Consider the following 57,671-nt stretch of genomic DNA (forward strand, 5'->3'; position numbering starts at 1 on the left):
CCCGGGGCCGGGGGGTGGGAGGCGGGGGTGCGGTGGTGTCTGGAGGTGGGGGCGCCCGGGTTCGTGGGGCGGTCGTCCGGTGAGCCCAGGCTTTCGAGGTCGTCGAAGTCGGTGAACGGGCCGAAGGCGTCCGCGAAGTCGTGGACTCCGGAGGCGGCGTCGGATGAGCCCGGGGCGCCGGATGTTCCGGGGGAGTGGGAGGTGTCGTAGCGGCCGTGGTCGGTGGGTGAGGCGTACGGCGCTTGCCGGTTGTGGTTGTCAGGCGAGGCGTACGGGTCCTGTCGGCCGCGGTTGTCAGGCGAGTCGTGGGTGGCGCTCGGGGTTCCGAACGGGTCGGCGGCGGCGTTGCCTGCGTCGGCGGTTGGTGAGCCGGAGCCTGTGAGGGCGCCGAAGCCGTAGGGGTCGTTGTCCGTGGGGTCCGGAGTGGGCAGGTCGTCGCCCCGGTCGCGGGCGTTGGCGACCGCGCGGAGGCGGTCCACCGCGCCGTCCATCGCGAACTGGGCGGCGCCGAGCCCCTCCACGACATAGCCGCGCCGTGCCTGACCGCTGTCCTCGAAGGCGGACAGGACGCGGTACGTCGCGGAGAAGCCGCCCTCGACGCCCTCCGCGGCGACCGCTCCCCGGGTCACCACGCCGTGCCGGTCGAGCAGGGTGCGGGCCAGGGCGTGGGCGCGCACGGTGGGGTCGGGCTCGTGGGCGGGGAGCAGGGACCAGCGGCCCGCGACGGTCGGCGGACCGGTGCGGGAGGCGGGGCGTGCGGCGGCGGTGAGGGAGCCGTAACGCCCGCGCGGGACCGTGCGTTTGGCGCGATGGGCCGTGGAACCCGCCGTACGGCCCGAGCCCAGCAGGGAGCGCATGGGGGCGAGAGTGTCGTTCGTGAGCCGCCCGGACCAGGCCAGGTCCCATACGGCGTCGGCCAGTTGGGGGTCGGTGACGTCGGGGTGGGTGGTCGCGCGGATCTGGTCGGTGATCTGACGGAAGAAGAGGCCGTAGCCGCCGGAGAGGGTGTCGAGGACCGACTGGTGCAGTGCCGTGAGTTCGAGTGGGTGTGGGGGCGGGAGGAGCAGGGGGGCCGCGTCCGCCAAGTACAGGGAGACCCAGCCGTCCTTGCCGGGGAGGGAGCCCGCGCCGGCCCACACCAGCTCGCCTGCGGAGGTGAGTTCGTCGAGCATGGCGGGCGCGTAGTTCGCCACGCGGGACGGCAGGACGAGCTTCTCCAGGGCCGACGCGGGCACGGAGGCGCCCTGCAACTGCTCGACTGCGCGCACCAGTCCGTCGATGCCGCGCAGCCCGTGGCCCTTGCCGATGTGCTGCCACCGGGGGAGGAACTGCGCGAGCGCGGCGGGCGGCACCGGCTCCAACTCGTGCCGCAGTGCGGCCAGGGAGCGGCGGCGCAGGCGGCGCAGCACCGTGGCGTCGCACCACTCCTGGCCGATGCCGGCCGGGTGGAACTCCCCTTGTACGACACGGCCGTTGGCCGCGAGCCGCTGCAACGCGCCGTCGGTGACCGCCACGCCGAGGCCGAAGCGGGCCGCTGCCGTGGCCGACGTGAACGGGCCGTGGGTACGCGCGTGCCGTGCCAGGAGGTCGCCGAGCGGGTCCTTGACCGGTTCGGTGAACGCCTCCGGGACGCCGACCGGCAGCGCGGTGCCGAGCGCGTCGCGCAGGCGGCCCGCGTCCTCGATCGCCGCCCAGTGGTCGGCACCGGCGATGCGGACACGGATCGCGCGGCGGGCCGAGGCCAGCTCCTGGGTCCACTGCGGTGCGGCGCCCCGCTCGGCCAACTCGGCGTCGGTGAGCGGGCCGAGCATGCGCAGCAGGTCGGCGACGCCTTCGACGTCCTTGATGCGGCGGTCCTCGGTGAGCCACTGGAGTTCGCGCTCCAGCTCGGTCAGTACCTCGGCGTCGAGGAGTTCGCGCAGCTCCGCCTGGCCGAGCAGCTCGGCCAGCAGGTGGGAGTCCAGGGACAGGGCGGCGGCGCGGCGCTCGGCGAGCGGCGAGTCTCCCTCGTAGAGGAACTGGGCGACGTACCCGAAGAGGAGGGAGCGGGCGAAGGGGGACGGCTCTGGGGTGGTGACCTCGACGAGGCGGACCTTGCGGGACTCCAGGTCGCCCATCAGCTCGGTAAGTCCGGGGACGTCAAAGACGTCCTGGAGGCATTCGCGGACCGCCTCCAGGACGATCGGGAACGAGCCGAACTCGCTGGCCACCTGGAGCAGTTGGGCCGCCCGCTGGCGCTGCTGCCACAGCGGGGTGCGCTTGCCGGGGTTGCGGCGCGGCAGCAGCAGCGCGCGGGCGGCGCACTCGCGGAAGCGGGCCGCGAACAGGGCCGAGCCGCCGACCTGGTCGGTGACGATCTGGTTGACCTCGCCTTTGTCGAAGGCGACATCCGCCGCTCCTACGGGGGCCTGGTCGGCGTCGTACTCCGTACCGGCCTTCATGGGCTCCTGGTCGAGCAGGTCCAGGCCCATCAGGTCGGCGTCGGGCAGCCGCAGGACGATGCCGTCGTCGGCGTGCATCACCTGGGCGTCCATGCCGTAGCGCTCGGAGAGACGGGCGCCGAGGGCGAGGGCCCAGGGGGCGTGGACCTGGGCGCCGAAGGGGGAGTGGATGACCACGCGCCAGTCGCCGAGTTCGTCGCGGAAGCGCTCCACGACGATCGTGCGATCGTCCGGGATGTGGCCGCAGGCCTCGCGCTGTTCGGCCAGGTACGACAGCACGTTCTCCGCGGCCCAGGCGTCGAGGCCGGCGGCGAGGAGGCGCAGGCGGGCGTCCTCCTTGGGCTGCGAGCCGACCTCGCGCAGGAACGCGCCCACCGCGCGGCCCAGTTCCAGCGGGCGGCCCAACTGGTCGCCCTTCCAGAAGGGGAGCCGGCCGGGGACGCCTGGTGCGGGGGAGACCAGGACGCGGTCGCGGGTGATGTCCTCGATCCGCCAGGAGGAGGTGCCGAGCGTGAAGACGTCGCCCACCCGGGACTCGTAGACCATCTCCTCGTCCAGCTCGCCGACCCGGCCGCCGCCCTTCTTGGGGTCGGCGCCGGCCAGGAAGACCCCGAAGAGCCCGCGGTCGGGGATCGTGCCCCCGGAGGTGACGGCGAGGCGCTGCGCGCCGGGGCGGCCGGTGATCGTGCCGGCGATGCGGTCCCACACCACGCGCGGGCGCAGCTCCGCGAACGCGTCGGACGGATAACGGCCCGCGAGCATGTCGAGCACGGCCGTGAACGCCGACTCCGGGAGCGAGGCGAAGGGCGCGGCCCGGCGGACCGTGGCGAGCAGGTCGTCGACCTGCCAGGTGTCCAGCGCCGTCATCGCGACGAGCTGCTGGGCGAGGACGTCCAGGGGGTTGGCGGGCACCCTCAGGGACTCGATGGAGCCGGTGCGCATCCGCTCGGTGACCACGGCGGCCTGGACGAGGTCGCCCCGGTACTTCGGGAAGACCACACCTGTGGAGACCGCGCCGACCTGGTGTCCCGCGCGGCCCACCCGCTGGAGGCCGGAGGCCACGGAGGGCGGGGACTCCACCTGGATGACGAGGTCGACGGCGCCCATGTCGATGCCCAGCTCCAGACTGGACGTGGCCACCACGGCGGGGAGCCGGCCCGCCTTGAGGTCCTCCTCGACCTGGGCGCGCTGCTCCTTGGACACCGAGCCGTGGTGGGCGCGGGCGATGACCGGGGGCGCGCCCTGGGCGGCACCGGAACCGCCCATCAGCTCGGCCGGTGCGTGGTGTTCGTCCAGGGGCTCGCCGGTCGCGCGCTCGTAGGCGATCTCGTTGAGGCGGTTGCACAGACGCTCCGCCAGGCGGCGGGAGTTGGCGAACACGATTGTTGAACGATGCGACTGGACGAGGTCGGTGATGCGCTCCTCGACGTGCGGCCAGATCGAGGGCTTCTCCGCACCCTCCTTGCCGTCGGCGACCGGGGAGCCGCCCAACTCGCCCAGATCCTCGACCGGGACGACCACGGAGAGGTCGAACTCCTTGCCGGACTTCGGCTGGACGATCTCCACCTTGCCGCGCGGGGCGAGATAGCGGGCGACCTCGTCGACCGGGCGCACGGTCGCGGACAGGCCGATGCGACGGGCCGGCTTCGGCAGCAGCTCGTCCAGCCGCTCCAGGGACAGCGCGAGATGCGCACCCCGCTTGGTGCCCGCGACCGCGTGCACCTCGTCCAGGATCACCGTCTCGATGCCCGTCAGCGCGTCGCGCGTGGCCGACGTGAGCATCAGGAACAGGGACTCCGGGGTGGTGATCAGGATGTCCGGCGGGCGGGTGGACAGGGCGCGGCGCTCGGCGGGCGGGGTGTCGCCCGAGCGGATGCCGACCTTGACCTCGGGCTCGGGCAGGCCCAGGCGGACGGACTCCTGACGGATGCCGGTGAGCGGGGAGCGGAGGTTGCGCTCGACGTCGACCGCGAGGGCCTTGAGCGGGGACACGTACAGGACGCGGCAGCGCTTCCTCGGGTCGGCGGGCGGGGGTGTCGCGGCGAGCTGGTCCAGGGCGGCGAGGAAGGCGGCCAGGGTCTTGCCGGAACCGGTCGGCGCCACCACCAGCACGTCCGAGCCTTCGCCGATGGCCTTCCACGCGCCCGCCTGGGCCGCGGTGGGCGCGGAGAAGGCCCCCGTGAACCAGCCGCGGGTCGCGGGGGAGAAGCCGTCGAGGGCTCGATGTGCGGAGCTGACCATGCGTCCATCCTGCACCCGCCCACTGACAATGCGTCTGACCTGCGGGGATTCCGTGGCGGCTGCGCGCGGAACCGTTTCGGTCGCCTGCCGGCCGTCGCGGGCAGGACCGTTTCAGCGCCTGTCGGCCGTGGCGAGCAGGACCGTTTCCGCGGCTTTCGGGCGCCGTGGGCAGGAAGGCTTCTTCCCGTCACCGTGGCGGAGAATGGCCGTATGGCAGGTTCGGGCGAGCTGGCGAGGCACTGGCAGTACACGGAGCTGCCCGGCGTCGATCTGCTGCGGGCCCGGTACATCCGCAAGACGTTCGTACGGCACACGCACGAGAACTTCGTCATCGCCGCCATCGCGGACGGCGTCGAGGTGTTCCACCACGGTGGGGGCGACGTGTCCGCCGGGGCGGGAGCGCTCGCTCTGGTCAACCCGGACACCCCGCACACCGGCCGGGCGGGTGTACCCGAGGGCTGGCGGTACGGGGCGGTCTACCCGTCGCCCGAGGTGGTGGCCGCGATAGCCGCCGAGACCACCTCGATCCGCGGCACCCCCGGTTTCATCAGTCCGGTGCTCGACGACCTCTACACCGTCGGGCTCGTCCATCAGATCCTGCGCGCGGCCGACGAGGGCAACGCGCTCGCCGCCGACACCCTGCTGCGGATCGCCGTCACCAGACTGCTCCGGCTGAACGGTGGACCGCTGCCGCAGCGCGCCGTGCCCACGGCCGGCGGTCGGGTCGCCGCACGCGCGCGTGCCGTGCTGGAGGAGCGGATGGCGGAACCGCCCACCCTGGAGCGGCTCGCCGGGGATCTGGGGACCAGTCCCTTCGCCCTGCTGCGCGCGTTCCGCGGTGCCTACGGGATGCCGCCCCACGCCTGGCTGACCGACGCCCGGGTGCGGGAGGCACGCCGTCTCCTGGACGTGGGCACGGCGCCCGCGGAGGCCGCAGTCGCCGTCGGGTTCACGGACCAGCCGCACCTCAACCGGCACTTCGCCCGGATCGTGGGCGTGCCCCCGGGCGCGTACCAGCGGGAGCGCAAGAACGTACAAGACGCGGGACACCGGCTCCTCGTACCGTCCGACACGTGGCAGAACAGATCGCTTCAGAAGACATACGCGCCGGAGCGGGAGGAGAACCGGGCTCCAACACAGAGGGAAAGCCGGACTCCGCCGTCGTACGGGACGCCCTCGGGGTCGGGGTCGCCGTAGGGCTGTCCGGGTTCGCCTTCGGGGTGACCTCGGCCGGTGGCGGGCTCACCCTGCTGCAGACCTGCGCCCTCAGCCTCCTGGTGTTCACCGGCGCCTCCCAGTTCGCGCTCGTGGGAGCGCTCGCGGCCGGCGGCAATCCGCTCACCGCGGCGGCGGGAGCCTTCTTCCTGGGGGTGCGCAACACCTTCTACGGGCTGCGCCTCTCGCAGTTGCTGGCCCTTCCGCGCGCGGTGCGCCCGTTCGCCGCCCAATGGGTCATCGACGAGACGACGGCCGTCACCCTCGCCCAGCCCACACGGCGTGCCGCCCGGATCGGCTTCACCGTCACCGGGCTCACCCTGTACCTGCTGTGGAACCTCACCACGCTGCTCGGCGCGCTGGGCGCCAAGGCCATCGGGGACACGGACGCCTGGGGTCTCGACGCGGCCGGGCCCGCCGTCTTCCTGGCGCTGCTCGCGCCCATGCTCACGACCACCACCGAGCGTGCCGTCGCCGCACTCGCGGTCCTTCTGGGACTGGGCCTGCTGCCCGTGCTGCCGGCCGGTGTGCCGGTCCTGGCGGCGGCTCTCGCGGCGCCGATCGCCCTCTACGTAGAAGGCCGTCGGCAGGGCGGGGCACGTAACGGCGCACCAGAAGAAGGCAGTTGCCAGGCACAGGAGGAAGACCGTTGACCGTCTGGATCGCGATCGCGGCGACCGCCCTCGGCTGCTACGTCGTCAAGCTCGCCGGACTGCTGGTGCCCGCGGGCGCCCTGGAACGGCCGCTGGTGCGGCGGCTCGCCGCGCTGCTGCCGGTCGCCCTGCTCGCCGCGCTCACGGCTCAGCAGACCTTCGCCGACGGGCACGCGCTCGTGCTCGACGCCCGGGCCGCGGGGCTCGCGGCGGCCGCCGTGGCGCTGGTGCTGCGGGCACCGTTCCTGCTCGTCGTCGCGGCGGCCGTGCTGGTGACGGCGGGCGTGCGGGCCATCGGTGGCTGAGGCGCCCCGGAATCAGCCCACGGAACGGCTGTACGCCTTCAGGGTGCGCAGGGCCTGGATCGTCACCATGGGGCGTGCCTCCAAGGCGATGCCCGGTGCCCACTGACGCCAGCGGATCGGCCAGCCGCCGTCCTCCCGCTGGCCGCCCGCGAGGTGGTCCAGGGAACGGGCCATCTCGTCGTCCGTGAACCACGCGCGCGCGAGCGAACTCGGCGTCTTCGCGTAGTCGTACGGGAAGTGGTGCTCGCCCGGCGCGTACCCGGGGGCGACCGGGTACGCCTCCAGGCGCTCCGGGTCCAGGGCGGCGAGCCGGTGCTCGCGCACCAGGCGGCCGAGGCGGTCGGCGGCCGCCTCCGCGCGCGGGCGGTCGGGTGCCGAGTCCAGGAAGGCGACGGCGGCCTCGATCTCGTAGGGGTGCGACTTCTCCAGGGAGTCGACGGCCTGCCAGCAGAAGTCGGTGGCCCGGAACAGCCAGGCGTGCCACACCTCGTTGCGGTGCAGCAGGCCCACCACCGGCCCGGTGGCGAGGAGTTCGCTGGGCGGGTCGTCCACGATCGGCACGAAGGGGGCCGTCGGATAGCCGCGCTGGCCGGGAAGGATCGCCGGCAGGGCGCCGTCGGCCGTGGAGACCGAGGTCAGATAGCGGCACACGCGTTCCACCCGCTGCCCGCCGCAGCGCCCGACGGCATCCAGGACGCGCAGCGCGTGCCCGGTGTGCAGCGGCTGGCTCACCGGGCCGCGCAGATCGGGTTCCAGCGCGTGCCCGTACCCGCCGTCCTCGTTGCGGTAGGCATCCAGCGCGGTCTCCACCGGATCGGGTTCGCCGTTGAGGAAGTGGTACGCGAAGAGGCGCTGTTCCAGCACGCGCGCGGTGAGCCAGACGAAGTGCTCGGCGCGGAAGAGCGGGGAGTGCGCCGGGGGCGTCGGGGGGAGTGGGGAAGCTCCTGTTTCGGCCATGCGTCAGACCGTAGGACGGAAAGCGGTCTCCGCAAGGGGTCCCGACCTGGTCCCACTCTCAGGGGCGGGATACTGGTGTCATGCGGTTGACGGTCTTCTGGGAGCGGATGACGGAGCACTTCGGCGCGGGGTACGCCGAGAGCTTCGCGCGCGATCACGTGATGACGGAACTCGGCGGGCGGACGGTGCACGAGGCGCTGGACGCGGGCTGGGAGGCCAAGGACGTATGGCGCGTGGTCTGCGACGTCATGAACGTTCCGCGGCAGAGCCGCTGATCCTCCGCCGGAAAGTCGCTGATCGGTCACGAAGATCGACGGCGGTGACCGGTTGTCAGTGGCGTAGGCGAGACTTGCACCGTGGCAGTCACTGACGAGACCGGGCACGACGCCCAGCAGGCATCCCCGACCGGTGCGACGCCGCCGGCCCGGCCCCCGGCCGACGGCGCCGCACCGGGTCCGGGCATGCCGCGCTGGCTGCCGCGCGCCATGGTGCTGGCGCTCGCCCTCGTCGCCGTGTTCCAGCTGGGCAGTTGGGCCTTCCACCAGCTCATCGGGCTGCTGATCAACATCCTCATCGCGTTCTTCCTGGCCCTCGCCATCGAGCCCGCGGTGAGCCGCATGGCCGCCTTCGGGATGCGCCGTGGACTGGCCACCTTCCTGGTCTTCCTCGGCCTGCTGATCGTGTGCGCCGGCTTCATCACGCTCCTCGGGTCGATGCTCGCCGGCCAGATCATCAAGATGATCGAGGACTTCCCGGACTACCTCGACTCCGTCATCAACTGGGTCAACGGGCACTTCCACACCGACCTCAGACGGGTCGACATCCAGGAGGGGTTGCTCCACTCCGACTGGCTGCGCAAGTACGTGCAGAACAGCGCGACCGGCGTGCTGGACGTGTCCACCCAGGTGCTCGGGGGCCTCTTCCAGCTGCTGACGATCGGTCTGTTCTCGTTCTACTTCGCCGCCGACGGGCCGCGGCTGCGCCGCGCGCTGTGCTCCGTACTGCCGCCCGCTCGGCAGGCCGAGGTGCTGCGCGCGTGGGAGATCGCCGTCGACAAGACGGGCGGCTACATATACTCCCGCGGTCTGATGGCCCTGGTCTCCGGAGTGGCGCACTACATCCTGCTGCAGGCGCTGGGCATCCCGTACGCGCCCGTGCTCGCCGTCTGGGTGGGCCTGGTCTCCCAGTTCATCCCGACCATCGGCACGTATCTCGCGGGCGCCCTGCCCATGCTGATCGCCTTCACCGTGAACCCCTGGTACGCGCTGTGGGTGCTGATCTTCGTCGTGGTCTACCAGCAGTTCGAGAACTACATGCTGCAGCCCAAGCTGACCGCGAAGACCGTCGACATCCACCCCGCGGTCGCCTTCGGCTCGGTCATCGCGGGCACCGCGCTCCTCGGTGCCGTCGGCGCGCTGATCTCCATCCCGGCGGTCGCCACGCTCCAGGCGTTCCTCGGGGCGTACGTGAAGCGGTACGCCGTCACGGACGACCCCCGCGTCCACGGACACCGGACCACGCGAGGCTCCGGCGGTCCCGGCCCGCTGGCCCGCGCGCGTCAGCTGTGGGAGCGGCGGCAGGGGACGGAGGAGCCGACAGCGGCCGACTCCGGTACCCGCGATTCCGCTGGGACCGACTCCACCTCTAGAAACAACTCGGTCGCTACGGCCGACTCCGGGACGGCTGACTCCCAGCCGGCCGGTGTGGAGCCGGCCGACTCCACACCGAGGGACTCCGAGCCGAAGGACCCAGGAGAGGGCTCCTCCGGCTCCTCCTGAGGGATGATCCGGCGACAACACCAGGGCGTCGAGGTCAGTACGTGAGCACCGCCCACACCCCGGCCCCGGCCACGGCAACGACGTAGCAGCCGACCGCGACGGTCACGGTCCGCCGTCGTACCACCTCGCTCCAGGACGTGCGGGACAGCAGCCAGGCCAGGGCCGGGAGCACCAGGACGGCGTGCAGGCTCACCCCGTGCAGCGGCTTGAGCGGGGCCGTCGAGTGGTACGCCGCCTCCTGGTGGCCGGTCCGGGCGAGGACGACCCCGCGCGCGATCATCGCGGCGCCCGAGGCCAGCGCCACCAGCAGGATCGCGAACCCGGAACGCACCGCGAGCGCCATCCCCGCAGGTCCCGTCGGCCGGTGCCGGAAGGACGCCACCGCGAACACGGTGAGCAGCACCACGAGGACGCCGCCGCCCACCGCGAGCGTCATGGACACCGCGGTGTCGAAGGGCGTCTCCATGTCGAGGTGCGACGGCACCCGGCGCCACGCCTGGAGGGTGATGCCGCCGACCTCCACGACACAGTCGGCGGCGAACACGACGAGCAGCACGGTGCGCAGCCGGGCCCCGACGCGCAGATACGACGTGACCCAGGTGACCGCGATCAGCGTCGCCCCGAAGGAGAGCCCGAACGTGACGGGCTTGCGCCAGGAGACGGGCCCGTACCAGGGGCCGCCGTCGACCGCGAACACCACCAGGTGCACCAACCCGGAGAGGATCAACAGGGCACCGACCACATGGCAGAGACGCTCGGCGGGACGTACGTGGCTCGTCATGGCCCGAGCCTCGCGGGAACCCGTCGCGCAGTCGTCGTACGACCGAAGACACCCGCCGTACGACGGCGGAAGTAGTGCTCCTAGGGGTATCGCGATGAGTTTCGGGGGCGCGCCGGGTCCATGGAGGTGAGAGCCGCCCGGAATCCGCGGAACGGCGACCCCGGAAGAGAGGATCGATCATGTCCACCGCAAAGGCCCCGCAGAGCGTCGGGACCACGCCCGCCTCGCAGTTGACGGACACCGGACCGCAGACCGCCGTAGGCAAGGTGCTGTGGCACTTCACGATGTCGCTGGACGGGTTCGTGGCGGGGCCGGACCACGCGATGGACTGGATGACGGGGTTCTCGTTCCGGGCCGGCCTCGTCGAGGAGTATGCCGCCACGACCGGGGCCGTACTGGGTGGCCGGGACGGCTTCGACGCCTTCCCCGATGCCGGCAGCGTCTACGGGGGCGCTTGGCAGGGGCCGGTGTTCGTCCTCACGCACCACCCCGACGACGCGCCGCCCGCCCCTGGGGTGACCTTTCTGGACTGCGATGTGGCCGAGGCCGTACGCATCGGGCTGGCGGCCGCCGGCGGCAAGAACCTCGAAGTGCTCTCGCCCACGATCGGCCGACAGCTCCTGGAGCGCGAACTGATCGACGAGATCGACCTGCACATCGTGCCGGTGCTGCTCGGCGACGGCATCCGGCTCTTCGACAACCCCGGCGGCACCCCGGTCCGGCTCAGGTTGCTGAACGGCGAGGACCACACGGCCGCGGTGAACGTGCGCTGTCGGCCGGTCGGGACGTGATCGTCCTGTGGCATCGGGGTCGAGGGTGTGCCTACTGGTAGCAGCCGCCGCTGCACAGGATGGTGACGGTGCCGGTCTCGTCGGCCGGGGTGATGGCCGTGCTCTGTGTCGGCGCGGGCCTGTGCACGAGGCTGGTCTCCCAGGGCATGGGCGCGGCCGACGCCGCCGGACTCATGATGCCGACGGTCGCCGTGACCAGCGCGGCCGCGATCCCCGCGCGCTTCCACATCTTCATCGAGTTCTCCCATCCTTGGTTGCCGTTGGCCGCCGCCAGTCAACGGGCCCGACCCCTGGCACGGGAAGGATTTCCATGTGATTCGAAGCGTTGTCACGGCGTGAGGTGCCACAGGACATCGATGACGCGAGTGCCGCGTGGTGCGCTTGACACGAAAATCGAACATCCATTCTTATGGAAGCTCCGGCGAGACCATGACGGGCATTTCGGCAGGCTTTTGATGGTGAAGTGTCCGAGTTATCCACAGGCTGGGCGGGCGTCGGGGCGCATTGTCAGTGGCAGGCGTTAGCGTCTTTGACGTGAAGCGATCGACACAAGCAAATCGGGTGGAACCCATGGCAGGAACCGACCGCGAGAAGGCGCTGGACGCCGCGCTCGCACAGATTGAACGGCAATTCGGCAAGGGCGCCGTGATGCGCCTCGGCGAGCGGCCGAACGAGCCGATCGAGGTCATCCCCACCGGCTCGACCGCGCTCGACGTCGCCCTCGGTGTCGGCGGCCTGCCGCGCGGCCGAGTGGTGGAGGTCTACGGCCCGGAGTCCTCCGGCAAGACGACCCTGACCCTGCACGCGGTGGCGAACGCCCAGCGGGCCGGCGGCCAGGTCGCGTTCGTGGACGCGGAGCACGCCCTCGACCCCGAGTACGCGAAGAAGCTCGGCGTCGACATCGACAACCTGATCCTGTCCCAGCCGGACAACGGCGAGCAGGCCCTGGAGATCGTGGACATGCTGGTCCGCTCCGGCGCCCTCGACCTCATCGTCATCGACTCCGTCGCGGCACTCGTCCCGCGCGCGGAGATCGAGGGCGAGATGGGTGACAGCCACGTCGGTCTGCAGGCCCGTCTGATGAGCCAGGCGCTCCGCAAGATCACCGGCGCGCTCCACCAGTCCGGGACCACCGCGATCTTCATCAACCAGCTCCGCGAGAAGATCGGCGTGATGTTCGGCTCGCCGGAGACCACGACCGGTGGCCGCGCGCTGAAGTTCTACGCCTCGGTGCGACTCGACATCCGTCGTATCGAGACCCTCAAGGACGGCACCGACGCGGTCGGCAACCGCACCCGCGTCAAGGTCGTCAAGAACAAGGTCGCGCCGCCCTTCAAGCAGGCCGAGTTCGACATCCTCTACGGCCACGGCATCAGCCGCGAGGGCGGCCTGATCGACATGGGCGTGGAGAACGGCTTCGTCCGCAAGGCCGGCGCCTGGTACACGTACGAGGGCGACCAGCTCGGCCAGGGCAAGGAGAACGCGCGCAACTTCCTCAAGGACAACCCCGACCTGGCCAACGAGATCGAGAAGAAGATCCTGGAGAAGCTGGGCGTGGGCGTCCGTCCGGAGAAGGACAAGCCCGCTGCCGAGTCGGTCGCGGACGGGGTGGTCCCCACCGCCACGGACGACGCCGCGAAGGCGGTGCCCGCTCCGGCCGCGGCCAAGACCACCAAGGCCAAGGCCACGGCAGCCAAGAGCTGACCCGTGACACGACGAACGGACTGGGCCGAGTACGCGTATCCCGACGCCCCGCAGGGGCGCGGGAGAGGCGGCGAGGGCCTGGCCTACGGTGCGGACGGCCCGCCCGAGGAGCCGTACGGCATGGACGGACCGTACGGCGACGAGCCGGGCGGCGGTTTCGCGGGGGAGACCGGTCCGCCTTTCGGTGGCCCGGAGCCCGGCGATGGTTCGGCGGGCACCGGCCGGCTCTTCAGGAGCTCGGCGTCGGGCGGCAGTTCGTCGGGCGACGGGTCCGCCGATGACGACGCACCCGGCCGCGGCTCGCGCCGCGGTCGTGGAGCACGTGGCGAGGGCGGCTCACGAGGGTCTACGGCGCGCGGTGACGGCGCGCGCGGTAGACGTGGGCGCCGTGGCCGCGGCTTCGGGGAGTCCTCCGAAGCGGACGGGCCCGACTTCTCCTCGGCGAGGGCCGAGAAGAAGGAGGAACCGCCGGCGGACCCGGCTGAGCGGGCGCGGGGCATCTGCCTGCGCCTGCTCACCGGGAACCCGCGCACCCGCAAGCAACTCGCGGACGCCCTGAGCAAGCGAGAGATCCCGGACGAGGTGGCGGACGAGGTGCTGTCGCGGTTCGAGGAGGTCGGACTGATCAACGACGGCGCGTTCGCGGACGCCTGGGTGGAGTCCCGGCACCACGGCCGGGGCCTGGCCCGACGGGCGCTCGCCCAAGAGCTGCGCACCAAGGGCGTCGACCCGACGCTGATCGACGAGGCCGTCTCCCAGCTCGACTCCGAGCAGGAGGAGACGACGGCGCGCGAACTGGTCGACCGCAAACTGCGGTCCACCCAGGGCCTCGACCGCGACAAGAGGCTGCGCCGCCTCGCGGGCATGCTGGCCCGCAAGGGCTACTCCCAGGGCATGGCCCTCAGAGTGGTCCGGCAGGCGCTGGAGGAAGAGGGCGAGGACACGGAGTTCCTCGGGGACGAGGGTGATGAGGGGTACTGATCCGGATCGATCCGGTTCCGCGTCGCCCCGGTTCTGACCCCTCGGTGGTGCGAACGTCCTGAACACGGTGGACGCGCGGGGGCGCCGACCGCGTTCAGGCAAGCACCGGGCCGGTGCCCGAGGTAGGGCCAACCTCAGGTCGATGACGTCGGATTGCCCCAGTGCACAGACGCCTGTGCACAAACGACTGTGTACGCATGGCACCGGAACCCGGCACACCCGGCGCGGAGACGCTCGCCGAGCGGACCCCGGCGACACCCGCACCGGTCGAACTCTCCGATCTCGCCGCGCTGAAGGCCCTCGCGCAACCTCGCCGCCAGCGCATGCTCCAGCACCTCACCCTGCACCGCCCCGCGACCTCGGCCACGCTCGCCCGCCTGCTGGGCCTGAACACCGGCTCCACCAGGTACCACCTGCGTGAACTCGCCCGCTACGGCTTCGTCGAGGAGACGGGGGCGGGGGCAGAGACGGCAACGGCGGGTGCGGGAAGGGAAGTTGGAGAGGGGGACGCGGAAACGGGGACAGGGGTGGAGCGTGCGCCCGGGCATGGTCGCGAGCGTTGGTGGCGGGCCGTTCCCGGTGACCGCCGGTTTCCGCCGCGCAGCCGTCAGAGTGCCGAGATGCGGCACGTCATGGACGAGCTCAACCACCATGCGTACGCCGCCGATCTGGAGCTCTTCGAGCGGCTCCAGCGGGACTCCGCCGAGAACGGGGCATGGGAGGACGCGTTCCCGTACTCACGCGGCACGATCCGGCTGACCCCGCCCGAACTCCGGGATTTCTTCGAGGAGTACATCGCGCTCCTCAACCGCTACAAGCGCGCCGAGGCTGAGACGCCGGCCGGGGCGCGCACGGTGCTTACGCGGTTCCTGGCCTTTCCGGCGCCTCCCGCTGAGGCCGACGCCGAAGCGGATACGGGGGTTGGCGTTGGTGCCGAAGTCACCCTTGCGCGCCCTGCCGACGCCGAGCCGGGACACAACAGAAAAGAGACCGAGCCCTCATGATGCTGCGTTATGCCCTTCGGTCCGTCCGCGCCCGCAAGGCCGGTTTCCTCGGCGCTTTCCTCGCCCTGATGTGCGCGGCCGCCCTCATCACGGCGTACGGCACCCTCCTCGACACCGGTCTGCGCGGCACCATCCGCACCGAGCGCTACGCGGCGAGCCCCGTCGTGGTCTCCGCCGACCAGAACGTCCACCAGACCACCGTCAAACACAAGAAGGGCAAGACCAAGGTCAAGCACAAGGCGAAACCGATCGCCGAGCGCGCCTGGCTCCCCGCGAGCCTGGAGAGAACGCTGGCAAGGACCCCGGGCGTCGCCCGTGTCATCCCCGAACTGACCTTCCTCGCCCAGCCGTTGACACCCACTGGCGGTGCCACCGGCGGCCGGACGGCCTACGGGCACGCCTGGGACTCGGCCGCGCTGACGCCGTACCGACTCGTCACCGGCAGCGCCCCGCAGGCCGCGACCGATCTCGTCATCGACCGGGACTTCGCCGAACGGTCCCGGCTCCGGCCCGGCGACCATCTCACCGTCCAGTCGACACAGGCCCCGCGCAGCTACCGGATCACCGGGATCGCCGCTCCCACCACGGCCGTACGCCATCAGACGTCACTCTTCTTCTCCACGGCCGAGGCCCGCCGCCTGGCCGCACACCCCGGGCAGGTCACCGCCTTCGGAGTCCTACCGGCCAAGGGCACGAGCACGGACAGGCTGCGCCAAGCTGTTGTCGCGGCGCTCCGCGGAACCACCCCGGCGGACGCCGGAACCGGAACGACTGGGCCGCATGCCGGAACTACCGCGCCAGGCACCAACACCACACCGCACGCCGGCACCTCCGCAACACACGCCAGCCCCTCCACGCCCCGCGCCGGAACCAGCGCACCGCGCGTCGGCACGATTGCGCTCTCCAGCATCACCGCCCCGCGCGGCACCACCGCTCACCTCAGCGCCACCGCCCAAGTCACCACCGGCGACGCACGCGGCCCCGTCGAGTTCCCGGACGCTGCCACGGCCAGGATCAAGCTGGTCAGCATGGGCGGCGCTATGGGCGGCACCTCGCTGCTCGTGGCGATCCTCGTGGTCGTCGGTACCTTCGCGCTCTCCGTCCAACAACGCCACCGCGAACTCGCCCTGCTCCGCGCGGTGGCCGCCACCTCCGGCCAGATCCGCAAACTCCTCGGCCGCGAGGCCCTGATCGTCGGCACGATCGCCGGGGTCGCGGGCGCCCTGCTCGGTCTTCCCCTGAGCACTTGGCTCTACGGCAGGTTCGTCGCCCTGGGCGCGGTCCCCGCCACGCTCCAGCACACCACCGGCGTCGTCCCACCGCTGGCAGCCCTCGCCGCGACCATGTTCGGCGCGTGGGCCGCGGCCCGGGTCGCCTCCCGCCGCATCTCCCGGATACGCCCGGCCCAGGCACTCGCCGAAGCGGGGGTTGAACCTGGGGCCGCACTCGGCCCCGGAGCCACCAGGCCCAAGCGCCCCCGAATCAAGCACCCCCGCCTCACCCAGGGCCATTCCCTCCACCCCCGCCCCACCCGCCTCCTCGCAGGCCTAACCCTCCTCGCCCTCGGCATCACCCTGACCGCTCTGCTCAGTCAGCTCGGTACCGAACCCGCCTCAACCCCCGTGACCTTCCTCGCCGTTGTGGTCCTCTCCACCTCCGTCGCTCTCCTCGGACCGCTCCTCGTCAAGGCGGCCACTTTCGTGATCGGAGCCCTGCTCCGGCGCACTGGCCCGTGTGGTCGGCTCGCCGTCGCGAACCTTCGGGGCAATGCCACCCGCATGGCCTCCGTCGTCACGCCCCTCACCCTCCTGATCGGCATGACCTGCACCGTTCTGTTCGTCCAGCCCACCCTCGGCGACGCCGCCCGCGCCCAGGTCCGCGAAGGCGTGCGCGCCGACTGGGTCGTCGCCTCCCAGGGGCCGGGCGTACCGGCCGAGGCCGCGCGGCAACTTCGCGCGCCGCACGACGTCGTCACCGAAGTCGTCCGCACGACCGTCAGGGTCGGCCTCGACAAATACGCGGCCCAAGGCGTCACCCCCACCGGACTCACCCGCACCTGGGACCCCGACGTCACCGCCGGATCGCTTCACGGACTCACCGAGCGCACCGCGGCCGTAAGCGAACTGGCGGCGGACCAGTTCCACTTGAAGCCCGGGAGCACTCTGAAGCTCACGCTCGGCGACGGCACGCCCGTCACGCTCACCGTCGTTGCCGTCTACGCCAGAGGCCTCGGCTTCGGAGATCTCACCTTCTCGCACGATCTCGTCGCCCGGCATGTCGACAACCCGCTCGCCTCCTCCGTCCTCGTCAGCACAACCCGTACACAGACACAACTAACAACTACCCTCCGTGAGTTCCCGGGTATCCAGGTTCTTTTGCCGGATGCCGCCGATTCGCTCCAGGCGCAGCGGCAACAGGCGAACGCCGAGGTCAACTACCTGGCCATGGGGCTCGTCCTGGCGTTCACGGCCATCGCCGTGGTCAACACACTCGCCATGTCGGTCGCGGAGCGTGTCCGGGAGTTCGCGCTGCTGCGCCTCGCCGGGGCGACCCGTCGTCAGGTGCTGCGGATGCTGCGTAGCGAGGCGCTGTCGGTGCTGCTGCTCGCCACGGCGCTCGGCAGCGGCATCGCCCTCGCCGTCCTGACCGCGTTCAGCGTCGGTATGACCGGCCGGGCGGCACCCTCGGTCACGCCCCTCGTGTATCTCACGGTGGTCGCGGTGGCCGGGACCCTCGCCCTCGTCGCCACGACACTGCCGGGACGCGTGGCGCTCCAGGTCCGGGCGGTCACGGTGGCGACCGCCAGGGAGTGAACGCGGGAAGCCGCCGGTCGTCCGACCGAAACTCGCGGCCGTCCGTCCCGAGACCAAGCGAGGGGAACCCTCGGACACCCCTCCCCGCGGCCACTCGCCTCACCGGAGGGCACGCGTTGCGCAGACTTAGCGTGCGTTACGTAGAGGGTGCGCATGTTTGCCGCGGGGGTAGCTTCTGCTGCCGAACCTCGGCCCTCCACGCTTGCCGACCCTCGGCCTTCCCCGCCCGCTGAGCCGCAGCCAGGCCTGCCCGAGTGCCTCCGGCCGTTTCGCCGACCGGTCCTCGTACGCCCTGAAAGGCGGCACCCCTTGTCCTTGTCCCTGCCCGCTTACCACCGAAGAACACCGGTGGTCCTCCTGGTCGGTACGTGCCTCTTACTGAGTGGCTGCGGACTGGAGTCCAGTGCCACGCCCGCCGACGACGGGCCCACCACCCTCGGGTTCGTCAACGGCGGCAGCACCGAGTTCCACACCTGTCTGCAGGAGTCGATCGAGAACACGGCCAAGAGCAACTTCGCGAAGCTCGTCACCGTCAACTCGCGTCAGGACGCCGCGCGGGAGCTGGCCAACATCCAGGACATGATCGCGCGCCATGTCGACGCGATCATCCTGCAGACGGTCAACACCACCGCCCTCAAGAGCGACATCGCCAAGGCCAAGAGCGCGCACATCCCGATCTTCCTGACCTCGGTCAGCGCCGATCCGTCCGACATCCTCGGGGCCGTCGTCGTCGACCTGAAGGCGGTGGGCAAGCTGGACGCCGGCTGGATCGAGGACGACGCCGCAGGGCGTGAGGTGCAGGTGGGTGTCATCGCGGGCGCCCCAGGCGCCGCCTCCGACCTGCTCGTGGGCGGTTTCACCAAAGGGCTGCCGGCGAACGTGAAAGTGGTCGCGAACCAGCCCGCCATGTTCGTCGCCGCCAGAGCGAAGACCGTCGCCGCGAGCATGATCAAAGCGCATCCCGATCTGGACTACGCCTTCGTCGCCAACGAGGAGATGGCGTTCGCCGCCCGCAAGGCCTTCGACGCGGGCGGCGGCAAGAAGGTCAAGATCGTGACGGTCAACGGAACCGACGAGGCACTCGCCGCCCTCAAGGACGGCCGTTTCGCCGCCACCGTCTCCAACTCGGCCAAGGACACCGGCGAACTGGCCGTCACCAACGCCATCAGCCTTCTCCGTAAGGAGAAGGTGGAGAAGGTCGCCACCACACCAGCCCGCCTGATCACCAGGACCAACGCGGACACCGCCCCGCTCTACTGCCCCTCCGACGGGTCGTGAGCGGGCCGGTGTGTCACGTCGTAGACGGTGTGTCGTGCCGTGGACAGAGTGTCTACGACGTGACAGGCAGTCCCGCTGCCTTCCAGGCCTGAAAGCCGCCGACGAGGTCCGTCGCGCGGTGCAGGCCCAGTTGGTGCAGGGACGTGGCCGCCAGGGTGGACGCGTAGCCCTCGTTGCAGATCACCACGACGCGCAGGTCGTGGCCGGTGGCTTCGGGGGCGCGGTGGCTGCCCTGGGGGTCGAGGCGCCACTCCAGTTCGTTGCGCTCGACGACCAGGGCGCCGGGGACGAGGCCGTCGCGGTCGCGCAGGGCCGCGTAGCGGATGTCGACCAGGAGGGCATCGCCGTCGCGGGCGGCTTCGTACGCCGCCCGCGCCTCGATCCGTTCGTAGGTCTCGCGCGCCCGCTCCAGCAACTCGTCTATGCCGAGGGGCAGTTCGCGTGTGGCACTCACTGCCAGTCCTCCGGGCGCTCCACCTGCTCCAGGCGCAGCACCGGGCCCGTGCGGCTGTAGCGGCGGATCTGCGGGAGCGGCGGGTAGTAGGCGTGGACGGAGATCGCGTGCTCTTCGGAGGACTCGTTGAGCACCTCGTGGACGTGGTGCTGACCGAAGGCGCGGCCCTTGCCGGTCGGCAGCCGCCGTTCGCGGTCCACGCCCTCCTCCAGTTCGAGGGTCTTCCAGCCGTTGCTCGGGAGCCGGGCGGCGAGCGCGTTCTCCTTGAGCTCGCCGGCGGCGGTGAGGAAGGCGCCGACCGACTCGGCGTGGTCGTGCCAGCCCGTCCCGCTGCCGGGCGGCCAGCCGATCAGCCAGGCCTCGCTGCCGCCGGGACCTTCGAGGCGCACCCAGGTGCGGCCCTCGGGGTCGAGGGGGAGCGAGGCGATCAGCTCGGCGTCGGCGGCCGTACGCCGGACGAAGTCGAGCAGGTCGGCCTGCGTCGGGGCCTGGGAGCGCGCGGCGGGGGACACGGAGGCAGAAGGGGAGACAGACACGTGCACCGTCCTGATGAGTGTTCGCGAGGGTGCGCGCAGGCATCACGACAGTGGCGCGCGCGGGTGAGAGAGATGCGAATTCAGCAGGCGACGAGACACACGCAGCCCACGTAGCGGACGAGGTCCAGGTGGACCTTCCGCCAGAGGTGGACAGAGGTGTCGGTCATGGTCCGGAGTACAGCACGGTGGTGCGGGCCGGTCAACTCAGCGTCACTATGTGGACAGTTCGGATACGGCGGCCTCAGCGTGAGCCGGCCGTGGCCTCCGTCCTCGCCGGGCCGCCCAGGGTCGCCTCGGCCGCCGCGTACAGGTCGGCCGGACGCACCCCGCTCAGCGCCGTGACCAGGTGCCCGTCGGGCCGTACGAGAAGGACGGTGTGGGCGGCGGCGCCCGGGTAGCTCTCGGCGACCAGCAGCTCGGCCGGGTGCGGCAGCGCCGTCACCGCGGCAGCCAGGCGGGGCATGATCCCGGCCGTCACCCAGTGCTTGCGCTCCCACACGCCCGTGCCCGGCGCGACCAGGACGACCAGCAGGGATCCGCGCCCGAGGCGGTCCCGCAGCCGTACGAAGGCGCCGTCCTCGGCGGTGACCCGGACGTCGGCGACCGGCGCACCGGGCGGGGTGTCGACGGGGACCTCCGCCTCGATGTGCCGGGGCGCGAGCGGTGAGTCGGCGTACGCCCCCGGCGCACCGAGCGCGCCGTGCCCCAGGTGACCGTCCGTGAGCAGCACGTCGTGGCCGCGGGCCGAACCGGGCACGACGGCGCGCAGTCCGGCGCCGCCGCGCACCAGCGGCAGCGCCTGGTCGGCGGCGCGCAGCCGGGCCGCCACGACCGCCCGCCGCTCCGCCTGATAACTGTCGAGCAGCGGCTCGTGCGGCCCGTGGTGCCAGGCCAGGGCCAGCTTCCAGGCGAGGTTGTCGGCGTCCCGCAGCCCCTCGTCCAGCCCCTGCGTCCCGAGAGCCCCCAGCAGATGCGCGGCGTCCCCGGCGAGGAACACCCGCCCCGCCCGCCACCGGCGCGCGAGCCGGTGGTGCACGGTGTGCACGCCGGTGTCGAGCAGTTCGTACGGCGGTGTCGGGCCCTCGGTCCAGCCCGCGAGGGTCTCCCGGATGCGGGCCAGCAGCACCTCGGGGGTGACCAGGTCCTTGCCCGGGGGCAGCAGCCAGTCCAGGCGCCACACGCCGTCCGGGAGGGGGCGTCCGGTGACCTCCCCGGCCGAGGGTCCGGACGTCCGCCACGGCGGCACCCGATGCAACAACGCCCGGTCGGGCCACGGAAGTTCCGTGCGCAGCGCAGCCACGGCGTGTCGCTCCACCGCCGTACGGCCGGGGAAGCGGATGTCGAGGAGTTTGCGCACGGTCGAGCGCGGGCCGTCGCAGCCGACCAGGTAACTGCCGCGCCACCAGGTGCCCTTGGGGCCGCGGGTGTGGGCGGTGACGCCCGAGGGCTCCTGCTCGAGCGAGTCGAGGCGGTTGTCCGGGGCGATCTTCACGAGCCGCTCGCCCGCGAGCGCCTGCCGGAGCGCGCCGGTGAGGACGTGCTGGGCGATGTGCAGGGGGGCGGGCTCGGTCTCGTCGAACGTGATCTCACGCATCACCTGCTTGCGCCGCATCGACCGCCATCCGGCCCAGCGCGAACCGAGCTCGGCGAGGGGTACGCCGGACAGCCGCTCCAGGAGTGCCGTCGTGTCCTCCCGCAGGACGACGGTGCGCGCGGGACGCGATTCGTCCTTGCCCGGGCCCTCGTCGAGAAGGACGGAAGGCACCTCCTGCCGCGCCAGTGCCAGGGCGAGCGTGAGCCCCACGGGCCCCGCTCCGACGATGATCACCGGGTCCACGGTGCGGCGCCCCCTGCCCGCGAAGGTGTCCTCAGGGACGCATGTGAACAGGAAGTTGGCGCAGGGTGCACGATCACAGAACGTATGCAACCTATTGCCGGTGCTTGCGTCAAGTGACGGAGGCAGTGGCGATCATGCCACTGCCTCCGTGTCGTTCATGCCACTTGACCGATCATCAGATCGAGCCGCCGGCGCCGGCTCCGAAGCTGCCCTGCACCTGCGCGGGGTTGAGCCCCACGGCGTCCTCGACGTCGAGGGTCGCGCCGGTGCTCTTCTTGCTGCGGCGCAGTCGGCCCTCCAGCCAGCTGGCGAACGTGGTGAGCGCGAGGTTCAGCAGGATGTAGATGATCCCGACGACGATGAAGCTCGCCACCACGTTGGCGTAGTTGGCCGCGAGGGTGCTGCGCGAGCTGAGCAGCTCGGTGAGGCCCAGCATCACGCCGCCCAGCGCGGTGTCCTTCACGATGACCACGAGCTGGCTGACGATGGCCGGCAGCATGACGGTGACGGACTGCGGGAGCAGGATGCTCGTCATCGTCTGGCCCTTGCGCAGACCGATCGCGTGCGCGGCCTCCGTCTGGCCCTTGGGAAGCGACAGGATGCCCGCCCTGACGATCTCGGCGAGCACCGAGGCGTTGTAGAGCACCAGGCCGGTGACGACGGCGTACAGGGGCCGCTCCTCGCTGCCGATGCTCGTCGAGCGGACGTAGAACTCGTTCGCGAACAGCATCATCAACAGGACCGGGATCGACCGGAAGAACTCGACCACCACGCCGGCCGGGACGCGCACCCACCGGTGGTCGGACATGCGGGCGATGCCGAACAACGCGCCCAAGGGGAGGGCTATCAGCATGGCGAGCGCGGCGGCCTTCAGCGTGGTGAGGAGGCCCGGCAGCAGATACGTCGTCCAGGCGTCCGACGTGGTGAACGGCTGCCACAGGGCCCACTTCAGCTGGCCCTTGTCGTCCATCGTCCGCCAGACCCACCACAAGAAGAGGGCCAGCAGGACGAAGAACACGACAGAGAGGAGCACGTTGCGCCGCTTGGCGCGGGGGCCGGGCGCGTCGTAGAGGACGGAGGTCATCGCTTCACCGCCAGTCGTTTGCCCAGCCAGCCGAGGAAGAGGCCGGTGGGCAGGGTCAGTACCACGAAGCCGAACGCGAAGACCACGCCGATGGCCACCGTCTGGGCCTCGTTCTCGATCATCGTCTTCATGAGGGCCGCCGCCTCGGCGACCCCGATCGCGGCCGCCACGGTGGTGTTCTTGGTCAGCGCGATCAGCACGTTGGCCAGTGGTGTGATCACCGCCCGGAACGCCTGCGGAAGGATGACGATCCGCAGCACCTGACTGAAGCTCAGCCCGATGGCACGGGCCGCCTCCGCCTGCCCGACGGGCACCGTGTTGATGCCGGAGCGCACCGCCTCGCAGACGAAGGCCGCGTGGTAAGCCACGAGACCCAGGAGTGCCAGCCGGAAACCCTGCACCTTGAAGTCGTCGGACGCGCCCATGGTGACGCCGAAGATGTCGGCGAGGCCGAGCGAGGTGAAGACGATGATGACCGTCAGGGGGATGTTCCGGACGGTGTTGACGTAGAAGGTCGCGAAGCCGCGCATCAGTGGGACCGGGCTGACCCGCATCCCGGCCAGCAGCGTGCCCCAGACCAGGGAGCCGAGGGCGGAGATGACGGTGAGTTTCACCGTCATCCAGAACGCCCCGAGGACGTCATAACCTTGAAGAAAGTCGAACACGATCTCCCGCGCTTCCGGGTATGGGGCCTGCCTTACCGGGGTTTTCTCGGGCTTACTTGACGATGTCGCCGATCTTCGGGGCGGCCTCGTTCTTGTAGTTGGCCGGGCCGAAGTTCTTGGTCACCGCGGTCTGCCAGGCGCCGCTGCTGACCATCTTCTCCAGCGCGGTGTTGATCTTGGTGACGGTCGCGGAGTCGCCCTTCTTGACGCCGATCCCGTAGTTCTCGTTGCTGAGCTTGAGGCCGGCGAGCTTGAACTGGCCCTTGTACTGGCTCTGTGCGGCGAAGCCCGCCAGGATCGAGTCGTCGGTGGTCAACGCGTCCACCGCACCGCTCTGGAGGCCGGCGATGCACTCCGAGTAGCCGCTGTACTCACGGAGGTTGGCCTTCGGGGCGATCGTCTTCTGGACGTTCTGAGCCGAGGTGGAGCCGGTCACGGAACAGAGCTTCTTGCCGTTGAGGTCCGTGCCCTTGGCGATCGTCGAGTCCTTCTTGACGAGCAGGTCCTGGTGGGCCAGCAGGTAGGGGCCGGCGAAGTCGACCTTCTTCTTGCGCTCGTCGTTGATCGAGTACGTGGCCGCGATGAACTTGACGTCGCCACGCGCCAGCGCGTTCTCACGGTCGGCGCTCTTGGTCTCGACCCACTCGATCTGGCTGGGCTTGTAGCCGAGCTGCCCGGCCACATAGGTCGCCACGTCCACGTCGAAGCCGGAGTAGGTGCCGTCCGGCTTCTTCAGGCCGAGGCCCGGCTGGTCGAATTTGATGCCGACCTTGATCTTGCTGCCGCCGCCGGAGCCCGAACCGGAGTCGTCCTTGTCGCTGCTCCCGCACGCCGTCGCGGCGAGCGAGAGGACGAGAGCGGTGGTCGCGAAGACGGTGACCTTGCGGAGCTTCATGGTGAACATCCTTTGGCTGGTGCGGAGATGAGGGCCCGTCAGGGCGCGTGACGGTGGCCCTGAGGGCGTGCGGGACCCTCAGCGGCAGTCGGCGGCCGCCCGCCGTCGGCGGGCCGCCAGTGGCTGGCTGTAGCGGTTCGTCAGCGTTCGTGGCTGATCGTCGGTGGGTGTCGGCGCTGATCGCCGGCGGTCGTCAGTGGTGAAGGATCTTCGACAGGAAGTCCTTGGCCCGGTCGCTGCGCGGGTTGCTGAAGAACTGGTCCGGCACGGCCTCTTCGACGATGCGGCCGTCGGCCATGAACACCACGCGGTTGGCGGCCGAGCGGGCGAAGCCCATCTCATGGGTGACGACGATCATCGTCATCCCGTCCCGGGCGAGCTGCTGCATGACCTCCAGCACCTCGTTGATCATCTCCGGGTCGAGCGCCGAGGTCGGCTCGTCGAAGAGCATCACCTTGGGGTCCATGGCCAGCGCCCGCGCGATGGCGACGCGCTGCTGCTGACCGCCGGACAGCTGGGCCGGGTACTTGTCCGCCTGCGTGGCCACGCCGACCCGGTCGAGCAATGCCCGGGCCTTCTCCTCGGCCTGCTTGCGGTCGGCCTTGCGGACCTTGATCTGACCCAGCATCACGTTCTCGAGCACGGTCTTGTGCGCGAAGAGGTTGAAGGACTGGAAGACCATTCCGACATCGGCACGCAGTCGGGCCAGTTCCCTGCCCTCCTGGGGCAGCGGCTTGCCGTCGATCGTGATCGAACCCGAATCGGTCGTCTCCAGGCGGTTGATGGTGCGGCACAGAGTGGACTTCCCGGACCCGGAGGGCCCGATCACCACGACGACCTCGCCGCGCGCGATCGTCAGATCGATGTCCTGGAGTACGTGCAACGCGCCGAAGTGCTTGTTGACGCTCTTCAGGACGACGAGTTCGCCGGTCGCGGCCACATTTTCCTTGGCCACCGATACTTCGGTCATCGCTTGCTGGCTCCGTCCTCGTCGGTTGCGGAGGACAGTAGTGAGGCCTTACGACCAGCGTCATCACATCTGAGCGAGATCTGAGCATCACGATCGGATAGCAATAGGACACGTGTCGTAGCAGTTTGCCGCCGGGATCCGTACCGGCTGGATAACGGAAGGCCGCACGCAACCGGAACCCACTTGACGGCGTCTTCGTCCATCAGCGTGACTGCCTGGGTGCACGCGCGCGTGAGACGTGCTTTTGTACAGGCCGACACCATACGAACGATGAACCGGAGGGGGCCGGGATGAGACTGCTCCTCGTCGAGGACGACAACCATGTCGCCGCCGCTCTGTCCGCGGTCCTGGCGCGGCACGGATTCGACGTCACGCACGCCCGCAGCGGCGAGGAGGCCCTCCAGGCACTCGTCCCCGAGAGCGACGGCTTCGGTGTCGTCCTCCTCGACCTCGGCCTGCCCGACCAGGACGGCTACGAGGTCTGCGGCAAGATCCGCAAGCGCACCAGCACCCCGGTGATCATGGTCACCGCCCGCTCCGACGTGCGCTCCCGCATCCACGGCCTCAACCTCGGAGCCGACGACTACGTGGTGAAGCCGTACGACACCGGGGAGCTGCTCGCCCGCATCCACGCCGTCAGCCGGCGCAGCGTCCACGAGGACGCGGGCGGCGACGGCGACACCGCGCTGCGGCTCGGCCCGGTGCGCATCGAACTGCCCACCCGTCAGGTCACCGTGGACGGTTCGGTCGTCCAACTGACCCGCAAGGAGTTCGATCTGCTGGCACTGCTCGCGCAGCGCCCGGGAGTGGTGTTCCGGCGGGAGCAGATCATCAGCGAGGTGTGGCGCACCAGCTGGGAGGGCACGGGACGCACCCTGGAGGTGCATGTCGCGTCCCTGCGCGCCAAGCTGCGGATGCCCGCGCTGATCGAGACCGTACGAGGCGTCGGCTACCGGCTCGTCGCCCCGGCCGCATAGCGGGCCCGGGTGCGCACACGTCTCCTCCCGCTGCTCATCGTCCTGATGGCGGCCGTACTGCTGGCGCTCGGCGTCCCGCTCGCCATCAGCGTCGCCAAGGCGCAGCAGCAGAAGGTGATCGTCGACCGTATCGACGACACCGCGCGGTTCGCGGCCCTGGCCCAGTTCGTCACGGACGCGCCCACGGGATCACGCCCAGCCAACACGGTCCCGGACGAGCGCCAGGAGACCCTGGACCGCGAACTGGCCAGCTACTACGAGGTCTACGGCATCCGCGCGGGCGTCTTCTACCGCACCGACATCTCCATGGCGAACGCGCCGGACGACTTCCTGCTGCCCAAGACGGGCGAGGTGCGCGACGCGTTCGCCGAGGCGCTCCTCAGCCGCCGCAGCCACGACCCGGAACAGGTCTGGCCCTGGCAGCGCAACCGTCTGGTCGTCGCCTCGCCGGTCATCCGGGACGGCGACGTCATCGCCGTCGTGGTCACCGACTCGCCCACCGGGCCGATGCGTTCACGGACCCTGCGCGGCTGGCTGACGATCGGCGCCGGCGAGATCGCCGCCATGCTGCTCGCCGTAGGCGCGGCCCTACGGCTGACCGGCTGGGTCCTGCGACCCGTACGGGTCCTCGACGCCACCACCCACGACATCGCCACCGGACGCCTCAAGTCCCGGGTCGCGGCCGCCGGCGGGCCGCCGGAACTCCAGCGCCTGGCCCGTTCGTTCAACGAGATGGCGGACAACGTCGAGGACGTGCTGGAGCAGCAGCGCGCCTTCGTCGCCGACGCCTCGCACCAGCTGCGCAACCCGCTCTCGGCGCTGCTGCTGCGCATCGAACTGCTCGCACTCGAACTGCCGGAGGACAACGACGAGATCGCCTCGGTCCGCACCGAGGGCAAGCGCCTGACCCAGGTCCTGGACGACCTGCTCGACCTGGCCCTCGCCGAGCACGCGGACGCCGACCTCAGGATCACCGACATCGGCGCGCTGACCGCCGAGCGCGTCGCGGCCTGGGCACCCACCGCCGAGGCCAAGGGCGTGCGCCTGGTGGGCAGTTGCCCGCCCACCACGGCGTGGGCCGACCCGGTCACGCTGTCCAGCGCCCTGGACGCGGTGATCGACAACGCGGTGAAGTTCACGCCCGAGGACGAGTGCGTCGAGGTGACGGTCGCGTCGAACGGCGGGACCTCGACCGTCGTCGTCACGGACCGCGGCCCGGGCCTCACCGAGGACGAACTCGCCCGCGTGGGCGACCGCTTCTGGCGCAGCGGCCGCCACCAGAACATCAAGGGCTCCGGCCTCGGCCTGTCCATCTCCCAGGTGCTGCTGGCCGCGGGCGGCGGCTCCCTCACGTACGACCACCACGACCCGCACGGCCTCAAGGTGACCGTGTCGGTGCCCAGGAGCGGCCCTACGGCCTGAACGGGCGGCGCAGGGGCGGGTGTTGAGGTTTCCGGGGCCCGGGCGGCGGTCCAGACGCTGTGGGCGGGCTCTACGGCTTTACGGCTTGACGGAGCGGTAGTAGCGCCGGGCGCCCTCGTGCAGGGCCAGGGGGTCGGTGTAGATCGCCGTGCGCAGGTCCACCAGCTGTGCGGAGTGGACCTGCTTGCCGATGCCGTCGCGGCTCTTGATCACGGTCTTGGTGATCCACTCGGTGAGCCTGGCGTTCATGTCCTTGCGGGTCATCAGCAGGTTGGACACGGCGATGGTCGGGACGGTGGACCCGCGCTGGATGGTGGGGTAGGCCGACTCCGGCATGTTGGTGGCGCGGTAGTAGCGGGTGGCGTCGCCCTGCTTGTGCATCTTGGCCACGAGGGTCGCCTCGATCGGCACGAACCGGAACGCGTAGGTCTTGGCGAGGTCCTTCAGGCCGTCCGTCGGCAGCCCGCCCGACCAGAAGAAGGCATCGATCTTGCCCCGCTTGAGCAGGTTCGGCCCGGTGTCGATACCGGCCGCCACCGGCTCGACGCCCTTCTTCGGGTCGATGCCGGCCGCCGTGAGCACCCGGTCGGCGATCAGCCGCACACCCGAGCGGTCCGGCCCTATGGCCACGCGCTTGCCCCGCAGATCGTTGACGGAGTCGATGTCCGAGTCACGCGGAACGATGAGCTGGACGTAGTCGTCGTAGAGCCGCGCCACCCCGCGCAGCCCGGCCGCACCGGGCTTGCCCTCCATCTCGTACGTCCCCACCGCGTCGGCCGCGGCGATGGTGAAGTCGGCGTGGCCGGTCGCCACGCGCGCGACGTTCTCCTGCGACCCGTCGCTGTTCACCAGCTTCACCGTGAGGCCCGGCATGTCCTTGTCCAGCTCGGTGCGCAGGAGCTTGCCGTACTCCTGGTAGACCCCCAGCGGGGTTCCGGTGCTGAAGGTGACCGTCCCGGTGGGCGGCTCGTCGCCCAAGGGCAGCAGCCACCACAGCAACAGCCCGAACGCGACGAGGCAGGCGGCCGCGCTCTGGAGGGCCCGGCGCCTGCTGATACGGGAGAACACCTTGAGCATGCGCGCGATCCTGCCAGCCCGTGCGCGGTGCTGACCAGGGCAGGGCGGGGCTCGGGGGAGCGCGCCGGATCGGGGCGGAGGGAATCGGCGGAGGCTGATCGGAGCCGGTGAGCGGCGGCCATTAGGGTCGTCGCATGAGTTCTTCGCCCGCCGACCTGGTCCGCGAATTCCACCTGGCCTTCGGGCTCGACGCCCGCACCACACCCACCGAGGTCGCCCCCGGCCTCGCCGCCCACCGGGGCGAGCTGCTCGCCGAGGAGGCCGCGGAGGTCGCCGAGGTCTCGGTCAGCGGCCCTCTCGACAAGCTGGCGCACGAGCTGGCCGACGTGGTCTACGTCGCGTACGGCACGGCCCTCGTCCACGGTGTCGACCTCGACGCGGTGATCGCCGAGATCCATCGCGCCAACATGACCAAGATCGGCCCGGACGGCGAGATCGTCCGCAGGGATGACGGCAAGGTGCTCAAGGGGGAGCACTACGAGGCGCCGGATGTCTCCGGGGTGCTGCGCAGGCAGGGGTGGGACGCGAGCGGCGAGTGATGTGAGGCACGGCGGTTCTCGGCCGCAGGGAGAGTCGCTCCCGGCACCGCCTACCCTTGTCACATGAGCAGCGGTGACCGGAGCGAGGCAGTGGACGTCAAAACGTACGAAGTGCGCACTTATGGGTGCCAGATGAACGTTCACGATTCCGAGCGGCTCTCCGGTCTCCTGGAGGGTGCCGGTTATGTGCGCGCGCCCGAGGGTTCGGACGGGGACGCGGACGTCGTCGTCTTCAACACCTGCGCCGTGCGCGAGAACGCCGACAACCGCCTCTACGGCAACCTCGGCCGGCTCGCCCCGATGAAGACGAAGCGCCCCGGGATGCAGATCGCCGTCGGCGGCTGCCTCGCCCAGAAGGACCGCGACACCATCGTGAAGAAGGCGCCCTGGGTGGACGTCGTCTTCGGGACGCACAACATCGGCAAGCTCCCGGTCCTGCTGGAACGCGCGCGCGTGCAGGAAGAGGCGCAGGTCGAGATCGCGGAGTCCCTGGAGGCCTTCCCCTCGACCCTGCCGACCCGGCGCGAGAGCGCCTACGCGGCCTGGGTGTCGATCTCCGTCGGCTGCAACAACACGTGCACCTTCTGCATCGTCCCGGCGCTGCGCGGCAAGGAGAAGGACCGCCGCACGGGCGACATCCTCGCCGAGATCGAGGCCCTGGTCGGCGAGGGCGTATCCGAGATCACGCTGCTCGGCCAGAACGTCAACGCGTACGGCTCCGACATCGGCGACCGCGAGGCCTTCAGCAAGCTGCTCCGCGCGTGCGGCGCGATCGAGGGCCTGGAGCGCGTCCGCTTCACCTCGCCGCACCCGCGCGACTTCACCGACGACGTCATCGCCGCGATGGCGGAGACGCCGAACGTGATGCCGCAGCTGCACATGCCCATGCAGTCCGGCTCCGACCCGATCCTCAAGGCCATGCGCCGGTCGTACCGACAGGAGCGCTACCTGGGGATCATCGAGAAGGTCCGCGCGTCCATCCCGCACGCCGCGATCACCACCGACATCATCGTGGGCTTCCCCGGGGAGACCGAGGAGGACTTCGAGCAGACGATGCACGCGGTCCGCGAGGCACGCTTCGCGCAAGCGTTTACGTTCCAGTACTCCAAGCGGCCCGGCACCCCGGCCGCGACCATGGAGAACCAGATCCCCAAGGAGGTCGTCCAGGAGCGCTACATGCGTCTGGTCGCCCTCCAGGAGGAGATCTCCTGGGACGAGAACAAGAAGCAGGTCGGCCGCACCCTGGAGCTGATGGTCGCCGAGGGCGAGGGCCGCAAGGACGGCGCCACCCACCGCCTCTCGGGCCGCGCCCCCGACAACCGTCTCGTCCACTTCACCAAGCCCGACCAGGACGTCCGCCCCGGTGACGTGGTGACGGTCGACATCACCTACGCCGCTCCGCACCACCTCCTCGCCGAGGGCCCCACCCTGAACGTGCGTCCCACGCGCGCGGGCGACGCCTGGGAGAAGCGCAACGCGGCCGAGGCCGCCAAGCCGGTCGGCGTGATGTTGGGCCTGCCGACGATCGGCGCACCCGCGCCGCTGCCGGTTGCCACGGGGAGCGGTTGCGGCTGCGACTGAGGTCGTTGCCCCGATGAGCGGCGCCGGGTCGAGGCCGGGTCGTCGTCGAGTCGACGGCGTGGCCATGGGACTGTCCGCGTGATGTGCCGGGGCACCTTGTTAGGGTTCCGGCCATGCTCGTAGCCGCCGCTGTCTGCCCCTGCCCGCCGCTCCTCGTCCCCGATGTGGCCGCGGGTGCCGCGCCCGAACTGGCCGCCGCCCGGGCCGCGTGCACCGACGCGCTGGGCGTCCTCGCCGCCGCGCGGCCCGACCGCCTGGTGGTCGTCGGGCCCGCCGAGCAGGGTGGGCGCGGGCCACATCCTGAGGGCACCCGGGGTTCGTTCCGCGGCTTCGGAGTGGATCTCGACGTACGGCTGGGCAGGGACGGGCAGGCAGAGACCGGTGCCGTGTCAGAGCGTCAGCTTCCGCCCTCGCTCGCCGTCGCCGCGTGGCTGCTGGAGCGGACCGGGTGGTCCGACGCCCCGATCGAGGGACTCGGCGTGGGGGAACCTCTCGAGGCCGAGCGGTGTATCCAAACCGGGAGGGACATCGTCGCGCAGGCCGACCGGGTCGCGCTGCTGGTGATGGGCGACGCCAGCGCGTGCCGGACGCTGAAGGCACCCGGCTATCTCGACGAGCGGGCGGCACCCTTCGACGCGGAGGTCGCGCGGGCGCTGGGGTCGGCGGACGTGGCGGCCGTCAAGGCGCTGGACGCCGAGTTGGCGTACGAACTGAAGGCGTCGGGCCGCGCGCCTTGGCAGGTCCTCGCAGGCGCGGCGGAGGGCGCGGGCCTCGGCGGGGCGTTGTTGTACGAGGACGCGCCGTACGGGGTCGGGTACGTGGTTGCTACCTGGTCGTAGGCGCGGGTGCGGGCTTCTGGGGCGCCGGGTGCGGGGTGCTTGGTGCGCTGAGGCCGTAGGCGGGGATGACGTGGTCTGGGCCGCCGTCGGCAGCGGGGCCGTGGCGTGATCTAGGCGTTGCGCGTGCGGGGCGTGGTGCGGTTGTGCCGGGCGGAGGGGCTGCGCTGCGCGGCAGGCGTTGCGCTCGGGTGGGTGGGGACGGCGAGCTAGGTGGTGGTGGGGGAGGGGGCAGCGGAGGCGGTCCTCTGCCATCGCTCTGGGGTGACCCATGGCTGCGCCCCGAGCGCGTGGCTCGAACCCGCCTGCCACAGTTGTCGCGCAGACGGCAGACGGCAGACGGCCGTAGCGCCCACGCACCGCCGCCCTCACTCACTCCGCTCTGAATCGACCCCACCCCCCAGCGTCTGAACCGCCCCCGTCCCTGGCCCACGAAACGGCGGACGGCCGAGGAGCCATACGCCCCGCGGCCGTCCGCCGATCGATGTGCAGGTGCCGTTCAGGAAGTCGGCGGAGGCGAGTCCGGCGGCGTGGTCGTGCCGCCGCTCTCCGTCCCCGTGTTCCCGGCGCTTCCCGTGTCGCCCTGGTGCGCGAGTCGGTCCATGGCGTCCTTGGCCTTGCCCGTGCCCGTCTGGATCTTGTCGCTGTACTTGCCCTTGGTCTTCTCGTCGACCATTTTCGCGGCCTTGTCCAGGCCGCTCTCGATCTTGCCTCCGTGCTGCTGCGCGAGGCCCGAGACCTTGTCCTTCGCCGGGGCGAGTTTGGCCTTCCAACTGTCCATCAGACCCATGGTTCACCTTCCCACGCGGGGCAGTTACGTTCGGGCGCCTTCACCGGCCTCGTTGTCGGCGGCGACTTGGGCGGACTGCTGCTTCGGAATCTCGACGCTGTCGACGGCGTCGACGGACTCGACCGCCGCGACGGCCTCCGTCGCCGTCGTCTCCGCCGCTTCCTCGACCCCTGCCCCCGCCTCGGCCTCCGACACCTCGTCCGCCGCTTCGGCCGTCACTGCCTCGGCCGTCTCCGTGTCGGTCACCGCTTCGGCGGTTGACGCCTCCTCCGTAGCCTTCGACCTCCGAAGAAGCCGGTCAAAAACGCCCATATCAACTCCATACGTTACTCGTGCGGGCGAAATCCCGCGTAGCCCGGTGCGTCCGTTTGCGTCGCCCGGGTCACCGCCTCCAGAAACCGGCGGCGGGATACCTCGCAACGGGCAACGACCCCGCGCGCGTGCTGTCACGTAACTCGTTCGAGGCGAGGGTCCGACGTTTGCGAGACTGGGAATGTGAGCAGCGCACCCCCCGCCCCCCGAGTCATCGCCGTCGTCGGACCGACCGCGGCCGGAAAGTCCGATCTGGGCGTCTTCCTGGCCCAGCGCCTAGGTGGCGAGGTCGTCAACGCCGACTCCATGCAGCTCTACCGAGGGATGGACATCGGCACCGCCAAGCTGACGCCCGAGGAGCGCGACGGCGTTCCGCACCACCTCCTGGACATCTGGGACGTGACGGTCACGGCGTCCGTCGCCGAGTACCAGCGGCTCGCCCGCGAGCGCATCGACGCCCTGCTCGCCGAAGGGCGCTGGCCGATCCTGGTCGGCGGCTCTGGGCTGTACGTGCGCGCGGCCGTCGACAACCTGGAGTTCCCCGGCACCGACCCCGAGGTCCGGGCCCGCCTGGAGGAGGAGCTCGCCCTGCGCGGCTCCGGCGCCCTGCACGCCCGCCTGGCCGCCGCCGACCCCGAGGCCGCGCACGCGATCCTGCCGAGCAACGGCCGCCGTATCGTCCGCGCCCTGGAGGTCATCGAGATCACCGGCAAGCCCTTCACGGCCAACCTCCCGGGCCACGACTCGGTCTACGACACCGTCCAGATCGGCGTCGACGTGGCGCGCCCCGAGCTCGACGAGCGGATCGCGCGCCGGGTCGACCGGATGTGGGACGGGGGGCTCGTGGACGAGGTGCGGGAGCTGGAGGCGCGCGGGCTGCGCGAGGGGGTCACGGCGTCCCGTGCGCTCGGCTATCAGCAGGTGCTCGCGGCGCTCGCGGGGGAGTGTACGGAACAGGAGGCGCGCACGGAGACCGTCCGTGCCACCAAGCGCTTCGCGCGCCGTCAGGATTCGTGGTTCAGGCGCGATCCCCGGGTGCACTGGTTGAGTGGGGCTGCGGCGGATCTCACAGAACTGCCGCACCTGGCACTGGCGTTGGTCGAACGACCGGTTACAGCCTGATCACGTCATGGCATCGGGACGCTCCGGCCGCCGTTCCGGCCTCCGGGGGCGTGCCATCATCGAGCTTCGATCGACCAAGTGGAGTCCGAGTTGGGAGGGCGCGTGGCGATGGAGGCCGGCCCTCGCGACACCGCAGAAGGCATCGAGCAGGTCACCGCGGACCGTGGTGAACCGGAAGAGGGCGACGACCGGCTGAGCCCGGACGGCCCGGACGAGATCCAGGGCGGCGTGACCGCCGACGGTCCCGGGCCCGACGAGATGTTCGCCGGTCCCGAGGTCGAGGTCGAGCTCCGCCCGCAGCGCCGTCTGCGGATCTGGCAGCTCGCCCCCATCGTGGCCCTGGCCGCGGTCGGCTCCCTGATGTTCTCCTTCCCGCTCGCCTTCGACTTCGGCGACAGCGGGGCCGTGGTCGCCATGCTCGGCTTGCTCATCTGCTCGTGCGCGGCCGGCTGGGGCACGACGGCCGCCCGCCGCGTCGGCTACACCTGGCCCGGCTTCCCGCAGCGCGGCTCCGGGCGCCGCCCGGACTGGCGGGTCGTCATCGCCTACGCCCTGATGGTCGCCGTGGTCGTGGTCCTGGCCGTGTGGCGCGTGGCCAGGCTCCGCTAGCCGCCGAGGTCCGTCACCGAGGTCGTCCACAGGGCTCGTCGGGTTGTCGTAGCCACCCCGTACGATCGAGGAATGAGCACGCGGATCGCCTTCCTCAAGGGGCACGGCACGGAGAACGACTTCGTGATCGTCCCGGACCCCGAGAACGTCATCGACCTCTCCCCGGCCGCCGTGGCCGCCCTGTGCGACCGCCGCGCGGGCATCGGCGGGGACGGCCTGCTGCACGTCGTGCGGTCCGCCGCGCACCCCGAGGCGCGGAACATGGCTGCCGAGGCGGAGTGGTTCATGGACTACCGCAACGGCGACGGTTCGGTCTCCGAGATGTGCGGCAACGGAGTGCGTGTGTTCGCGCGCTATCTCCAGCGCGCCGGACATGTGGCCGCAGGGGACATCGCGGTCGCCACGCGCGGCGGAGTCAAGACCGTCCACCTCTCCAAGGACGGCGATGTGACCGTCGGCATGGGCAAGGCCCGCCTCCCCGAAGGGGATGTCAACGTGACTGTCGGCGACCGCAGTTGGCCCGCGCGGAACGTGAACATGGGCAACCCGCACGCGGTCGCCTTCGTCGACGACCTCGCGCAGGCCGGCGACCTGCTCGCCCCGCCGCCCTTCAGCCCGGCCGAGGCCTACCCGGACGGGGTGAACGTGGAGTTCGTGGTCGACCGCGGCCCCGGACACGTCGCCATGCGCGTGTACGAGCGCGGCGCGGGCGAGACCCGCTCGTGCGGCACGGGCGCGTGCGCGGTCGCGGTGGCCGCCGCCCGGAGAGACGGCGCCGACCCGGCCGTCACCGGGACGCACGCGACGTACACCGTCGATGTGCCCGGCGGAACGCTGGTGATCACCGAGCGGCCCGACGGCCAGATCGAGATGACCGGTCCCGCGGTGATCGTCGCCGAGGGCGAGATCGATGCCGAGTGGCTGGAAAACGCCATCCGCTGAACGGGTGAATCGCAATCATGGCCGCTCCGGACGCCCTGATCCGAAGCCTCCGACGTCCGGCGCGGCTGGAAACCACGGTTGACCTGATATGCCGTGGCGCAAAACCGTAAACCTGCCGACCTTCGCTCGAATGGGTGATCCGTTTCACGCTCGGCGAGAGGCGGTCAGTCGCACGTGGTGGGCTCGGTAGCATCAAGCACCGGCCCGGACGGGGGATCGAAGATCCCCTGAGCCGAGTACGCCATGGGGCACCCGTCCGCCGGTCAAGCAGCCGGAGGTGCCCATGAGTGCGGAGGCCACGAACCCTGCGAGCCCAGGCCCTGTGATCAACACAGTGCCCCGCAGGAAGGCCCGCCCCCGGATCGACCTGCGCCGGCTCGGCCGGGCCGCCCTGCTCGGCCCCGCCGCCCGCGACCGGCTGCCCGACGCCATCGGCCATGTCGCCGAGGCGCATCGCGCCCACTATCCCGACGCCGACCTCGAACCGCTGCGCCGCGCCTGGGTCCTGGCCGAGTCCTCGCACCGCGGCCAGATGCGCAAGAGCGGCGAGCCGTACATCACGCACCCCCTCGCCGTCACCCTGATCCTCGCCGAACTCGGCGCGGAGACAACGACGTTGACGGCCTCCCTGCTCCACGACACCGTCGAGGACACGGAAGTGACCCTCGATCAGGTCGGCGAGGAGTTCGGCGCCGAGGTGCGCTATCTCGTCGACGGCGTCACGAAGTTGGAGAAGGTCGACTACGGGGCCGCGGCCGAGCCGGAGACCTTCCGCAAGATGCTCGTCGCCACCGGCAGCGACGTCCGTGTGATGTCGATCAAACTCGCCGACCGCCTGCACAACATGCGCACCCTGGGCGTGATGCGCCCCGAGAAGCAGGCCCGCATCGCCAAGGTCACCCGGGACGTCCTCATCCCGCTCGCCGAACGGCTCGGCGTCCAGGCGCTCAAGACCGAACTGGAAGACCTGGTCTTCGCGATCCTCCACCCCGAGGAGTACGACCACACGCGCGAGTTGATCGTCGACAACGCCTCCCGCGCGGACGACCCGCTCGCCGAGGTCACCGACGAGGTACGCACCGTCCTGCGCGACGCCGACATCCAGGCCGAAGTCCTCATCAGGCCACGGCACTTCGTCTCCGTGCACCGCGTCGCCCGCAAGCGCGGCCGGCTGCGCGGCGCCGACTTCGGCCGCCTCCTGGTGCTCGTGAACGAGGACGCGGACTGTTACGGCGTCCTCGGCGAACTGCACACCTGTCTGAAGCCGGTGGTCTCGGAGTTCAAGGACTTCATCGCCGTACCCAAGTTCAACCTGTACCAGTCGCTGCACACCGCCGTCGCCCACACGGACGGCCAGGTCGTCGAAGTCCTCATCCGCACCCACCAGATGCACAAGGTCGCCGAGGCCGGCGTCATCGCGCTCGGCAATCCCTACGCTCCTCCTTCGGAGGAGCAACAGGCCGCGAACGACGGTGAGCGCGCCGACCCCACCCGGCCCGGCTGGCTCTCCCGCCTCCTCGACTGGCAGGAGGGCGCGCCCGACCCCGACACCTTCTGGTCGACGCTCCGCGAGGACCTCGCCCAGGACCGCGAGATCACCGTGTACCGGCCCGACGGCGGCACGTTGGGCCTGCCCGACGGCGCGACCTGTGTGGACGCCGCGTACGCGCAGTACGGCGAGGACGCCCACGCCTGCATCGGCGCCCGCGTCAACGGCCGTCTGGCGACCCTCAGCACGGCTCTGAAGGACGGCGACACCGTCCAGCTCCTCATGGGCCAGGACGTGGCCTCCGAGCCTTCCAGGGAGTGGCTGGAGCACGCGCACACGCCCGCCGCCCGGATCGCCATCCAGCGGTGGATCGCGGCGCATCCGGCGACCGGTGACGGGCAGGGCGCGCAGGCGAACGAGGCGGCGCAGAGCGTCCGTTCGGCGCCCCCCGCCTCCGAAGACACCCCTGGCACCGCGAACACCGGGGACGCCCCCGCCACCCCGGTCGTCGACCAGCCCGGCGCGACCGTACGGCTCGCGGGCTGCTGCACACCCGTACCGCCCGACGAGGTCACCGGATTCTCGGTACGCGGTGGTGTCGTGACCGTCCACCGCGTGGAGTGCAGCGCGGTGGCGCACATGAAGAGCGTGGGGCGCGCGGAGGTCGGAGTGCGCTGGGGCGACACCACCGAGTGCCGGGTCACGCTGGTAGCCGAATCGTTCGGCCGCCCGCATCTCCTCGCCGACCTCACCGAAGCGATCGCCCTGGAGGGCGCGGAAATCGTCTCGGCGACGGTCGAACCCCCGACCCAGCAACGCGTCCGCCACACCTACACCCTCCAACTCCCGGACGCTGCCCACCTCCTGACGCTCATGAGGGCGATGCGCAACGTTCCCGGCGTCTACGACGTGAGCCGCGCGCAGCACCACAACACGGCGGCGTTCTGAGGGGGCGCGGGCTTCGCCACAGGCCTGCTGAGGGACGCGTCCGGGGTGAGCGGCCCCGTCCTCCGAGACACGCGCCAACCTGAAGGGGCCCGGCCCGCTGAAGCGCGCTTGACTTGAGTGCCCTTGACGCGCCCGGAAGGCAGCGCCCTGAAAGCCCGCGCGGACCTGCGCCCCCGGCACTCTGAAAGCCCGCGCCGGCCCGCGCCCCCGGCGCGCCGAGGACCCCGTGGCCCCCGGGAGGACCCCGTTCGAGTGGCCCGGGCGCGAGTCGTCGCCGTAGGGCACGCGCGCGCTGGTAGCGGTGGGGCATGCTGCTCACCCCCCGCACCGGCACGACCGGCAACGGCATCCCCCGCACCGGCTCCGGTGATCCGGCTCCCCGGTCGCGCACCAGGAACTCCCGACGGTTGAAGGCGGCGCTGCTCGCCTCCGCCGTGTCCGTCTGCCTCGTCGCCGCGAGCGCGCCGCCCACGCCCCTGGGCGTCGGTGACCGTCTCTTCCCGACGCTGGGCAACCCGGGCTACGACGTGGCGTCGTACGACCTCTCGTTCACGTATCCCGGCAGCAACAGCAAGCCGCTTCAGGCCGTCACCACGATCGACGCGTGGACGACCGAGAGGCTGGACCGGATCAACCTCGACTTCGCGCACGGGACGGTCGACTCGGTCGAGGTCGACGGGCGGCCCGCCACCTTCGCCAGTGCTGACGAGGACCTGGTCGTGACCCCGGAGAGGGCGATTTCCGCGGGGAGCTGGACGCGGATCACCGTCCGGCACACCAGCGACCCCGTGTCCGCCAAGGGCCAGGACGGCGGCTGGGTGCGCACCAAGGACGGGCTCGCGATGGCCAACCAGGCCGACGCCGCGCACTTGGTGTTCCCGTGCAACGACCATCCCTCCGACAAGGCGATGTTCACCATCAGGGTCACCGCCCCCAACGCCTACACGGCCGTCGCCAACGGACTCCCGGCCGGCGTCGACAAGGTCGGCGGGAACACCACCTGGACGTACCGCACCCAGCACCCCATGGCCACCGAACTCGCCCAGGTGTCCATCGGCCGCTCCGCCGTGCTGCACCGCACCGGACCGCACGACCTGCCGATGCGGGACGTCGTACCAGCCAAGGACGTCAAGCAGCTCGAACCGTGGCTCAAGAAGACCCCCGACCAGATCGCCTGGATGGAGAGCAAGGTCGGCCGGTACCCCTTCGAGACGTACGGGCTGCTCATGGCCGACGCGTCCACCGGCTTCGAGCTTGAGACCCAGACGATCTCTCTCTTCGAGAGAGATCTCTTCACCGAGCCCGCCTACCCCAAGTGGTACGTCGAGTCGATCATGGTGCACGAACTCTCCCACCAGTGGTTCGGCGACAGCGTCAGCCCCCGCACCTGGTCCGACCTGTGGCTCAATGAGGGACACGCCACCTGGTACGAGGAGCTGTACGCCGAGGAGAAGGCGCACCGGCCCATGGAGACACGCATGAAGGCGGCCTACGCGGCCTCCGACGGCTGGCGCGCCGCAGGCGGACCGCCCGCACTCCCCAAGGCGCCCGCGCCGGGCCAGAAGATCAGCATCTTCCGCCCCAGCGTCTACGACGGCGCCGCCCTGGCCCTCTACGCCCTGCGCCAGGAGATCGGCCGCCCGGCCTTCGAACGCCTGGAGCGCACCTGGGTGAACATCCACCGGGACGGCACGGCCACCACCGCCGACTTCGAGGAACTCGCCTCCGCGATCTCCGGCCGCGACCTGAGCGACTTCTTCCAGGCCTGGCTCTACGGCGAGAAGACCCCGCCGATGCCGGGTCACCCGGACTGGAAGTCGCAGGCACCGGTGAAGTAGGCCGGTCACGGGCAGTAAATAAGGCAGTGACGTGGCGATCCGCGCCGTGCGACCATCTTCAGGTCGGCGGCGCGGGTCACCGGGGTCACATCCGGCAGCCACCGGGAATCTCCGGAGGCGCTCGCACGTTATGACCTTTGCAGGAATCCCATCGACGTAAGGACCCAATGACCTCCTCTTCTTCCCCTTCCCAGGACACTGAGCGCTTGGCGCACGCCTACCCCGAAGGTCTTCGGGCCGATGCCCTGATGGAAGAGGACGTCGCCTGGAGCCACGAGATCGACGGAGAGCGGGACGGCGACCAGTTCGACCGCTCCGAGCGCGCGGCCCTGCGCCGTGTCGCCGGCCTCTCCACCGAGCTCGAGGACGTCACCGAGGTCGAGTACCGACAGCTCCGCCTGGAGCGCGTCGTACTCGTCGGCGTCTGGACCACGGGCACGGTGCAGGACGCGGACAACTCGCTCGCCGAGCTGGCCGCCCTCGCGGAGACCGCGGGCGCGCTCGTGCTCGACGGTGTCGTCCAGCGCCGCGACAAGCCGGACGCTGCCACCTACATCGGTTCCGGCAAGGCCAACGAACTGCGGGACATCGTCCTGGAGACCGGCGCCGACACCGTCATCTGCGACGGCGAGCTCAGCCCGGGCCAGCTGATCCACCTCGAAGACGTCGTCAAGGTCAAGGTCATCGACCGTACGGCCCTGATCCTCGACATCTTCGCCCAGCACGCCAAGTCCCGGGAGGGCAAGGCGCAGGTGGCGCTCGCGCAGATGCAGTACATGCTGCCGAGGCTGCGCGGCTGGGGTCAGTCGCTGTCCCGTCAGATGGGCGGCGGCTCGGGCGGCGGCCTCGCCACCCGTGGTCCCGGTGAGACCAAGATCGAGACGGACCGGCGTCGTATCCGCGAGAAGATGGCGAAGATGCGCCGGGAGATCGCGGACATGAAGACGGGCCGCGACATCAAGCGCCAGGAGCGTCGTCGCCACAAGGTGCCCTCGGTCGCGATCGCCGGTTACACCAACGCTGGAAAGTCGTCCCTGCTCAACCGCCTCACGGGCGCGGGCGTGCTGGTCGAGAACGCGCTGTTCGCGACCCTCGACCCGACCGTGCGCCGGGCCGAGACCCCGGGCGGACGGCTGTACACGCTGGTCGACACCGTCGGGTTCGTCCGGCACCTGCCGCACCACCTGGTCGAGGCGTTCCGCTCCACGATGGAGGAGGTCGGCGACGCCGACCTGATCCTGCACGTGGTGGACGGTTCGCACCCGGTCCCGGAGGAGCAGCTGGCCGCCGTACGCGAGGTGATCCGGGATGTCGGCGCCACGAAGGTGCCCGAGATCGTGATCATCAACAAGGCGGACGCGGCGGACCCGTTGACGCTCCAGCGGCTGATGCGGAACGAGAAGCGCTCCATCGCCGTCTCGGCCCGCACCGGCCAGGGCATCGCCGAGCTGCTCGCGCTCATCGACAGCGAACTGCCGCGCCCCTCGGTCGAGATCGAGGCGCTCGTGCCGTACACCCACGGCAAGCTGGTCGCCCGCGCCCACTCCGAGGGCGAGGTGATCTCCGAGGAGCACACCCCGGAGGGCACCCAGCTCAAGGTCCGGGTGCACGAGGAACTGGCGGCGGAACTCGCGCCGTACGTCCCGGCACCGCTGGCCTGACGGTCGTAGCACTGCAAGGTCACGGCAAGTCCGAAGGCCCGCCCCCAACTCTCTTCCCGGGGGCGGGCCTTCGGCGTGCACGCGTGCGTGCGGGTCAGCGGCCGCCGTACGTCCTGCTCATGTTCTGGTACAGCGACTCGGCGGTGGTGCCGAGTCGGGGGCCCGCGAGCCAGGTGTTGTCGGACGGGCCGATGGAGGTGTTGGAGACCAGCTCCGTCCTGCCGTCCACCACGCGGAACCAGCTGCCGCCGGACGAACCGCCGGTCATCGTGCAGCCGATGCGGTACATCGTCGGCAGGGCCGTGTCGAGCGACAACCGGCCTGGCCGGTCGAGGCACTTGAACATCTTCAGGCCGCTGTACGGCGGCGCGGCCGGGTAGCCCCAGGCGCCCATCGAGCCGGCCTAGGTCGCGGAGGGCGCCGAGAAGTCGACGTCGAGCGCGGCGCCGACCGTCTCCTCGATGGACTTGGCACCGGACTGCGGCTTCACATGGAGGATCGCGTAGTCGTACGCGGCACCCGCGCCGCCCGTCTCCGAACCGCCCTGGATCCACTGGTTCGACATCGACGCCCAGTCCGCCCACCACTGGCCGTAGGGAGCGATCTCCGACGCCGAGGCGTTGCTCAACTGGGAAGCGGATTCGCCGAGATCGTTGTACGAGGGCACGAACTCGATGTTGCGGTACCAGCCGCCGTCCTTGCCCGCGTGGACGCAATGGCCCGCCGTCCACACGAGGTTGGACCTGCCGGGGTGGTTGACGTCCTTGACGACCGTGCCGGAGCAGACCATCGAACCCTCGGGGGAGTCGAAGAAGACCTTCCCGACCGGGGCCGCGTTCTGGCGGTATGACGTCTTCTCGGCCGCGGCCTCGACAGGCGACGGCTCCGGGTCGTTGACGCCCTGGTCGGCGGCGGCGTCCTTCGTCGTGACCGTCTTGTCGGCCTCGTCGGCGGACTTCATCCGCTCGGGCTTCCACAGCCCCTTGATCACCGGATTGACGAAGTCCTCGGCCTCACTGAGCCACTTGTCCTTGTCCCAGTTCCTCCAGCCGCCGTCCGCCCACTTGTCGACGTCGACGCCGTGCGCCCTGAGCCTGTCGGCGACGGACGACGGAATCCGGACCTTGTCCTGGCCGGAGGCCTGAGTGGTGGTGGCGGCGGGCTTGTCGCTCGCGGAGTCGTCGCCGTTGCAGGCGGTCGCGGTGAGCGCCAGGGCCGCGACGAGCCCGGCGGCGGCCAGGCCGGTGCGCCGCCCGCGCCGAGACGAAGCGGGCGTGCCGTTCCGCGACACCCCACTATGCAGGGGGAGTTGGGGACGAACGCCGGTGAGGCGGTGAGGTTCCTGTGAGACACCCCGCCGAAGTCTGTCCCCCGGCTGTGCCCGCCGCCGCGCCTACTGGCCGGCGAACTTCTTGCTGACCGAGTCGTACACACCCTTGGCCACATCGCCGAGCCGCGGCCCCGCCAGCCAGCCCGAAGTCACCGGCCCGATCGAGGTGTTGGACACCAGCGTCGGCTTGCCGTCGGAGCCCGTCTCGACCCAGCCGCCACCGGACGAGCCGCCGGTCATGCTGCAGCCGATGCGGTACATCGTCGGGTCCGAGGCATTGATCGACAGCCGCCCCGGCTTGTCCGTGCACTGGTACAGCGTCGAACCGTCGTACGGCTTCGCCTCGGGGTAGCCGGTCGCCGTGATGTCGGGCACCTTCGGCACGGCGGGCGCGTTGAAGTTCACGGGCAGCGCCGAACCGACCGTCTCCTCAAGGGACTTGCCCCCGTTGCCCTTCTCGGGTGTCACATGGATCACGGCGTAGTCGTACGACGAACCCTGCCCGCCCGTCTCACCGCCCTGGTCGATCCACTGCTGCGAGGTCTGCGCCCAGTCACCCCACCAGACACCGTACGGAGCGACCTGGTCCCGGGGCGCGGTCTCCAACTGCGCTGCCTTCATACCGGCGTTGTTGTACGACGGCACGAACGCGATGTTGCGGTACCAGCCGCCCTTCTTGCCGGCGTGCACGCAATGGCCCGCCGTCCAGACCAAGTTGGACTTGCCCGGGTGCGCCGGGTCCTCCACGACCGTCGCCGAGCAGACCATCGTGCCCTCGGGGGAGTCGAAGAACACCTTGCCCGCCGTCGCCGCGTTGGCGTGGTACGTGGGCGACACGGCCTTCGCGTTCACCACCGCGGGCGTCGGGTCGGTCACGCCCTGGTCACCGGAGATGTCGTTGGTGTCGACGCCCGTGTCCGGGTCGTTGGCGTCGCGCATCCGGCCGGAACTCCACAGCCCCTTGATGATCGGGTTGATGTAGTCGTCGGCCTCGCGCAGCCAGTCGTCCTTGTTCCAGTTCTTCCAGGCGCCGCCCTTCCACTTGTCGATGTCGATCCCGTGCTCTTTGAGCTTGTCCCTGATGTCGTCCGGGATCTTGATCTTGCCGTCGCCGGTGTCACTGCTAGTGGCGGACGCGGTGGACTTGGCGTCGGCCTTCGTGTCACTGGAGCCGCACGCGGTCGCGGTGAGGGCGAGCGCCGAGGCGAGGGCAACCGCGGCCAGCGTGGGGGGTGTTCCGCGACGGACGCCCCTCCCACGACGGGCGGTGAAGGACGGCCGTATCGATCGCATGGTCTTGACTCCCCCTGGGTGAACGGATGTTGCGCTGCCGGCTGTCGTCTCAGCCGGAACGGCACCACACACTATGCGCTCGCTGTGGGGGACTTCCCACGGGACGGCAACGGTTCCGTCACGGCAAGGATCTTGGGACAACCCGTAACTCCGCGGGCGGTGCGGGGTTGGTAGCGAGGGAGCCTGCTGTCGACGCGCGGTGCCCTGCGCTTGTGCGGGCCGGCTTGGCGGTGTGTGTGCGGTGGGGCGGGAGGGCGGCCTTGGGGCGTCGGTCGGTGGGCGCGGGTGGTGCGAGAGCGTCCTGCGGACCCGCATCGGTACATCGACCGGCCCGCGCCGGTACGCCGACCGGTCGCTGCCGGCACGCCGGGGTGGCTGGCCCGGAAGCCGTAGCGCCTCCGGGCATCAACTCGGCTGACCTGCAGCACCAGTTGCAGAGCACTCGTGATCAACGCGCGCCAGAACACCGGGACTTGACCCCACGCGATTCCCACTCCGAAACACCTCCCGAGGAACAGTCTTGAACTCCACGCCCACTTCTGACGGCCACTCCCACGAGGCGAGCCCTCGGTACACGCAGACCCTCGCGGCGGCGTCGGCCGAGTCCGTTCCCCGGCAGCAGCCCCGGAGCCCGGAAGCAGGTCAGCCGCGCGGCGCGGCCGGCGACCTCCTGGAGCACCCCGACCCCCACACCGCCGCCCAGGCCGCAGCCGTCGAGAACCTCCTGCGCTGCTGGGTACGCGAAACGAACCTCGCCGCCCCCACCGACGGCACCCTCCGCATCCCCCTCCCCGCCAGCGGCACGGCCCTCCACGCGCAGGTCCACTACTGGTCCCCGACGGGCTGGCACCGCTTCGGCCTTCCGTGCCTGGCCGACGTTCCCCACGGGGCACCGCCCGCCGACGCTGTGACGGTCGCGGCATTGCTCGCCAGGGAGGCGGCGGTGCGTGACGGTGACTCCGCAACAGGCGCGGCGGCACTCGCAACGGCACCCGAAACCGTGACCGACCTGGTGGCCCGCGTGGCCGACTCCGTCCGTCGTACCGTCACCTTCGTCAGCGACCGCCGCGCACGCCCGGCCGACGGCCCCGATCGCTTCCTCTCCGCCGAACAGGCACTCCTGCTCGGCCACCCGTTGCACCCGACCCCGAAGAGCCGTGAGGGCCTCTCGGAGGCCGAAGCCCGTCTGTACTCACCGGAGTTGCGTGGCTCCTTCCCGCTGCACTGGCTGGCTGTCGCCCCTTCCGTACTGGCCACCGACTCGGCCTGGACCGAACGCGGCCGGCCTGTCCCTGCCGCTCACCTGACGACTCAACTCGCAGGCCCTGAGCTGCCGTTGCCCGAAGGGCATGCCGCTCTTCCCCTCCACCCGTGGCAGTGGCGCGATATCCAACACCGCGCCGATATCGCGGCCTTGCTCGACGCCGGCCTGATCCAGGACCTCGGCAGCCATGGCGCCCCGTGGCACCCCACCTCCTCCGTGCGGACCGTCCACCAATCCGGCGCCCCCGCCATGCTCAAGCTGTCCCTGGGCCTCCGCATCACCAACTCCCGCCGTGAGAACCTCCGCAAGGAACTCCACCGGGGCGTCGAGGTGCACCGCCTGCTGCGCACCGGCCTCTTCCAGCAGTGGCATGCCGCCCACCCGGGCTTCGACATCGTCCGCGACCCGGCCTGGCTGGCCGTCGACGCGTTGGACGAGTGCGGTGCCGACCGCGTCGGCCCTGACGAGCGGGACGCCCGGGTGCCCTTGGCCGGAATCGACGTGGTGATCCGGCACAACCCGTTCAGCGCGTCCGACGACGTGTCTTGCGTCGCCGGGCTCGTCGCGCTCCGGCCGTACGCCGGGCGGAGCGCCACCGTCGGCGGACCGGCGGCAGGCTCGCACACCAGCCACTCCGCGTCCGGCACACCGCTGTTGAGGTCCCGTCTGGCCGAGGTCGTCACGGGTCTCGCCGCGCGAACCGGCCGGTCGCGCGGAGCAGTCGCGGCCGAGTGGTTCCTGCGCTACCTGGAGCAGGTCGTCCGTCCCGTGCTGTGGCTGGACGGCGAGGCGGGGATCGCCCTGGAGGCGCACCAGCAGAACACCCTGCTCCTGCTGGACGGTGAGGGCTGGCCCGTGGGCGGCCGGTACCGCGACAACCAGGGCTACTACTTCCGCGCATCCCGGCGCGCGGAACTGGACGCACGGCTGCCCGGCATCGGCGAGCACAGCGACACGTTCGTCTCCGACGAGGTCACCGACGAACGCTTCGCGTACTACCTCGCGATCAACAACGTGCTCGGTCTCATCGGAGCGTTCGGTTCGCAACGTCTCGCCGACGAGCGGCTGTTGCTCTCCGCCTTCCGCCGCTTCCTCGGCGACGTGGCCTCCGGTCCCGCCCGGCTGCGCACCTCCCTGCCGGCCCGCCTGCTCGACTCACCCGTCCTGCGCTGCAAGGCCAACCTGCTGACCCGGCTGCACGGCCTCGACGAACTCGTCGGCCCGGTCGACACGCAGTCCGTCTACGTCACCGTCGCGAACCCTCTTCATTCCTGACCGCCACCAACTCCCTTCGCTCCTGGGGAACATGACCCACCCCATCTCCTGAGAGGAGTGCCACCGTGCCTCCCACCGATGTGAGCGCCGACACCGCGAGAGTCCCCGGTCCCACTCCGGGCACCGGCATCAGCCAGGGTTCCGGCACGGACGCCGAGGACACCCTCGACCTCCGTCTCCCGGAGGAGTTCATCGCGCTCCGCGTCGAGGCGGACGCGGCCGACCGCGACGATCTCCTCGACCGTGTCGGCGAGTGGGGGCGGATCCGTACTCCCGCAGGCGCCTTCCACCTCGTCCCGGTCCGATGCGAGCGCGACCTCCCCCTCATCAGCGGCTGGATGAACGACCCTGCAGTCGCGGAATTCTGGGAACTGGCCGGACCCCGGACCCTGACCGAGGACCACCTGCGCGCCCAACTCACCGGCGACGGACGCAGCGTCCCCTGTCTCGGGGTGCTGGACGGCACCCCGATGAGCTACTGGGAGATCTACCGGGCGGACCTCGACCCCCTGGCCCGCCACTACCCCGCCCGTCCGCACGACACCGGCATCCACCTCCTCATCGGCGACGTCGCCGACCGGGGCCGGGGGCTGGGTGGCACGCTCCTGCGGGCCGTCGCCGACCTCGTACTCGACAAGCGCCCCGCCTGCGCTCGCGTCGTCGCCGAACCGGACCTTCGCAACACCCGCTCCGTAGCCGCTTTCCTGAGCGCCGGTTTCCGGTTCTCCGCCGAGGTCGACCTGCCCGCCAAGCGGGCCGCCCTCATGGTCAGGGACCGTTCCGTGCGCGATCTGCTGTGACCGAACCGGTCCTGACCCGAATCGGTCATCACCGGCACTGAACCGATCCCAGTCGGCGCCGCACCGATCGGGACCGGGCGGAACCAGCCCTGGTCCGAAAGCCTCGACGTCTTGATCCACCCCCTTCCCCAGCCGTGATCGCCCCGCTGTCAGTCCCGCCCCGTAGGCTGGTCGCGCTATGACGAAGCCCTCACTCCCCGAACTCCTGCATGCTGCCGTCACTGCCGTCGGCGGTTCGGAGCGCCCCGGCCAGGTGACCATGGCCGAAGCCGTCGCGGAGGCGATCGACGACGGCTCCCATCTGCTGGTCCAGGCCGGCACCGGCACCGGAAAGTCGCTCGGCTACCTCGTGCCCGCGCTCGCGCACGGGGAGCGGGTGGTCGTGGCGACCGCCACGCTCGCGCTCCAGCGCCAGCTGGTGGAGCGCGACCTGCCGCGCACGGTCGACGCCCTGCATCCCCTGCTGCGCCGCCGCCCCCAGTACGCGATGCTCAAGGGCAGGTCGAACTACCTGTGTCTGCACCGCCTCCACGAGGGCATGCCGCAGGACGAGGAGGAGGGCCTCTTCGACCAGTTCGAGGCGGCCGCCCCCACCAGCAAGCTGGGCCAGGACCTGCTGCGGCTGCGCGACTGGACGGACGAGACCGAGACCGGCGACCGGGACGACCTCACGCCCGGAGTCTCCGACCGCGCGTGGGCGCAGATCTCGGTGTCCTCCCGGGAGTGCCTGGGCGCCCAGAAGTGCGCCTACGGGGCGGAGTGTTTCGCGGAGGCGGCCCGCGAGCGCGCCAAGCTCGCCGACGTCGTCGTCACGAACCACGCGCTGCTCGCGATCGATGCCATTGAGGGTGCCCCCGTCCTCCCGCAGCACGAGGTGCTGATCGTCGACGAGGCGCATGAACTGGTCTCCCGGGTCACCGGAGTCGCCACCGGTGAGCTCACCCCGGGACAGGTCAACCGCGCGGTGCGCCGTGCGGCGAAGCTGGCCAACGAGAAGGCCGCCGACCAGCTCCAGACCGCCGCCGAGGGCTTCGAGCGGCTGATGGAGCTCGCCCTGCCGGGCCGCCTGGAGGAGATCCCGGAGGACCTCGGTTACGCCCTCATGGCGCTCCGCGACGCCTGCCGTACGGTGATCTCCGCGATCGGCGCCACCCGCGACAAGTCCGTGCAGGACGAGGACGCGGTCCGCAAGCAGGCGCTGGCCTCCGTGGAGAGCGTCCACGACGTGGCGGAGCGGATCACCAACGGTTCCGAGTGGGACGTGGTCTGGTACGAACGCCACGACCGCTTCGGCGCCTCCCTGCGCGTCGCCCCCATGTCCGTGTCGGGCCTGCTGAGGGAGAAACTCTTCACGGACCGCTCGGTGACCCTGACCTCCGCGACCCTGAAGCTCGGCGGCGACTTCAACGGAGTGGGCGCCTCCCTGGGCCTCGCCCCCGAAGGCACCGCCGGCGACGACCTGCCGCACTGGAAGGGCGTCGACGTGGGCTCGCCCTTCGACTACCCGAAGCAGGGCATCCTGTACGTCGCCAAGCACCTCGCGCGCCCCGCGCGGGACGGCGACCGGGCCGACATGCTGGACGAGTTGACGGAGTTGATCCAGGCGGCCGGCGGTCGCACCCTGGGCCTCTTCTCCTCGATGCGGGGCGCCCAGCTCGCCGCAGAGGAGCTGCGCTCCCGCATCCCGGAGTACCCGATCCTGCTCCAGGGCGAGGAGACGCTCGGCGAGCTGATCAAGAACTTCGCGGCCGACCCCAAGACCTGCCTATTCGGCACGCTGTCGCTCTGGCAGGGCGTCGACGTCCCCGGCGCCAGCTGCCAGCTCGTCGTCATGGACAAGATCCCGTTCCCGCGCCCGGACGACCCGCTGATGAGCGCCCGCCAGAAGGCGGTTGAGGACGCGGGGGGCAACGGCTTCATGGCGGTGGCCGCCACGCACGCGGCGCTTCTCATGGCCCAGGGAGCCGGCCGTCTCGTCCGCGCGTCGGGGGACCGGGGCGTGGTCGCCGTCCTCGACCAGCGGCTGGCGACCGCCCGCTACGGCAGCTATCTCAAGGCGTCACTGCCCGACTTCTGGTACACCACGGACCGCAACCAGGCCCGGAGGTCGCTGGCCGCGATCGACGCGAAGGCGAAGCAGGAGGAAGCGGAACCGACGCAGGAGGCGGCCGAATCGGAGTGATCCGGGAGGGGGTCGGTCCGGCGCCGCTGGACCGACCCGCGTACGCCCGGATCCGGACAGCACAGGACCCCGGAACCGGCGCAGGGGTCCCGGGGTCCGGTCAGGGGGCCGGGCCGATGAGGCCCGCCCGCCGCAGCCGTCACACGCGCCGCAGCACTGCCACCACCTTGCCGAGGATCGTCGCGTCGTCGCCGGGGATCGGCTCGTAGGCCGAGTTGTGCGGGAGGAGCCAGACGTGGCCGTCCTCGCGCTTGAAGCGCTTGACGGTGGCCTCGCCCTCGAGCATGGCGGCGACGATGTCGCCGTTCTCGGCGACCGGTTGGCGGCGCACGGTGACCCAGTCGCCGTCACAGATCGCGGCCTCGATCATCGAGTCACCGACGACCTTGAGGACGAACAGCTCACCGTCACCGACCAGTTGGCGGGGGAGGGGGAAGACGTCCTCGACCGACTCCTCGGCGAGGATCGGGCCACCGGCGGCGATCCGGCCCACCAGGGGGACGTACGACGCGGCGGGCTTGCCCGCGGTGTCCGTGGGCTGCACCGACGAGGACTGGTCGCTGCCGCGGACCTCGTACGCGCGCGGGCGGTGCGGGTCGCGGCGCAGGAAGCCCTTGCGCTCCAGTGCCATCAGCTGGTGTGCGACCGAGGATGTGCTGGACAGGCCGACGGCCTGGCCGATCTCGCGCATCGACGGCGGGTAGCCCCGTCGCTGCACCGAGTCCCTGATGACCTCGATCACCCGGCGCTGCCGGTCCGTGAGCCCCGAGCTGTCCGCCCGGATACCGGGAGGTCGGCCCGGCAGGGAGCGCTTGTGTCCCTCGGGATTCGCGGCTTCGTTCATTGCATGCACCGGCTCGAGTCGGCCCTGGGAGCGATCCTGGGCAGTGATGGTGGCACTGTCTGCGGTGGTGGTCACGTCGGCCCCTCTCGATGGTCTCCCTGCTGGACAACGGTAGTTGCTTTCGAAAGGTTGCGCCAAACACACGTTCGAGTGAAAAAGTGCAGATAGCCTGTCGCGATCACGCGTCTGGGTGTATGGCCAACGCGGCACCTGCCGGACAAAAGAGCTCATTGTTGTACTCTTCGCCGCCGTGGTGGTGACCTCGTGAGTTGTCGCCTCAGTCTGCCACCCGGTGTCCCGGCGGTCGGGGGCCGGTCCCGTTCTGTGCGGGAGCCCCACGTCTCCTCCGTGCCGCGCTCACGGTATCTCCGTAAGTGGCCTGGCGGTACGGCTGTGCGCCCGCGTGTTCGGGGTGACGGGACGGTCGTATGGCACATGCCAATACGGCGCGACACGCGCGTGCGGCGTGTTTGTGTGAGCCAATCACCACATCTAGTGGTTGGATTGCGGCAGCAGCCCAGAAGTTGTGGTCCCCCGGGTCTTCAGAGTCTCGGTCATCGCCTATGCTTGGGGCTGCTTCGAGAGGCCCAAGGGGTCTCACGAGGCTATTGAGTCTGCTGCGAGGGAGGGTTGGAGACCATGCACTGCCCCTTCTGCAGGCACCCCGACAGCCGTGTCGTCGACAGCCGTACGACCGATGACGGCACGTCGATCCGCCGGCGCCGCCAGTGCCCTGACTGCTCCCGTCGTTTCACGACCGTGGAGACGTGCTCGCTCATGGTGGTCAAGCGGTCCGGAGTCACCGAGCCTTTCAGCCGTACCAAGGTCATCAACGGTGTGCGCAAGGCATGCCAGGGACGGCCTGTCACCGAGGACGCACTCGCCCAGCTCGGCCAGCGGGTCGAAGAAGCGGTGCGGGCCACCGGAAGCGCCGAACTGACCACCCATGACGTCGGGCTGGCCATACTCGGCCCGTTGCAGGAGCTCGACCTCGTCGCCTATCTGCGATTCGCCTCCGTCTACAGGGCGTTCAACTCCCTTGAGGACTTCGAGGCCGCGATCGTGGAGCTGCGCGAAGTGACCCCCGGCCCCGCCGCGGACGACGAAGACGCGGCATCGGGGAGCCAGGAAGACGACGGCGGGACCGGAGGGACTGTTCAAGTCCCCGTGCCCGCCCACTCCGCCGACTGACCGACGGGCCGGAACCGGGCGGAGACCCCGGGTCCGGCCGGGCGGCGGCGAACCAGGACTTGTCGCGGGGCCATGAGCTGTGGGCGCCCGCGGCATCAGACAAACACTCTGCCACGGGAACATCGTGGCATTTTCAGGCGTTTTCGCCTGTAGAGGGAGGCGGCATGACAGAGACGGCGAGCGGTCCGGCACGAGGTTCCCGCGCGAAGGGCACCAAGGCCACCAAGGGACTGCGCATCGAGCGTATTCACACCACCCCCGGCGTGCACCCGTACGACGAGGTGGAGTGGGAGCGTCGTGACGTCGTCATGACCAACTGGCGCGACGGCTCGGTCAATTTCGAGCAGCGTGGCGTCGAGTTCCCCGCCGAATGGGCGGTGAACGCGGTCAACATCGTCACCAGCAAGTACTTCCGCGGTGCCGTGGGCACCCCGCAGCGCGAGGTGAGCCTCAAGCAGCTCATCGACCGCATCGTGAAGACGTATCGGAAGGCCGGCGAGGACCACAAGTACTTCGCCTCGCCCGCCGACGCCGAGATCTTCGAGCACGAGCTGGCGTACGCCCTCCTGCACCAGGTCTTCAGCTTCAACAGCCCCGTGTGGTTCAACGTCGGGACCCCGCAGCCCCAGCAGGTCTCCGCCTGCTTCATCCTGGCCGTCGACGACTCCATGGAGTCCATCCTCGACTGGTACAAGGAAGAGGGCATGATCTTCAAGGGCGGCTCCGGCGCCGGCCTGAACCTCTCCCGCATCCGCTCCTCCAAGGAGCTGCTCTCCTCAGGTGGCAACGCCTCGGGTCCGGTCTCCTTCATGCGCGGCGCCGACGCCTCCGCGGGCACCATCAAGTCCGGTGGCGCCACCCGCCGCGCGGCCAAGATGGTCATCCTGGACGTCGACCACCCCGACATCGAGGACTTCATCCAGACCAAGGTCAAGGAAGAAGAGAAGATCCGCGCCCTCCGTGACGCGGGCTTCGACATGGACCTGGGCGGCGACGACATCACGTCGGTGCAGTACCAGAACGCCAACAACTCGGTCCGTGTGAACGACACGTTCATGAAGGCCGTGGAGAACGGCGACAAGTTCGGCCTGACGTCCCGCATGACCGGCGAGGTCATCGAGGAGGTCGACGCCAAGGAGCTCTTCCGCAAGATGGCCGAGGCCGCCTGGGCCTGCGCCGACCCGGGCATCCAGTACGACGACACCATCAACCAGTGGCACACGTGCCCGGAGTCCGGCCGTATCAACGGCTCGAACCCCTGCAGCGAGTACATGCACCTGGACAACACGTCCTGCAATCTCGCCTCGCTGAACCTGATGAAGTTCCTGAAGGACGACGGCAAGGGCCTCCAGTCCTTCGAGGTCGAGCGCTTCGCCAAGGTCGTCGAGCTCGTCATCACCGCGATGGACATCTCCATCTGCTTCGCGGACTTCCCGACGCAGAAGATCGGCGAGAACACGCGCGCGTTCCGCCAGCTCGGCATCGGCTACGCCAACCTCGGCGCCCTGCTGATGGCGACGGGCCACGCGTACGACTCCGACGGCGGCCGTGCCCTCGCCGGTGCCATCACCTCCCTGATGACCGGCACGTCGTACAAGCGCTCCGCCGAACTCGCAGCGGTCGTCGGCCCGTACGACGGCTACGCCCGCAACGAGCAGCCGCACCTGCGCGTCATGAAGCAGCACGCCGACGCCAACGCCGTGGCCCCGCGCGCGGACGACCTGGACACGCCGATCTGGGCCGCGGCCACGGAGTCCTGGCAGGACGTACTGCGCCTCGGCGAGAAGAACGGTTTCCGTAACTCGCAGGCGTCCGTCATCGCCCCGACCGGCACCATCGGTCTCGCGATGTCCTGCGACACCACCGGCCTTGAGCCCGACCTCGCCCTGGTCAAGTTCAAGAAGCTGGTCGGCGGCGGCTCGATGCAGATCGTCAACGGCACCGTCCCGCAGGCCCTGCGTCGCATGGGCTACCAGGAGGAGCAGATCGAGGCGATCGTCGCCCACATCGCCGACAACGGCAATGTGATCGACGCCCCGGGCCTCAAGCAGGAGCACTACGAGGTGTTCGACTGCGCCATGGGCGAGCGCTCCATCTCCGCCATGGGCCACGTCCGCATGATGGCCGCCATCCAGCCCTGGATCTCCGGCGCGCTCTCCAAGACGGTCAACCTGCCGGAGACGGCGACCGTCGAGGACGTCGAAGAGGTCTACTTCGAGGCGTGGAAGCTGGGCGTCAAGGCGCTCGCGATCTACCGCGACAACTGCAAGGTCGGCCAGCCCCTCTCCGCGAAGACCAAGGAGAAGGAGAAGGTCGAGGTCACGGCCAAGGCCGAGGAGACCATCCGCACCGCGGTCGAGAAGGTCGTCGAGTACCGCCCCGTCCGCAAGCGTCTCCCCAAGGGCCGCCCGGGCATCACGACCTCCTTCACGGTCGGCGGCGCCGAGGGCTACATGACCGCCAACTCCTACCCGGACGACGGTCTCGGCGAGGTCTTCCTGAAGATGTCGAAGCAGGGCTCCACCCTCGCGGGCATGATGGACGCCTTCTCGATCGCCGTCTCCGTGGGCCTGCAGTACGGCGTGCCCCTGGAGACGTACGTCTCGAAGTTCACGAACATGCGCTTCGAGCCGGCCGGTATGACGGACGACCCGGACGTGCGGATGGCGCAGTCGATCGTCGACTACATCTTCCGTCGCCTGGCGCTCGACTTCCTGCCCTTCGAGACGCGCTCCGCGCTCGGCATCCACTCCGCCGAGGAGCGCCAGCGTCACCTGGACACCGGTTCGTACGAGCCGACGGCGGACGAGGTCGACGTGGAGGGCCTGGCCCAGTCGGCGCCGCGCGCCCAGGAGTTGAAGGCGGTGGCCGCGCCGAAGGCCGTCGCCGAGGCGGTCAAGCCCGCCCCGCAGCAGGCGCACACCAGCGCCGAGCTGGTGGAGATGCAGCTGGGCATCCAGGCCGACGCCCCGCTCTGCTTCTCCTGCGGTACGAAGATGCAGCGGGCCGGTTCCTGCTACATCTGCGAGGGATGCGGATCGACCAGCGGCTGCAGCTGAGCCAGGGCATCTGCTTGAAGTGAACTAGCTGGTCAGGGCGGTGGAGTCGGTATCCCGGCTTCGCCGCCCTCGGCGTTTCCCGCCCCGGGGCGAATCCGGTTTCCCAGCGGAACGATCAGCGGTTAATCTCCCTCAGCGCGCATAGGCCGCGCACAGGGGAGGGTGGGGGACATGGTCGACGAATCCGTCGAACTCGAAAGACGTAGGAGTGCGGGGGCCCAGGCAGTCGCGGCAGTGGTCGTCGTCGGCGGTGTCGTGGGCGGTATGTGGGGACTTGGGGGAGTCCTGCCGAAGACGTCGGCGCAGGACAGTAAACCGGCGACCTGCTCGGCGAGCACCGATGGCACCCTGCCGGCGAAGTACGCCTCGCCGACGGCGCTGTGCACGGCGCTGAACCGTACGGATCTGCCGGTGCTGCTGGGGACTCCGGACGAGCACGCGGTGACCGCCTCGGGCAGCGCGGGCTGGATGACGCTGGCGGGCGGCACCAAGATCGCCAGTCCCGAGGCCGACGTGGACCTGAAGACGTACTCCGTGCGGCTGTCGGCGTCCTACGACGACATTCCCGTCGCCGAGGCGGCCCGCTATGTGGACTCGACGTCGCAGCTGAAGTCGATCCTGGGGCACCCGGCCGTTCTCTACTCGGACCGGACCATCGCCATCAGCTTCAACCTCGGCGGAGGCAAGGCCAGTACGGGCCCAGGGGGCGTCGCCCGCAGCCTGCTGGTCTCCGCGAGCGGGAAGGACGGCGGCGACTCCTTCGAGATATCCATCTGGCGTCAGGACGACGTGCCGCCCGACGACGAGGCGCTGTTCCGCATCGCCGAGGAGGTGCTGCCGACGGTCCCGGGCTGGACCGCCGGCTGACGCGCCGTCCGCGACGGGTCAGGGCTGCTGCGCCCTGCCCATCGTCCTGATGAAGGTCGCGGGGTCGTCCTCGAAGCCCCGGATGCCGGGATGGAAGTCCCAGCTTCCGGACTCGTCGCGGACGAACTCCCCGGCCGTCGCCGCCGTCGCACCGAGGACGTCACCGAAGTCGTCCTCGGTGAGGACGGTGTACCCCTCCCGGATGCGCAGCTTCGGGTTGAGGACATTGACGAACGTGCGGTGGGCGACCCGCTGTTGGATGACGACACCGACCACCACGCGCGCGTACCGCTCGGAGAGCCGGTCGAGCTCCAGGGTCATGACCTCGTCCCAGCCGAAGCCCTTGCCGTCCTTGCTGTCCCGGTTGAGATAGATGGTGCCGTCGGGCGAGCGGCTGTCGAAGTGCACCGCGTACGCGGGAGCGCCGTACAGATCGCCCGCCACATACGTGGTGGCGACGATGTCCAGATCGACGGGCGGCTGCCCGGTGGGACTCGGATCCCACTGGAGCCCGACTTCGGCCTTGCGGATCCCCTTGTTGAGGCCGTTCACCACAGTTCCCCTTCCCCGTTCGCCTCGATCGCGCGCCCCAACTACTGGGCGATCAGCGTTCGTTGTCCATCGTGCCACGCGCGCGGGGGCGCATGCGCCGACGATCTCAGCCGGAGCGTGACCGGCGCCACGCTCGGTGGCCTTACGATGGCGCGGTGCTGGTCAAGTGGATTCGCTGCACCGTGGTTGACCGCCGCGGCTTCGAGCGCGGGCAGCGAAAGTGGGCGGGGCTTCTGGGGGAGCCGGGATTTCGGGGACAGGGGGGCGGCTGGAGCAGAGCGCGGCCAGGGGTGGCACACATTTTCGCGTTCTGGGAAAGCCGTGCCTTCTACGACTCCTTCATGGCCCGGTCCCACGACCGGCTGGCGTCGGCCCAGGCGGGCACCTTCAAGGACGCGCAGGTCAAGCTGTTCGACCACCGCTTCGACGTGAAGACCGGCTTCGAGCCGCGCTTCACCGACGCCGACCTGGTGCGGGTGGCCCTGTGCCGCGTCCACGAGGAGCGCGCCGAGCACTTCACGCTGATGCAGGAGAAGGTCTGGAACCCGGCGATGGCCGGTTCCCCCGGCATGCTCCGCGGACTGTTCGGCGAGGCCCCGGGACACGAGTTCATGGTGCTGTCGATGTGGCAGTCGGCCGCCGAGCACGGCAAGTACCGCGCCGAGCGGGTCGAGCGGCTCGCCCTGCGGGCCCAGATCGAGGCGGACATCGATTCCCTCACGGGGGACATCGTCCAACTGGAACCGTCCTGGACGGTTTGAAATCCCAACTGACGTCACCGGCGTCCCGCTGTGTGAATCGTGCGCCCCTATGTGGCCCATCGGGCACAATTCGTGTGACCTACGCCGTATGGAGCCCGTACGAGTGCTCGATATGCCGTGACTCGATCTAGGGTTTTGGCATGGCACGACCACGGCGCATCGTCCTTGTCCGGCACGGCGAGTCAACGGGCAATGTTGATGACACTGTGTACGAGCGTGAACCCGACCATTCCCTGGCGCTGACCGACCAGGGCTGGCTACAGGCGGAGGAGACCGGAAAGCGGTTGCGGGAGGTGTTCGGCCGCGAGCGCATCAGCGTGTACGTCTCCCCGTACCGCCGTACGCACGAGACCTTCCGCGCCTTCCATCTCGACCCCGACCTCGTCCGCGTGCGCGAGGAGCCCCGGCTGCGCGAACAGGACTGGGGGAACTGGCAGGACCGCGACGACGTACGCCTCCAGAAGGCGTACCGGGACGCGTACGGGCACTTCTTCTACCGCTTCGCCCAGGGCGAGTCCGGCGCCGATGTCTACGACCGGGTGGGCGGCTTCCTGGAGAGCCTGTACCGCAGCTTCGAGGCCCCTGACCATCCGCCGAACGTGCTCCTGGTGACACACGGCCTGGCGATGCGGCTGTTCTGTATGCGCTGGTTCCACTGGACGGTCGCGGAGTTCGAGTCGCTGTCGAATCCGGGGAACGCCGAGATGCGGATGCTCGTTCTCGGAGA

At 70.5% G+C, this 57,671-nt stretch carries 47 protein-coding genes and 1 pseudogene (1 of these 48 running past the window's edge); 30 read left to right on the plus strand and 18 right to left on the minus strand.

All coding sequences use genetic code 11. The annotated features are described in order from the left end of the window. The coding region (locus OO69_RS41625; RefSeq protein ID WP_033286167.1) for an ATP-dependent helicase at positions 1–4,682 on the minus strand (4,682 nt) is incomplete at its 3' end. Positions 4,683–4,892: 210 nt separating this feature from the next. On the opposite strand from OO69_RS41625, the gene OO69_RS41630 reads away from it, so the two are divergent. From OO69_RS41630 to OO69_RS41640, 3 genes are read left to right on the plus strand one after another with little or no spacing between them, the layout of a single operon-like run. After that, positions 4,893–5,879, plus strand: a complete 987-nt coding sequence (locus OO69_RS41630; protein WP_033286168.1) for an AraC family transcriptional regulator — start codon at positions 4,893–4,895, stop codon at positions 5,877–5,879. Further along, positions 5,768–6,550, plus strand: coding sequence for an AzlC family ABC transporter permease (locus OO69_RS41635; RefSeq protein WP_420707956.1), 783 nt, complete (start codon positions 5,768–5,770; stop codon positions 6,548–6,550). The genes OO69_RS41630 and OO69_RS41635 overlap by 112 nt, the downstream gene beginning before the upstream one ends. Then, a complete protein-coding gene (locus OO69_RS41640) occupies positions 6,547–6,855 on the plus strand; it encodes an AzlD domain-containing protein (protein WP_033286170.1) in 309 nt (102 codons plus the stop codon). The genes OO69_RS41635 and OO69_RS41640 overlap by 4 nt, the downstream gene beginning before the upstream one ends. 12 nt (positions 6,856–6,867) lie before the next feature. Here OO69_RS41640 and OO69_RS41645 read toward each other — a convergent pair whose 3' ends face one another. Continuing rightward, positions 6,868–7,812, minus strand: a complete 945-nt coding sequence (locus OO69_RS41645; protein WP_033286171.1) for a hypothetical protein — start codon at positions 7,810–7,812, stop codon at positions 6,868–6,870. A gap of 80 nt (positions 7,813–7,892) precedes the next feature. Between OO69_RS41645 and OO69_RS41650 the strand changes: the two genes are divergently transcribed. Then, positions 7,893–8,087: a DUF3046 domain-containing protein gene (locus OO69_RS41650; protein WP_033286172.1), complete on the plus strand. Its 195-nt coding sequence runs from the start codon at positions 7,893–7,895 to the stop codon at positions 8,085–8,087. A gap of 81 nt (positions 8,088–8,168) precedes the next feature. After that, positions 8,169–9,590: an AI-2E family transporter gene (locus tag OO69_RS41655; RefSeq protein WP_078652805.1), complete on the plus strand. Its 1,422-nt coding sequence runs from the start codon at positions 8,169–8,171 to the stop codon at positions 9,588–9,590. Positions 9,591–9,624: 34 nt separating this feature from the next. Here OO69_RS41655 and OO69_RS41660 read toward each other — a convergent pair whose 3' ends face one another. Beyond that, positions 9,625–10,371 (minus strand): hypothetical protein, encoded by a 747-nt coding sequence (locus tag OO69_RS41660; RefSeq protein ID WP_033286173.1) that lies wholly within the window; start codon positions 10,369–10,371, stop codon positions 9,625–9,627. A 179-nt stretch (positions 10,372–10,550) separates the two neighbouring features. Here OO69_RS41660 and OO69_RS41665 point away from each other — a divergent pair, with 179 nt between their 5' ends. Further along, a complete protein-coding gene (locus OO69_RS41665) occupies positions 10,551–11,162 on the plus strand; it encodes a dihydrofolate reductase family protein (RefSeq protein ID WP_078652806.1) in 612 nt (203 codons plus the stop codon). A 31-nt stretch (positions 11,163–11,193) separates the two neighbouring features. On the opposite strand, the gene OO69_RS41670 is transcribed toward OO69_RS41665, so the two are convergent. Next, positions 11,194–11,397 carry a hypothetical protein gene (locus OO69_RS41670; RefSeq protein WP_033286174.1) on the minus strand — a complete coding sequence of 68 codons (204 nt, stop codon included), beginning with the start codon at positions 11,395–11,397 and terminating at the stop codon, positions 11,194–11,196. Between the two features lie 335 nt (positions 11,398–11,732). Between OO69_RS41670 and recA the strand changes: the two genes are divergently transcribed. The 5 genes from recA (at position 11,733) to OO69_RS41695 (ending at position 18,942) form a co-directional block, all read left to right on the plus strand. Then, positions 11,733–12,866 (plus strand): recombinase RecA, encoded by a 1,134-nt coding sequence (gene recA, locus OO69_RS41675; RefSeq protein WP_033286175.1) that lies wholly within the window; start codon positions 11,733–11,735, stop codon positions 12,864–12,866. 3 nt (positions 12,867–12,869) lie between these two features. After that, positions 12,870–13,847: a recombination regulator RecX gene (gene recX, locus OO69_RS41680; protein WP_033286176.1), complete on the plus strand. Its 978-nt coding sequence runs from the start codon at positions 12,870–12,872 to the stop codon at positions 13,845–13,847. Positions 13,848–14,044: 197 nt separating this feature from the next. Beyond that, entirely contained in the window at positions 14,045–14,851 is an 807-nt protein-coding gene (locus OO69_RS41685; protein WP_033286177.1) for a winged helix-turn-helix domain-containing protein, read from the plus strand. Further along, positions 14,848–17,664, plus strand: coding sequence for an ABC transporter permease (locus OO69_RS41690; protein ID WP_033286178.1), 2,817 nt, complete (start codon positions 14,848–14,850; stop codon positions 17,662–17,664). Before OO69_RS41685 ends, OO69_RS41690 begins: the two co-directional genes overlap by 4 nt. A 315-nt stretch (positions 17,665–17,979) precedes the next feature. Continuing rightward, complete coding sequence (locus OO69_RS41695; RefSeq protein WP_051801620.1) at positions 17,980–18,942, plus strand: sugar ABC transporter substrate-binding protein; 963 nt, start codon at positions 17,980–17,982, stop codon at positions 18,940–18,942. A gap of 52 nt (positions 18,943–18,994) precedes the next feature. Here OO69_RS41695 and OO69_RS41700 read toward each other — a convergent pair whose 3' ends face one another. From OO69_RS41700 to OO69_RS41730, 7 genes are all read right to left on the minus strand, one after another. Next, positions 18,995–19,396: a rhodanese-like domain-containing protein gene (locus OO69_RS41700; RefSeq protein WP_033286180.1), complete on the minus strand. Its 402-nt coding sequence runs from the start codon at positions 19,394–19,396 to the stop codon at positions 18,995–18,997. Then, positions 19,393–19,932 carry a cysteine dioxygenase gene (locus OO69_RS41705; protein ID WP_033286181.1) on the minus strand — a complete coding sequence of 180 codons (540 nt, stop codon included), beginning with the start codon at positions 19,930–19,932 and terminating at the stop codon, positions 19,393–19,395. Before OO69_RS41705 ends, OO69_RS41700 begins: the two co-directional genes overlap by 4 nt. A gap of 241 nt (positions 19,933–20,173) precedes the next feature. After that, the gene (locus tag OO69_RS41710; RefSeq protein ID WP_033286182.1) at positions 20,174–21,769 is read right to left on the minus strand and encodes an FAD-dependent monooxygenase; all 1,596 of its coding nucleotides are present in this window, start codon (positions 21,767–21,769) and stop codon (positions 20,174–20,176) included. 175 nt (positions 21,770–21,944) lie between these two features. Then, positions 21,945–22,853, minus strand: coding sequence for an amino acid ABC transporter permease (locus tag OO69_RS41715; protein WP_033286183.1), 909 nt, complete (start codon positions 22,851–22,853; stop codon positions 21,945–21,947). Beyond that, entirely contained in the window at positions 22,850–23,518 is a 669-nt protein-coding gene (locus OO69_RS41720; protein ID WP_033286184.1) for an amino acid ABC transporter permease, read from the minus strand. Before OO69_RS41720 ends, OO69_RS41715 begins: the two co-directional genes overlap by 4 nt. 52 nt (positions 23,519–23,570) lie before the next feature. Next, positions 23,571–24,413, minus strand: coding sequence for a glutamate ABC transporter substrate-binding protein (locus tag OO69_RS41725; RefSeq protein WP_199811134.1), 843 nt, complete (start codon positions 24,411–24,413; stop codon positions 23,571–23,573). Between the two features lie 193 nt (positions 24,414–24,606). Then, positions 24,607–25,383, minus strand: a complete 777-nt coding sequence (locus OO69_RS41730) for an amino acid ABC transporter ATP-binding protein (RefSeq protein ID WP_033286186.1) — start codon at positions 25,381–25,383, stop codon at positions 24,607–24,609. Between the two features lie 290 nt (positions 25,384–25,673). Here OO69_RS41730 and OO69_RS41735 point away from each other — a divergent pair, with 290 nt between their 5' ends. Both OO69_RS41735 and OO69_RS41740 read left to right on the plus strand, forming a co-directional pair. Then, positions 25,674–26,360, plus strand: a complete 687-nt coding sequence (locus OO69_RS41735; RefSeq protein WP_033286187.1) for a response regulator transcription factor — start codon at positions 25,674–25,676, stop codon at positions 26,358–26,360. Between the two features lie 9 nt (positions 26,361–26,369). Beyond that, positions 26,370–27,782 (plus strand): sensor histidine kinase, encoded by a 1,413-nt coding sequence (locus OO69_RS41740; RefSeq protein WP_033286188.1) that lies wholly within the window; start codon positions 26,370–26,372, stop codon positions 27,780–27,782. Positions 27,783–27,860: 78 nt separating this feature from the next. Here OO69_RS41740 and OO69_RS41745 read toward each other — a convergent pair whose 3' ends face one another. Then, on the minus strand, positions 27,861–28,859 hold the full coding sequence (locus tag OO69_RS41745) for a TAXI family TRAP transporter solute-binding subunit (RefSeq protein WP_033286189.1): 999 nt from the start codon (positions 28,857–28,859) through the stop codon (positions 27,861–27,863). 134 nt (positions 28,860–28,993) lie between these two features. Here OO69_RS41745 and OO69_RS41750 point away from each other — a divergent pair, with 134 nt between their 5' ends. The 3 genes from OO69_RS41750 (at position 28,994) to OO69_RS41760 (ending at position 31,818) form a co-directional block, all read left to right on the plus strand. After that, positions 28,994–29,398: a MazG nucleotide pyrophosphohydrolase domain-containing protein gene (locus OO69_RS41750; RefSeq protein WP_033286190.1), complete on the plus strand. Its 405-nt coding sequence runs from the start codon at positions 28,994–28,996 to the stop codon at positions 29,396–29,398. 63 nt (positions 29,399–29,461) lie between these two features. Beyond that, positions 29,462–30,979, plus strand: a complete 1,518-nt coding sequence (gene miaB / locus OO69_RS41755) for a tRNA (N6-isopentenyl adenosine(37)-C2)-methylthiotransferase MiaB (protein ID WP_106971203.1) — start codon at positions 29,462–29,464, stop codon at positions 30,977–30,979. A 113-nt stretch (positions 30,980–31,092) separates the two neighbouring features. Then, positions 31,093–31,818 carry a class III extradiol dioxygenase subunit B-like domain-containing protein gene (locus tag OO69_RS41760; protein ID WP_033286192.1) on the plus strand — a complete coding sequence of 242 codons (726 nt, stop codon included), beginning with the start codon at positions 31,093–31,095 and terminating at the stop codon, positions 31,816–31,818. Positions 31,819–32,314: 496 nt separating this feature from the next. Here the strand turns inward: OO69_RS41760 and OO69_RS41765 are convergent, their stop codons facing one another. Together OO69_RS41765 and OO69_RS41770 are read right to left on the minus strand one after the other, a co-directional pair. Then, positions 32,315–32,605: an antitoxin gene (locus OO69_RS41765; RefSeq protein WP_033286193.1), complete on the minus strand. Its 291-nt coding sequence runs from the start codon at positions 32,603–32,605 to the stop codon at positions 32,315–32,317. 24 nt (positions 32,606–32,629) lie between these two features. After that, positions 32,630–32,851: a hypothetical protein gene (locus OO69_RS41770; protein ID WP_324604583.1), complete on the minus strand. Its 222-nt coding sequence runs from the start codon at positions 32,849–32,851 to the stop codon at positions 32,630–32,632. A 249-nt stretch (positions 32,852–33,100) separates the two neighbouring features. On the opposite strand from OO69_RS41770, the gene miaA reads away from it, so the two are divergent. The 6 genes from miaA (at position 33,101) to hflX (ending at position 41,526) form a co-directional block, all read left to right on the plus strand. Next, on the plus strand, positions 33,101–34,039 hold the full coding sequence (gene miaA / locus OO69_RS41775) for a tRNA (adenosine(37)-N6)-dimethylallyltransferase MiaA (RefSeq protein ID WP_033286195.1): 939 nt from the start codon (positions 33,101–33,103) through the stop codon (positions 34,037–34,039). A 108-nt stretch (positions 34,040–34,147) separates the two neighbouring features. Next, positions 34,148–34,648, plus strand: a complete 501-nt coding sequence (locus OO69_RS41780; RefSeq protein WP_033286196.1) for a hypothetical protein — start codon at positions 34,148–34,150, stop codon at positions 34,646–34,648. A gap of 72 nt (positions 34,649–34,720) precedes the next feature. Further along, positions 34,721–35,590, plus strand: coding sequence for a diaminopimelate epimerase (gene dapF / locus OO69_RS41785; RefSeq protein ID WP_033286197.1), 870 nt, complete (start codon positions 34,721–34,723; stop codon positions 35,588–35,590). 283 nt (positions 35,591–35,873) lie between these two features. Next, positions 35,874–38,027 (plus strand): RelA/SpoT family protein, encoded by a 2,154-nt coding sequence (locus OO69_RS41790; protein WP_033286198.1) that lies wholly within the window; start codon positions 35,874–35,876, stop codon positions 38,025–38,027. Positions 38,028–38,335: 308 nt separating this feature from the next. After that, entirely contained in the window at positions 38,336–39,865 is a 1,530-nt protein-coding gene (locus OO69_RS41795; RefSeq protein WP_033286199.1) for a M1 family metallopeptidase, read from the plus strand. Positions 39,866–40,032: 167 nt separating this feature from the next. Beyond that, positions 40,033–41,526, plus strand: a complete 1,494-nt coding sequence (gene hflX, locus OO69_RS41800) for a GTPase HflX (RefSeq protein WP_033286200.1) — start codon at positions 40,033–40,035, stop codon at positions 41,524–41,526. A gap of 94 nt (positions 41,527–41,620) precedes the next feature. Here hflX and OO69_RS49075 read toward each other — a convergent pair. Beyond that, positions 41,621–42,817 (minus strand): annotated as a pseudogene (locus tag OO69_RS49075) (trypsin-like serine peptidase). A gap of 102 nt (positions 42,818–42,919) precedes the next feature. After that, positions 42,920–44,149, minus strand: coding sequence for a trypsin-like serine peptidase (locus OO69_RS41810; protein WP_033286201.1), 1,230 nt, complete (start codon positions 44,147–44,149; stop codon positions 42,920–42,922). Between the two features lie 520 nt (positions 44,150–44,669). Between OO69_RS41810 and OO69_RS41815 the strand changes: the two genes are divergently transcribed. From OO69_RS41815 to OO69_RS41825, 3 genes are all read left to right on the plus strand, one after another. Beyond that, positions 44,670–46,688, plus strand: a complete 2,019-nt coding sequence (locus OO69_RS41815) for an IucA/IucC family protein (RefSeq protein ID WP_033286202.1) — start codon at positions 44,670–44,672, stop codon at positions 46,686–46,688. A 65-nt stretch (positions 46,689–46,753) separates the two neighbouring features. Then, the gene (locus OO69_RS41820) at positions 46,754–47,488 is read left to right on the plus strand and encodes a GNAT family N-acetyltransferase (RefSeq protein WP_033286203.1); all 735 of its coding nucleotides are present in this window, start codon (positions 46,754–46,756) and stop codon (positions 47,486–47,488) included. Between the two features lie 178 nt (positions 47,489–47,666). Continuing rightward, positions 47,667–49,670 carry an ATP-dependent DNA helicase gene (locus OO69_RS41825; RefSeq protein ID WP_033286204.1) on the plus strand — a complete coding sequence of 668 codons (2,004 nt, stop codon included), beginning with the start codon at positions 47,667–47,669 and terminating at the stop codon, positions 49,668–49,670. Between the two features lie 139 nt (positions 49,671–49,809). Here OO69_RS41825 and lexA read toward each other — a convergent pair whose 3' ends face one another. Beyond that, positions 49,810–50,589 carry a transcriptional repressor LexA gene (gene lexA / locus OO69_RS41830; RefSeq protein WP_026151025.1) on the minus strand — a complete coding sequence of 260 codons (780 nt, stop codon included), beginning with the start codon at positions 50,587–50,589 and terminating at the stop codon, positions 49,810–49,812. Between the two features lie 564 nt (positions 50,590–51,153). Between lexA and nrdR the strand changes: the two genes are divergently transcribed. The 3 genes from nrdR to OO69_RS41845 all read left to right on the plus strand — a co-directional run bounded on the left by nrdR (position 51,154) and on the right by OO69_RS41845 (position 55,631). Next, positions 51,154–51,705: a transcriptional regulator NrdR gene (gene nrdR, locus OO69_RS41835; RefSeq protein WP_033286205.1), complete on the plus strand. Its 552-nt coding sequence runs from the start codon at positions 51,154–51,156 to the stop codon at positions 51,703–51,705. A 164-nt stretch (positions 51,706–51,869) separates the two neighbouring features. Beyond that, on the plus strand, positions 51,870–54,764 hold the full coding sequence (locus OO69_RS41840) for a vitamin B12-dependent ribonucleotide reductase (protein WP_033286206.1): 2,895 nt from the start codon (positions 51,870–51,872) through the stop codon (positions 54,762–54,764). Positions 54,765–54,935: 171 nt separating this feature from the next. Beyond that, positions 54,936–55,631, plus strand: coding sequence for a DUF6215 domain-containing protein (locus OO69_RS41845; protein ID WP_033286207.1), 696 nt, complete (start codon positions 54,936–54,938; stop codon positions 55,629–55,631). Positions 55,632–55,649: 18 nt separating this feature from the next. Here OO69_RS41845 and OO69_RS41850 read toward each other — a convergent pair whose 3' ends face one another. Next, positions 55,650–56,183, minus strand: coding sequence for a TerD family protein (locus tag OO69_RS41850; protein WP_033286219.1), 534 nt, complete (start codon positions 56,181–56,183; stop codon positions 55,650–55,652). Between the two features lie 155 nt (positions 56,184–56,338). On the opposite strand from OO69_RS41850, the gene OO69_RS41855 reads away from it, so the two are divergent. Together OO69_RS41855 and OO69_RS41860 are read left to right on the plus strand one after the other, a co-directional pair. After that, the gene (locus OO69_RS41855; protein ID WP_063744493.1) at positions 56,339–56,944 is read left to right on the plus strand and encodes a YdbC family protein; all 606 of its coding nucleotides are present in this window, start codon (positions 56,339–56,341) and stop codon (positions 56,942–56,944) included. Between the two features lie 140 nt (positions 56,945–57,084). Next, positions 57,085–57,671, plus strand: partial view of a histidine phosphatase family protein gene (locus OO69_RS41860; RefSeq protein ID WP_033286209.1) — the 5' portion only. Its footprint extends 73 nt past the window's final position; only the first 587 of its 660 coding nucleotides appear in the window; it begins with the start codon at positions 57,085–57,087; its stop codon lies beyond the right edge, outside the window.

The organism is Streptomyces sp. NRRL F-525 (assembly GCF_000716605.1).
Taxonomy (GTDB): domain Bacteria; phylum Actinomycetota; class Actinomycetes; order Streptomycetales; family Streptomycetaceae; genus Streptomyces.

Excerpts from the sequence above, each read along its gene's own strand:
- OO69_RS41630 (WP_033286168.1), top strand. The coding sequence starts at position 4,893 with ATGGCAGGTTCGGGCGAGCTGGCGAGGCACTGGCAGTACACGGAGCTG.
- OO69_RS41645 (WP_033286171.1), bottom strand. The coding sequence starts at position 7,812 with ATGGCCGAAACAGGAGCTTCCCCACTCCCCCCGACGCCCCCGGCGCAC.
- OO69_RS41650 (WP_033286172.1), top strand. The coding sequence starts at position 7,893 with ATGCGGTTGACGGTCTTCTGGGAGCGGATGACGGAGCACTTCGGCGCG.
- OO69_RS41660 (WP_033286173.1), bottom strand. The coding sequence starts at position 10,371 with ATGACGAGCCACGTACGTCCCGCCGAGCGTCTCTGCCATGTGGTCGGT.
- OO69_RS41665 (WP_078652806.1), top strand. The coding sequence starts at position 10,551 with ATGTCCACCGCAAAGGCCCCGCAGAGCGTCGGGACCACGCCCGCCTCG.
- OO69_RS41670 (WP_033286174.1), bottom strand. The coding sequence starts at position 11,397 with ATGAAGATGTGGAAGCGCGCGGGGATCGCGGCCGCGCTGGTCACGGCG.
- recA (WP_033286175.1), top strand. The coding sequence starts at position 11,733 with ATGGCAGGAACCGACCGCGAGAAGGCGCTGGACGCCGCGCTCGCACAG.
- OO69_RS41685 (WP_033286177.1), top strand. The coding sequence starts at position 14,045 with ATGGCACCGGAACCCGGCACACCCGGCGCGGAGACGCTCGCCGAGCGG.
- OO69_RS41690 (WP_033286178.1), top strand. The coding sequence starts at position 14,848 with ATGATGCTGCGTTATGCCCTTCGGTCCGTCCGCGCCCGCAAGGCCGGT.
- OO69_RS41715 (WP_033286183.1), bottom strand. The coding sequence starts at position 22,853 with ATGACCTCCGTCCTCTACGACGCGCCCGGCCCCCGCGCCAAGCGGCGC.
- OO69_RS41725 (WP_199811134.1), bottom strand. The coding sequence starts at position 24,413 with ATGAAGCTCCGCAAGGTCACCGTCTTCGCGACCACCGCTCTCGTCCTC.
- OO69_RS41730 (WP_033286186.1), bottom strand. The coding sequence starts at position 25,383 with ATGACCGAAGTATCGGTGGCCAAGGAAAATGTGGCCGCGACCGGCGAA.
- OO69_RS41735 (WP_033286187.1), top strand. The coding sequence starts at position 25,674 with ATGAGACTGCTCCTCGTCGAGGACGACAACCATGTCGCCGCCGCTCTG.
- OO69_RS41745 (WP_033286189.1), bottom strand. The coding sequence starts at position 28,859 with ATGCTCAAGGTGTTCTCCCGTATCAGCAGGCGCCGGGCCCTCCAGAGC.
- OO69_RS41750 (WP_033286190.1), top strand. The coding sequence starts at position 28,994 with ATGAGTTCTTCGCCCGCCGACCTGGTCCGCGAATTCCACCTGGCCTTC.
- miaB (WP_106971203.1), top strand. The coding sequence starts at position 29,462 with ATGAGCAGCGGTGACCGGAGCGAGGCAGTGGACGTCAAAACGTACGAA.
- OO69_RS41760 (WP_033286192.1), top strand. The coding sequence starts at position 31,093 with ATGCTCGTAGCCGCCGCTGTCTGCCCCTGCCCGCCGCTCCTCGTCCCC.
- OO69_RS41765 (WP_033286193.1), bottom strand. The coding sequence starts at position 32,605 with ATGGGTCTGATGGACAGTTGGAAGGCCAAACTCGCCCCGGCGAAGGAC.
- OO69_RS41780 (WP_033286196.1), top strand. The coding sequence starts at position 34,148 with ATGGAGGCCGGCCCTCGCGACACCGCAGAAGGCATCGAGCAGGTCACC.
- dapF (WP_033286197.1), top strand. The coding sequence starts at position 34,721 with ATGAGCACGCGGATCGCCTTCCTCAAGGGGCACGGCACGGAGAACGAC.
- OO69_RS41790 (WP_033286198.1), top strand. The coding sequence starts at position 35,874 with ATGAGTGCGGAGGCCACGAACCCTGCGAGCCCAGGCCCTGTGATCAAC.
- OO69_RS41795 (WP_033286199.1), top strand. The coding sequence starts at position 38,336 with ATGCTGCTCACCCCCCGCACCGGCACGACCGGCAACGGCATCCCCCGC.
- hflX (WP_033286200.1), top strand. The coding sequence starts at position 40,033 with ATGACCTCCTCTTCTTCCCCTTCCCAGGACACTGAGCGCTTGGCGCAC.
- OO69_RS41810 (WP_033286201.1), bottom strand. The coding sequence starts at position 44,149 with ATGCGATCGATACGGCCGTCCTTCACCGCCCGTCGTGGGAGGGGCGTC.
- OO69_RS41825 (WP_033286204.1), top strand. The coding sequence starts at position 47,667 with ATGACGAAGCCCTCACTCCCCGAACTCCTGCATGCTGCCGTCACTGCC.
- nrdR (WP_033286205.1), top strand. The coding sequence starts at position 51,154 with ATGCACTGCCCCTTCTGCAGGCACCCCGACAGCCGTGTCGTCGACAGC.
- OO69_RS41840 (WP_033286206.1), top strand. The coding sequence starts at position 51,870 with ATGACAGAGACGGCGAGCGGTCCGGCACGAGGTTCCCGCGCGAAGGGC.
- OO69_RS41845 (WP_033286207.1), top strand. The coding sequence starts at position 54,936 with ATGGTCGACGAATCCGTCGAACTCGAAAGACGTAGGAGTGCGGGGGCC.